Raw genomic sequence first — 57671 nt, 5'->3', positions numbered from 1 at the left:
GGCAGGAGGCCCGTCATCCGCCGGATGGTTCGTAGCAACGATCTGTCAGGAGGTGGGAGTGTTGTCCGTCAAGCGCCGCGCAGCCGCACTCTGCGCGATCCTCAGTGGAGTGGTCTTGCCGTCAACCCCGATAGCGTCGGCCAAGACGTCAGCCGCGAGTTGGATTCCGTACAGCCCGTCCTTCACCGTGCAGCAGGAGGGCTGCGGCAAGGTCAGTGGCCTGACGTTCCAGCTCACCTGCGGCACGCCCGGTCATGGGAGCGGTTACCAGCGTGCCGAACGGCGCTACGCCACCTACGCCGGTAACCACAAGTTCCAGGGGACCTTCACGATCAGCAGTCTGAGTGGGGATCGGATCAGCTTGAAGCAGACCTTCGGGTCCGGACCCTACTTCCTGCTCGCCGTGGCTCACGACGGCTCGCTGTACTCGGTGGAGGGCGGCAAGACGGTGGCGCCGGCTGGTACCGCACTGCCGGGCAAGCCGATCACGGTGACCACCATCCAGGTCGGCAGCACCTTCGAACTGGACATCAACGGGACCCGTGCCCTCACCCAGTCGAATCCCGGCGGCAGCTTCTACGACAAGATCGGCACGTACGCGACCGCGAGCGGCCACGGCCCGATCACTGTTCAGTGGAGCAACCTGCAGTTCTGGCACCAGTGAACCCGATCTGCCCGCCGGCGCTCGTCCGGGGCCCGGCCGCCCAGGGATCGCAAGACCTTACTTCAAGCCTCCGTGCCGCCGGTTTTCGCGCCCGGGTACCGTTGCGACCACATGTCGCCGGGGTACGGCCGGAACCGTCGGAGGAGTGTCGCCATGCGAGGACGCGCAGCGGATGAAGGGCTTGAGAAGAAGCAGTCGCGCAGGCCGGCGGCAGTATCCGAGCGGTCGCGAGGGCCACTTCGGGACAGCGCGGAAGCCGACGCCCTGTCCCCGGCTTCGATGCTCGGCCTGCAACACAGCATCGGCAATACCGCATTGAACCGGGCGCTCGCCCAGGCGCCCGCGGGCCAAAGCGTTCAGCGGGCTCCGAGCGGATCCGGATCGCACGTCGCCGCTGCCGCGCCGGCCACGGTCAGCGTCGAGCAGCTGCGGGCTCTGGTCGAGAGCGCGTACATCAGGAATCACGTGCCGGAACTCAAGAACTGGGCCACCGGTGCGGACGACGCCCTGCCCTACCGCGCGATGACCACCGACGGACAGCTGTGGCACGACCTCGACCGGCACGACGGACCGCGAGCCACGCAGGCCAGTGGCCGAGCGTACGTCGCCGCGAAGTCGCAGGCGGACGTCACCGACATGGGACACGAGCTCGCGGGTCACGGCGATGCCGACGGCTGGCAGTCCGCCGTGCGCCACAAGCTGGAGTCGGCGGTCCGGGCGAGCGTGCTGCGCCACTACACCATCGACACCCGTGTCGAGCAGATGCTCAACGGCGGTGACACCGGTGCCATGAAGTCGAAGATGAAGCTCGACCAGGACACCGCGAACGCCGCGCACAACACCGGCGATTTCGACCTGCACGACCTGGCGAACCACGGATTCGTGTTCTTCTACATCGAACCCAAGGGCGCACCGTTCCGCCCCAGCAGGTTCTCCGAGGGCGGCAAGCCGGTACGGATCACGCTGCCGATCGCCCAGGTGGTCCAGAACGGCTGGATCATGCTCAACGACTTCCTCGACATGGAGGTCCCCACGCTCCGCTCCGACGCCAAGGGGAATCTCCTGTCATACCGCCGGGATGAGGGCAAGGCGAATTCTCCTGAGGCGAAGATGTGGGAAGCCCACGCGAACCGGGCCCAGGCGATCCGTCAGGCCTGGCAGGACAATCCCGACCTCAACCAGCGCGCCGCGCAACTGGCCGCCATGCTCTCCCGCTCGTTCGCCACCCGTGGCGCCGAGGCGGTCGGCCCCAAGCAGACCAAGGCGATCACCGATCTCCTGTCTACGCGATCGCAGATCGAGCAGCACATCAAGGCCAACGGGATGGACAAGGACCTCACCGAGCTGAAGGAGCAGTTCGCGAAGTCCGTTCAGTTCAACGTCCAGGCCCGGCGCTTCGAACCAGCCCCCGGCTCGCTGGGCGGCGAGACCCGCTACATGGCCGGCCACCCGAATGCGGAGAGCTCGGCCATGAAGGCCCTTCCCAACGCCATAAAGCGATATCGGGAGCAGGTACACGGAAACATCCTCGCCGGCCCCCACATCATCTCCGGGCTGGCCCAGCGCGGCGTCCTGGAGATCGCCCGCATCGAGGCGCAAGGCGGCCACGGCGCTCTGGTCAGCCGGATGAAGGCGATGTCGGGCGACGAACTGCTCCGCATGCTTCTCAAGGACTTCATACGCCCGCAAGCCATGGTGCCGTGGGCGGTGCGCATTTCGCGGGGCGACGTCGAGGCGATGCCGTGATGCCGTGATGCCGCGGCCGCGATACCGGGACGCCCCCGGCGGTCTGCTGGCGGATCGTCGCGCCGACCAACTCCTCCGTCATCGAGCATGCCACCCGGCGGGTCCACGTGCTCGACACCACGGTCCACCCCACCGCGGTCTAGGTCGCCCAGGCGGCACGGAACTTGGCCATCGCGGCTCGGACACCGCGTGGCTGCGGCCACGATCCAGAAGGCGGTGGAGGCGCGGAATCACCGGTCAACACCTCAGTGTGCACTGGCGCCCCCCTGCTGCTGTGCATCGGAGTTCTGCGAAGGGTCACGTCTAGCTGAAGCCCCGGAGCGTGATAAAGACCAGCGCCCCGCCTTCCGGCGCGGTGTCGATGCCGATCGATCCCTCGTGCGCGACGACGATCGCCTTGGCGATGGCCAGGCCCAAGCCGGTCGAGCCGGTGCCGTGGGTCCGGCCGGCGTCGAGGCGGACGAAGCGGTCGAAGACGCGTTCCCGCTCCTCGGCGGGGATGCCGGGGCCGTCGTCGCCGATGGTCACGCGTATCGTGTCGCCGTGGCCGCGGGCGGTGACGCGGACCGTGGTCCGCGCGTGGCGCAGCGCGTTGTCGATGACGTTGCGGAACACCCGTGACAGCTCGGCCGCGTCGCCGGCGACGGCGAGGTCTGCGGGGACGTCGAACTCGACGCGGACCGGTCCGCTCGGCGCGGTGCCCGCCTCGACCTCGGTCAGCAGCTCGGCGAGCGGCACCCGCCGGCGCCGGGCCGCGGCCTTGCCGGCGTCCACGCGCGCCAGCTGGAGCAGTTCGTTGATCAGCTCTTCGAGTCGCGCCGCCTGCCGGACCGCGCGTTCGGCGATCGCCGGCCACGGCGCCTGCTCCGGGTGCGCCAGGCCGACCTCCAGGCCGGCGCGGATGGCCGTCAGCGGGCTGCGCAGTTCGTGGCTGGCGTCGGCGACGAAGCGGCGCTGCCGGGCTGCGGCGTCGTCCAGCCGGGCCAGCATCGCGTTCATGGTCTGGGCCAGGCGGCCGACCTCGTCGTCGGTGCCGGGTTCCGGGACGCGCCGGGTCAGGTCGGCCGCGGAGATGTCGGTGATGTCGGTGACGGTGCGCCGGATCTGCTCGACCGGCCGCAGCGCCCGGCCGACCACCAGCCAGATCGTGCCGGCGGCCAGCACCAGCAGGGCCGGCAGCCCGATCAGCAGCAGCCGGGCGAAGGTCTCGTTGACCTGGCTGCGGGTGGTGGTCGGCGAGGTGGTGACGATCGACACCGGCCGGCCGCCGACCGTGAGGTGCTCGCCGTAGGTGACGACCTCGCCGGCGACGACGCCGTCGGCAGCCTTCTGCCGCACCGGCGTGTCGGCACCTGCGGGCAAGCTGTAGACGGCGGGGAGCCCGGCGAGGGTCCGGGTCGCCGCGAGGACACCGCCGTTGTCGGCCAGCACCTGGGCCTCGGCGGACGCGTCGAGAGACGAGGCCGGCAGGGGGTTCGGAAAGGTGCCGGCGGCGGACGCCGACTGTTCGATCTGCGTGGCGTAGGTACGCAGCTGGCTGTCGACGGTACGGCGCGCGGAGTCGATCTGGAGCAGGTACATCACCACGATGCCGAGCGTCACCGCCCCGGTCAGCGCCAGACCGGCCACGATGGTGACGCGGGAGCGGACGGTGCCGGAACGCACGCGGCGGGCCAGGCGCGCCCTCACGGCCGCTCCCGGATGACGTAGCCCTGCCCTCGAACCGTTTCGACGACGGCGCCGGCGCCGGAAGCCGGCCCCGCCGCGGCGTCGAACTTGCGCCGCAGCCGGTGCATCAACACCTCGACCACCGCCGGATCCCCGTCGAAGTGCACGTCCCAGCAGTGCTCCAGCAGCTCGGTCTTCGACACCACCCGGCCGACCGCCCGCAGCAGGTACTCCAGCACCGCGACCTCGCGAGCGCTCAGTTCCAGCGGCACGCCGTCGCGCGTCACCGTCCGCGCCGCCGGATCCAGCGCCAGGCCGGCGGCCGTGAGCACCGCCGGCCTGGCGCCGAGCGTGCGCCGGGTCAGGGCCCGCAGGTGGGCGAGGAGCACCGGGTAGGAGAAGGGCTTGGGCAGGTAGTCGTCGGCGCCGCTGTCCAGGCCCTCGGCGTGGTCGAGGTCCTCGTCCAGCGCGGTGAGCATCAGGATCGGGGTCCAGATCCCGCGCTCCCGCAGCACCCGGCACACCTGGTAGCCGTCCATCCCGGGCAGCATCACGTCCAGGACGATCACGTCGTGCGGGCGCTCCGTGGCCTTCCACAGCCCGTCGATCCCGTTGTCCGCGACGTCCACGACGTAGCCCTCCGCCCGCAGCCCCCAGGAAAGGGCCTCGGCGACGTCCGGCTCGTCCTCGACCACCAGCACCCGCATCTACTCAGCATCCCCCACTGCCAGCACCTCGCGCGCGGGCTGTCGCGGACCGGGCACCCTGGCGGCCGGCAGCGGCTTCAGCCGCAGGACCCGGCGGGCCCGGTCCGGCAGCCACCAGTTCAGGTCACCGAACAGCGAGACCAGTGCCGGCAGCAGCAGCATCCGGACGACGACCGCGTCCAGCACCACGCCGGCGGCCAGGCCGGCGGCGATCTCCCGGACGGTGACGTCGTTGGCCGTGGACAGCGACGCCAGCGCGAAGAACAGGATGATCGCGGCCGAGGTCACCAGGCGCCCGGTGCGGGACACGCCCTCGATGATGCCCTCGCGCGTGGACCTCGTCCGGTCGTATCCCTCCCGGACCCGGGCCAGGATGAAGACCTCGTAGTCCATCGACACCCCGAACAGGAACCCGAAGATCAGCACCGGGGCCAGCTGGTCGATGGCGCCGTAGCTGCTGGTCCCCCACAGGGCCCGCATCCCGACGCCGTGCTGGAAGACCAGGACCAGGACGCCGTAGGTGGCGGCGACCGACAGCATGTTCAGCAGCACCGCCTTGGCCGGCAGCACGATCGAGCGCATGCCCCGGGCCAGCAGCAGGAACGTCACGACCGCGACCACCGCGAACAGCAACGGGAACGAGCCGTAGGTGGCGTTGGTCTCGTCGATGCTCTGCGCCCCGTCGCCGCCGGCCAACGCGCCGTGACCGGCGGCGGCGCGGATGTCGGCGAGGGCCGTGCCGCCGTGGGAGCTGCCGACTTCGGTCTGCGGGATGGCGATGACCAGCGCTGAGCCGTCGGCGGCGCGCCAGGCCGGTCCGGTGGCCTGCGCCGCGCCGTGCAGACTGGCCACCGTGCTCAGTGCGTCGACCACGGTCGGCGCGTCGGCGGCGTGCGGGACGTAGACCGGCACGGCGGTCAGCGTGCCGGACGGGAACCCATCGGCCTGCAGGGTGCGCAGGCCGTCGGTGTAGGTGCCGGCCGAGGCCATGGCCTGCGTGGTGGGCTGCGCGATGTTGATCGTGGCCGCGGTCCCGGCCAGTGTGCCGAGCAGGCCCAGACCGACGACCGCGGACGCCACGCGGTGCCTGATCACGAACTTCGACCAGCCGGTCCAGAACCGGCTCGCCGGGTTGCGGCGCGAGGCGCGCTTCGGCCAGTCCACGGCCGGCCCGATCTTGGACAGGATGGCCGGCAGCAGGGTCAGCGCGACGAGCACGGCGGTCGAGGGGATGAAGAGCCCGGAGATGCCGATACCGCGCACCATCGAGTTCGGGATGACGATCAGCGCGAACAGGCCGAGCGAGGCCACCACACCGCTGAACCAGACGCTGTGTCCGGCGCGCTTGACCGCCGCCGCGACCGCTTCGGAGTTCGTCTTGCCCAGCGTGCGCTCCTCCCGCCAGCGGGTGACCACCAGCAGCGAGTAGTCGATCGACAGGCCCAGGCCCAGCAGCGCCACGATGTACTGCACCGCCGGGTTCAGCGGTGAGGACGACGGCACCACATAGGTCAGGCCGTAGATGAAGATCTGCATCGTCAGGACACTGACGAACGCCATGATCAGCGGCAGCAGCGCCAGGAACGAGCCGAACACCCAGGCCAGGACCAGCAGCGCGCCCAGCGCTCCGATGATCAGCTCGCTGAGAACCGAGGAGTTGCCGCCGCCGGCCGTGTTGCCGGCCTCCAACGCGTGGTAGCTGGTGCCGTTGACGGTCAGGTCGGGGGCGGCGTGCCGGGCGGCGGCGGTCAGCTGGTCGATCTGCGTCGTGCCCACGTCGTCGCCGACCTTCGGCGGGTAGGCCAGCACGATCGTGCTGGTCCGGTTGGTACCGACCAGCGCGTTGTCGCCGTCCGCGGCGTAGGAGACCACACGCAGGTCCGGCGCGGACTGTGCCAGGGCGCTGTCGATCCGGGCCAGGTCCTGCTTGACCTGCGGCGAGTCGATGGTCTGGCCGGACGGGGTGTTCAGGATCAGCACGCCGGGATCGGACGCGGCACCGCCGTAGTGCGCCGCGATGGCGGTGTTGGCGGTGTAGCCGGGTCCGCTGACGTGAGAGCCGGACTGCAGCCGCCCGGACAGGGACGGCGCGACGAGCACGCCGACCACGGTGATGACGAGCCAGGCCAGCCCGACGACCAGTCGGTGCCGGGTCACCCAGCCTGCGAGTCTTTCCATCAGATCCTCCGTCCGGACGCGTCCGGGTAGGTGTCTTCCAGGTCACTCGAACGGTAGGGAGCCGGAGCTTTCAGAACGCTTACTCCGATGTCGTCGATTTCAGGTATGCGCAGGATCCGGGCCAGGCCCCGCGGCATCCACCAATTGGCCCGGCCCATGATCGCGACGAGCGCCGGGACCAGCAGCGTGCGGACCACCACCGCGTCCAGCAGGATGCCGAACCCGAGGCCCGTGGCGATCATCTCGACCACCACGTCCGGGGCGCTGGACAGCGAGGCGAAGGAGATGGCCAGGATGACCGCGGCACAGGTGACCAGACGTCCGGTACGGGCCAGGGCCTGCACGACGGCGTCGCGCGTGGAGCCGGTCCGGTCGTACTCCTCCCGCATGCGCGCCAGGATGAAGACCTCGTAGTCCATCGACAGGCCGAACAGGAACGCGAAGGCGATGATCGGGATCCAGTTGCGGATGGAGCCGGTCGCCGCGACGCCGTAGACGGCCTTGGATCCCCAGCCGTGCTGCCAGAACAGCACCAGGAAGCCGAAGGACGCGCCGAGCGAGACCAGGTTGACCAGCACGGCCTTCACGGCGAGGACCACCGAGCGGAACTCGCGGGCCAGCAACAGGAACGTCAGTATCGCGATCGCCGCGAGCATCAGCGGGAAGTTGCCGTAGACGGCGTGGTTGAAGTCGACGTTCTGTGCGGTGTTTCCGCCGACCTGGACCCCGCCGGGGACGTGCGCGAGCGCCGCGCGAAGCCGGGTGACGGTGGCCCGGCCGGCGGACGTGCCGCCCTCGTCGGTCGGGATGACACTGAAGAAGGCATCAGTGCCCTGATGGAATGAGGGCGTGTCCGGCGCGAGGACTGTGTAGACGCCCGGAGTCTGTGCGGCTATCGCGGTAGCCTGACTCGCGGCGGACGGGCCGCCGTGCGTCAGAACCTGGATCGGGAAGGTGACCGCGGCCGGAACCCCGGTGGCCTCCAGCGCGTGCAGCGTCAGCGCCGGCCGGCCGGTGCCGCCGAGGGAGTCCGCCCGAGGTTGACCGGTATTCATGGACAGCGCTGGGACCGCCATCCCGATCACGATCGCCAGCCCGGCGAACCCGGCGATCCATCGCCGCCGCACGATGAGCGCGGCCCAGCGTTCCCAGCCGCGCGAGAAGGTCGTCGAGCCCTTGCGCAGCCGGTGCTTGTCGAGTGCCGGTCCCCAGGCGGCCAGGATGCACGGCAGCAGCGTCACCGCCGCGGAGATGGCCACCAGCGGGATCAGCATGCCGCCCAGCCCGATGCTGCGCAGGAACGGGACCGGCAACAGCACCAGCGACAGCAGTCCGACGGCGACCGTCAGCCCGGACAGCACCACGGCGCGTCCGGCGGTCGGGGCGGCGGCGAGGATCGCGTCCTCGTTGTCCCGGCCCGCCTCGCGTTCCTCACGCCAGCGGGTGACCAGCAGCAGTGAGTAGTCGACGACGATTCCGAGCCCCATGACCGCCACCAGGTACTGGACCAGGAAGCTCACATCGGTCAGCCCGGTCAGCCCGAGGATCAGCAGGAAGGCGGTCAGGATCGCGGGCACCGCGATCAGTAGCGGGACGATCGCGATCGCGGAGCCGTAGACGAACAGCAGCACCGCCAGCGCCCCGACACCGCCGATCAGCGTCTCGACCAGGACGCCGGGACCGCCGGAGGCGGCGGAGCCGCCGACGCTCTGGATCTGCTCGAACCCGGTGACCTGCACGGTCGCGCCGGGTGGGGCGCTGTTCCGCAGGGCCGGTTCGATGGCCTCCATCACGCCTTGGCCGGAGGGGATGTCGGGGTTCGGCATATCGAAGACGGCCCAGGTGCTGCGGTGGTCGGGGCCGATCAGCCTCGGGTCGCGGGTGTCGGCGTAGTCGGCGACGGCCAGATGCCCGGCACCGGTCGCGGCGGCGAAGGTTTTGGCGGCGATCGCCTGTCCGGTCGCGGTGTCCATGCTCTCGCCCGGCGGCAGAGTCAGCACCGCGAGGGTCGGCTGCTCGTTGCCGTCGATGCCGAAAGTCTTCAGCAACTGCTCGTTGGTGTCGTAGCCGGCGGTGCCGGGAGTGGCGAAGGAATGGGTGAGGCGGCCGACGGTGCTGGAGGCGGTGATCGCGCCGACGACCGTCAGGAGCAGCCACGCCAGCACCACCAGGCGCCGGTGGCGCAGACACGCTCGGGTGATTGTGGTCATGCGCGGTACGGTGCCCGGCGGTTGCTTACCGGAGGCTTTCACGATGGTCGGACTCTAGAGATGCAGGCGAATCGGATGGGTGTGGAAGTACCCGCCGACGTGTCCGGACAGGATCACGCCGGCGACCCCGCCGACGAGGAGCGCCACGATCAGTATCGTGCGACGGGTTCCGGCACCCGGGACGGAGCCGCGCGCTCGGGTGGACAGGTCGGCGAACGCCCAGCTGACGGCCTCCACGAAGTGTGGAACGACGTGCGCGATGACGGCCAGCAGCCAGATGTAGAAGACGACCTTGTGGGTCTTCAACGCGGCATCGTAGAGACCGCCGTGGGCGAGATAGGCGAGGAATCCGCTGCCGATCAGGACCGCGGTCAGCAGGATCAGTAGCGGGCCGAGTATCCGCAGGAAGAGCCGGGGCGCGCCGCGTTCGGCATAGGCACGGTCGCCGCGGTAGTAGCGGACGATGCGCCATCCGGTCGAGCCCATCTTCACCAGCACCGGCGGGGTGAGCATCAGGCCTATGACCACATGCGCGGTGAGGACGTTCGCGACGCCGAGCAGATCGGTGACGATCTCGGCGGCGAACAGGACGAGCAGGATCAGTCCGGTCGCGGCGGTGAGGCGGGCGTTGCCGACTACGCCGGGGTCGCTGCCGGGCTCTTCGCCGTTCGGCGTATGAGTCGCGTTCGATGTGAGCGTGGTCATCGAACGGGCTCCGTCCTGACTGTGACAGGGCTCTGAGCCGGTGCCGGTCCGGGGAACGCAGCCTCTGCCCGCTCCTCCAGCCGCCGCATCGAGTGCTTCACCGCGACGGCCATCGTGACGAGGGCGGACGCCGTGACCGCGATACCGCCGACCAGCAGGAAGGTGCCGACCTGCGTCGCGGCGCTGCCGAGCGCATAGGCGCCGAACGCACACAGCCCGGCCCACAGCACACCGCCGACCGCGTTTGCCACGACGAAGCGGCCCCGCCGCATCCCGTTCAGCCCGGCGAAGAACGCGGCAAACGTCCGCAACACCGTGACGAAGCGGCCGAAGAACACCACCTTCCCGCCGTGTCGCGCGAACAGGTAGCGACCCACCTTCAGGCGTGCCGGCGTCAACCCGACCCGCCGCCCGAACCGCGCGACGAGCCGTGCGCCGCCATGCCGCCCCAGCAGATAGCCGACGTTGTCGCCGAGGACGGCCGCGACCGCCGCGACCAGCGCGACGACGCCGACGTTGAGATGATGCGTGGTCCCGGCGTAGACGCCGGCCGCGATCAAGGCGGTCTCGCCCGGCAAAGGCAGACCGACGCTCTCCAACGCGACGAAGGCGAAGACCACCAGGTAGCCATAGCCGGCCAGGAGATGGTTGATCAGGTGGAGGCTCATACTGCCAAGCTAGAAAAGCGAAGCTTGCATCTTGCTTACGGCGGATTCAGCCGGCCGGCTCGTACCCCGGACCGGCGGCGGCCGAGGGGATGCGGATCAGAGGAGTCCGTGCTCGACCAGGCTGCGGCCGGTTTCCTCGATCGTGTCGGGTATCGAGCGGAGAGGTCGGCCAAGGAGCGCCTCGGCTGGTCCGCGGTCGAAGCGTTGCGCCAATCCGATGAGCCATCGGTTGTCGCGCAGCTGAGCTTCGAACATGCTCGCCACCCAGGTCAGCCAGGTCGGCATCGCGCGAGTCGGCATCTTCCCGCTCGCCTCGGGAAGCCTGTCCCGCAGCACCGCCGCGACCGGGGTGGCGCTGCTGGTCACCGGCCCGGTCTACCGGATGGGCGCCGGGGCGGTGGGGGTACTGGCGCTGATCGGCGTGGTCAGCCTGCTGACCACCCCGGCCGCCGGGCGTCTGATCGATCGGCACGGCCCGGACCTGGTCAACGTCTGCTGCATCGCCGGAGCGGTCGCCGCCGCCGGGGTGCTCGCGGCCGGCGCGTCCGGCGGTCGCTGGGGCCTGGCCGGGCTGGTCGCGGGACTGGTGCTGCTGGACGTGGCGGTGCAGGGAAATCAGGTCGCGAACCAGGCCCGGATCCTGGCACTGCGTCCCGAGGCCCGCAGTCGCCTGAACACCGCGTACATGACCTGCTCGTTCCTGGCCGGCAGCGCCGGATCCGCGCTCGGCGTCCGCGTCTTCAGCCACGGCGGATGGGCCGCGACCTGCGCCCTGATCGCCACGGCGGCGGCCCTTCCCCTGGCCGCGCACCTGCTCTTCTTCCGTCACACCGGCGTCACGGCCGCTGAAGACGCCCTGCTGTGACCGCTGCCCACACCAGGGCCGCTGAAGACGCCGCCCTGCTGTGACCGCTGCCCACACCAGTCCGCACGCTCCTCCGGCGGGCAGCAGACATCACCCTTCACAATTCACGACACCAAGAGGATCAACGCCATGACATTCCCCGCCATGCCGACCGCAGTTCTCCAGTTCTTCTCCGCCTCCCAGAACGCCGACGCGCCGACCTGGGCCGCCGCGTTCGCCGACGACGGCGTCTTCCACGACCCGGTCGGCACCCCGCCGATCACCGGACGCGAGGCAATCCAGGCGTTCATCGCCGGCGTTCTGCCGAACTTCGACCCGTTCCTCGGCCTGACCCCACACTCCGCACACACCGTCGACCGCTACACCGCCGTGTCCTGGACCGGCGCCGCTGACCGGCGGCGTTGTGGCCGGCCCCGGAGCCGGCCACAGCGGCCGGTGGCGGCACCCGCCGGAAGCCTGCAGCCTGCAGACCTTCAACGGTGGCGGGGGGTCACGAAGCTCATTCGCTGCCGCAGCCCGCGGGCACGGTGCTGAGCCACGGTCCCGGCGAGCAGCAAGCTCGGAGAACTCCAGAGGTCACAACCTTCCGGTGCGCTCGATCAGCCGGCTGCCGAAATCGAGCATCTCCTCAAGGCTGTCGAACACTGCGAACGGGTCCACGAACGCCTCGTCCACGCCCGCCTCGGCGTAGCGCTTGAGGCTGTCGGCAAGTGAGTCCACGGTCATGTCCGCTTCGAGGTTGATGCGCAGAGCGGTCTTGAGCGCGTCGGGATCACGGCCGGCCTTCTCCGCCTCGCCACGCGCGATCGACCACAGATGGTCGGCCACGCCGTCGGGCAGGCCCTCGAAGGAAAGCCAGCCTGCGCCGCTGCGGCCGACGCGGCGCATCGCGGCCTCGCTGGCGCCGCCGATCCAGATCGGCGGCCCGCCCGCCTGGACCGGGCGCAGATCGGCGTGGGTGGGCGGGATCGAGAAGAACTCGCTGTCCCAGGACAACGGCGTGGTCGTCCACCACGCGCGCAGGAAGGCGAGAAGGTCGTCGAGGATCCTGCCGCGCCGGTGCCAGTCCGCGCCGCGGGCGATGTCGTGCTCGTCCTGCATCCACCCGAGGCCCACGCCGACGTCCAGGCGGCCGTCGCTGAGCACGTCGAGCGTGGTCAGCAGGCGCGCCAGGTGCGGCGGCTCGTAGTAGAACGTGCTGAGCGTGCTGGCGTTCAGCCGCACCCTGCTGGTGGCCGTCGCGGCGACCGTCCACAGCAGCATGGGGTCGAGGTTGCGCTTCATCTGCGGCGGGTACGGCTGCTCCCGGCCCGGATAAGGGGTCTGCGGCGCGACCGGAGTGATGAAGCGATCGCCGATCCACAGCGAGTCGTAGCCGAGTTCCTCCAGCGTACGGCAGTACGTGCCGAGGCCGACGGCACTGCTGACGGCCCCTCCAACCACAGGTATCGCGTAACCGAGCTTCATGGCGCCGAGCCTTTCGTTCGAGAGGAAGAATAAAAAAGCGAGCGCCCGCTCACTATAGCGAAGACCGTGATCGCGCACCGGCCCGAATACGATGAGGCGCCGCGCCTTCAGTCCCGCTTGTGATCGACCACCGCTCCGAGCGGCCCCTAGGCTCGACAGCGGTCGCCGTCAGCGGGCGTCATCACACCAGGAGTGGCAATGCCGAAAGTGAGTCCCGAGTACCTGGCCGCCCGGCGGGCGCGGCTGGTTGAGACCGCGCGCGAACTCTTCGGGCGAAAGGGTCTGTCCGACACCTCGATGTCCGACCTCGTCGCGGCCTCCGGGATGTCGATGGGCGGGATCTACCGGTACTTCGCCAGCAAGGACGAACTGATCGCGGCAGTCGCCGAGGGCCGTGACGGCACCGTGGAAGGCGAATTCCCCGGCGCCGAGTCTCCGGAGGAGATCCTGGCTCGCCTGCTCACCTACGTATCGGCTCCGGCCGGGACCGAGCACGCACGGCTGGTCGCGCAGATCTGGGGCGGCGCGGCGGTCCAGCCCGCGCTCGCGGAGATCGCGCGCACCCGGCACGCGGCCCTGCGCGACCACCTCGCCGCCCGAATCCTGGATACCCGCCAGCCCCTGGCCGCACCCGGCCGTCGCGGGCCGGAGGATCAGCAGTCTGCCACCGAACTCGCCGAGGTCCTGTTGGCGACGCTGATCGGGTACGCCATTCTCGTCGCCGTCGGCGCCGACGTCGCCCCCTCGACGTTCCAGCCGATCCTGGAACGTCTGCTCGACCCTGTTCACCGCTGAGCTCGACGCTCAGCGGTCGCGCGCGTACGCCCTCACGACAGGGAGCGCCGACCACCCACGAACCCGGTGCGCAGGTTGGCCCACCGTCGCGCGGGCTCTCTACGGCTCGGCCTGCACGGCGGCTGCCTCCTGGATCACGCGCGCCACGACATCGGGCTGCGAAAGCGGGACGGCGTGCGAGGATTCGACCTCGACGATGCGTGAACCGGCGCGGGCGGCCATGAAGTGCAGGATCTCCGGCGGGAGCGAGCGGTCTTCGGTGGAGACCAGCGCCCAGGAGGGGATGGTGCGCCAGGCGGGCTCGCCGGTGAAGGTCTCGCTGAGCGCCGCCGGCTCGATCGGGCGCTGGCTCACGGCGAGCACCGCGGCGTCCTGCGGGCTCAGGTCGGCGGCGTAGGCCTCCGCGAACCGCTCCGGCTTGAGGGTCAGGTCGGCGCCACCGAGCGGGCTGGGAAACACATCGAGGTTCTCCGGGACCAGGAGAGTGCCGGGGTACTTGGCGTTGAGCTCGCCGGCGCTCTCCCCCGAATCCGGCTGGAAGGCCGCGACGTACACCAGCGCGCTCACGCGTCCGGTGGCCGCGATGTCCGGATGCGAGATCACGGCCCCTGCCCACGAGTGGCCAGCCAGAACCACGGGCCCTTCGATGCGTTCCAGGCAACCCACGAGGTAGGCCACGTCCTGCTCAAGGCTGCGCATCGGCAGCGCTGGAGCGGTGATCGCATGGCCGGAGTTCTGCAGTCGCCGGGTGACCTGATGCCAGATCGAGGCGTCGGTCAGTGCGCCGTGGACGAGGACGACGGTGCGAGTAGAAGTAACGTTCGTTCTCTTCATGAGACGGAGCCTAGAAGCCGCACACGACGGGAGTCAACAGAACGTTCGTTCTCTCGCCAACCCACGCTCCTAGCTCGTGATGTCCTTGCGCAGGAACCTGCGCCAGACCAGCGCGAAGAAGACGAGGCTGTAGGCGAACGACGACACGACGCCCCGGATCATCGCGTCCCAGCTGACGGTCGGGCTCAGGGCGTCGAGCCAGGCGTAGGAGTAGTGCGTCGGCAGGAAGGCGCGCGCGCCGCCCAGGGCCGTGACGCTGTCGAGGATGTCGGACAGGATCACCAGCATGACGGTGCCGCCGACCGCGCCCAGCGGGGTGTCGGTGTGCGTGCTCAGAGCGAATCCGAGCGCTGCGACGAACAGCAGCGAGAGCGCCAGGTAGCCGACCACGATCGCGAGGTGCGCCAGCGCCGGACCCGTCGCCAGCGAGGTGCCCAGCGGCGAACGGGCTGGGGCCCAGCCGAAGACCGCCCACCCGGACAGCAGCGCGACCGTCGGCAGCAGGACGAGGGCGGCGGCGGACAGCCCCAGCGCGACGATCAGTTTCTGGCGCAGCAGACGCGAGCGCGGGATCGGCGTCGCCAGCAGGTAGCGCAGGCTAGACCAGCTCGCCTCGCTGGCGACGGTGTCCCCGGTGAACAGCGCGACCATCAGGGACAGCGCGATCCCGGAGGTGGCGAACAGAGTGAACAAGGTGAAGTTGGGCGCGCCGACGGTGGCCAGATCGGCGAGATCGATCGTGGTGCCCGGGCCGCGTCCGCGAGTGGGGGAACCGAGTTTGAAGGCGGCGGCGAGGATCAGCGGCAGCGCGGCCAGCAGTCCGAAGGCCACCTGGGTGCGGCGGCGCTTGAGCTGGCGGCGCAGCTCGACCCTGAGCGGTAGCGTGCGGCGCGGGTCGAAGCCCGGCGCGGCGCCGGACGGGGCCACGGCGAGCGCCGGGGCGGCCGCGGCCTCAAGCCGGGTGTGCTCCCCCGGTCGGGTCGAGGCCTCGGGGATTCGTACCTCAGACACGGTCGCCCTCCAGCAGGTTCAGGAACACGTCTTCGAGCCGGTTGTGCGGCGCGATGCGGTCGACCGCCAGGCCGGCGCCGACGAGCGCGGCAACGGCGGCCGCGGGCCGGACGCCCTCCAGCCGGACGGTGAGCCGGTCGCCGTCGGCGGACACCTCGCTCACGCCCGGCAGGCCCGCCAACACCTTCTCAGCCTGCTGCGACTGTCCCGCGCCGACGTCGACGGCGACCGAGGCGGCGGCGACCAGCAGTTGCTCGACCGATCCCTGCGCCAGCAGCCGCCCGCGGGCCATGACCACGGCGTGCGTGCAGGTCTGCTCGACTTCGGCGAGCAGATGGCTGGAGACGACGACGGTGCGTCCGGTGGCGGCGTAACGGCGCAGCGCGTCGCGCATCTCGCGGATCTGCGGCGGGTCCAGGCCGTTGGTCGGTTCGTCCAGCACCAGCAGGTCGGGCAGCCCGAGCATGGCCTGCGCGACGGCGAGGCGCTGGCGCATGCCCTGGCTGTAGGCCTTGACCTTGCGTTCGACGCTCTCCCCCAGCCCGGCCAGCTCCAGCGCGGCGTCCAGGTCGGCGTCGCCGGCCGGGCGCCCGGTGGCGGCCCAGGCCAGTTCGAGGTTCTCCCGGCCGGACAGGTGCGGCAGGAATCCGGGTCCTTCGATGAACGCGCCGATCCGGGACAGCACGGGCGCTCCCGGGGTGATCCGGTGGCCGAACACCCGGATCTCGCCCTCGGTGGGGTGAATCAGGCCCATGAGCATGCGCAGCGCCGTCGTCTTGCCCGCGCCGTTGGGGCCCAGCAGGCCCAGGACCTGGCCGCGCTCGACGCGCAGGGACAGGTCGGTGACGGCGCGGAAACCGTCGCCGTAGGCCTTGCCGAGATGGGACAGGACGACCGGGACGTCGGCCAGTTGCGGATCGACGTCGGCATCGCGGGCCCGGCCGCGGCGACGGACGTACCAGAGTGCGGCGATGGCCATGGCGCCGCCGACCGCGAGCGCGGTGGCGGCCCCGAGCACCCAGACCGTCACCGAGCCGCCGCCGGTGGCCGCGCCCGGCACGGAGGGGAGCGTGAGTGTGCCGCCATCGGCGAGTGAGACGCGGTAGGTGCGGGCTGTAGCAGGGCTCTGGTATGTCAGATCGGTGGTCGAGACGACCAGTGTCAGTCGGTGGCCGGCGGCGAAGTCGTGCACGATCTCCGGGAGCGTGACCCGGACCGTGGTGCCGGAGGGGGATCCGGCCACCCGGATCGGTGCGAGCAGCTGGTTCGGCAGCACCGTTCCCGAGCCGTCGGTGGCGGTGTCGTAGAGCTTTGCGAACAGGGTCGCGTCGGGCGCGTCGGTGGCGACGGTGAGCCAGACGGTCGGCGCGCCGACGAGGTGGACGGTCCGGTCCAAGGTGGCGCCGGCGAAGACGGCCTGCTGTCCGGCCGGGGCGGGCAGGTTCGCGGCGGGGCCGAGCTGGGAGAGCACCGCGCCGAGTCCGGGCAGGCTGGTGACCTCCGACGGGTTTCCCCCGGCCGGCGAGACGACGGTCTGCTGGGGGCCGCTCAGCGGCACGGAGGTCGTCGTCACCGGTCCGGAGGCGGTCACCACCGAGGAGCTCGGCGCGGAGTTCTGGACCGAGAGCGAGGTCCCGGTGCGCGTGAACTCGAACGCGGTGTTCTGCGCGGAGCCGTCGTGCTTGAGGTAGCGGTCGAACCAGGACAGTGTCAGTGTCCGAAGACGTCCGGACTCGACGTCCGAGGAGCTGTCGTGGCCGCCGCTGTACCAGACCTCCTTGACGGGCGTGCCGTTCGCCGCGATCTGGCGGGCGTTGGCGTCGCCTTGGCCGAGCGGGAACAGCGAGTCGTTCTCCCCCTGGACCACGAGCGTCGGCGCCTTGATCCGCGAGGTCACCGCGGCCGGGCTGGACGCGGCGAGCAGCGCGCGCAGCGACGGGGAGGCATCGCCTGTCGCCGCGCTCTGCTGAAACGCCGCGCAGGCCGCGCTGGTGAAGCGGCCGCAGACCGTCGGCGCCTGTCCGTCGGCCGGCGCGCTGCCGGAGCCGAAGAACTCCCCGGACCACAGCTTCTTGAACACTCCGGCGTCCGTGGCTCCCGGGCCCGTCGCCGACTGCGGGAACAGCGCCTGGTTCAGGTCGTTCCAGGTGATCAGCGGTGCGATCGCGTCGATCCGGTGGTCGTAGCCGGCCGCGAGCAGCGCCAGTGCGCCGCCGTAGGACGGGCCGGTGAATCCGACCCGCGGGTCGCCGGGGCCGTCCCGCAGGACCGCGGGAAGGGTGGCGAGCAGGTCGACGATCTTCGAGGCGTCGCGCACCTCGTAGTCGGGCGAGTCCACGGCGATGTGCCCGCCGGAGGCTCCGAATCCCCGCGCCGAGTAGGCGAGCGCGACATAGCCGTGTTGCGCCAGGTAGCGCGCGTCCGCGTCCTCATCGGTCTTGCTGCCGCCGAATCCGTGGGCCAGGACGACGGCCGGGGCGGGCTTGCTCGCCGAGGCTCCTGCCGGCAGGTACAGGGTCGCGTCCAGGGTCACCGGCGAGCCGTCCGGGTCCGGCGTCCCGGTGATCCTGAGGACCTCGGTGCGCACCGGCGCGCTCGATCCGGCGGCCGCCAGAAGCGATGCGCCGATGACGGCGGCCACCCCCACGGCGGCGCCCCATACCAACGTCCGTCTACGCACGCGCACAATCCTCCCTACCGCCGGGGCATCCCCGGCGCACATGGATCCAGACTCCAATGAAAACGGTCATCGAGCGAGCGATCGGCCGCTGAGCGGCTCAGGCGGCCTGGATTGCTGCGGCCAGGTGTTCGGCCTGTCGCTTGCCGATCTGAAGCGCCTGGATGGTGAGGTTCGGATCCATCATGTTCGCCGGAGCGTCGAGGCCGCTGAAATCGGGTTCGACCGCTATCAGCCGTCTGGTTTCGCGCAGCTGCGCCAGTTCGGCGTTCGCCGCGGCGTCGGCAAGGCCCCGCGCGCTGTCGACTCCGGCACCGTGGGGATCGAGGGGGTGGCACGACAGGACCACGAGCACGTCGGTCGGCGGCGCCACTGTGGCGTTCAGGTGGTTGAGGAGGCCGCCGTCCATATAGCGGCGGCCTTTGATGGTGACGGTGGGGAACAGCATCGGTATGGAGCAGCTGGAGGCGACGGCCTGTAGCAGCGGGACGCCGGATTCCCGGTCCCACACGACCAGGTCGCCGGTGTCGGTGTCGATCGCCGTGCATCGGAATCCTGCGGGCCAGGCGGCGTCGTCGAGGGTGCCCAACAGGCCGAGGTAGGCCTCTTCGGCGGGTGTGTTCGCTTCGCACGCGGCGCGGCCGATCGCTTGCAGCGCTCGCCGCGGGTCGGTGTCCAGGCTCGCCTGACGCCGTGCGCTGAGGAAGGCTTCATCGCCTGCGGCCAGGCTGTCGGGGTCGATGATCTGCCCGAGCGCCGCCAGGCTGGTGAGTGCGTCGGTGACCTCGCGGCCGCTGGAGTACAGCGCGCCGACGAGGGCGCCTGCGGACGTTCCCGTGACCGCCTCGGCCCCCGTCAGGTCGACGCCGGCCTCGCGCAGCCCGGTGAGTAGGCCGGTCTGCCAACCGACGCCGACGGCGCCGCCGCCTCCGAGGACGAGTGCGCGCGTCGGCGGGTCGTTTCGCGGAGAAGTCATTGCTGTTCCCTTCACGATGGAGTCGAGCGTCTCGCTGAGTGCCTTCGCAGCCCTGACCCAAGGATTCGGAGGATCCAACGCTTCGCAATGGTCAGAGTTCGAGTCCGTAGAGCGCTGCGCGGACGCTCCAGCGCAAGCTGACCGAACTGACCGAAGCACTCGCCACCGACGACACCCCCGAAGGCCGGATGCGCGGTCGGCTCGCCGTCGCGGCCGTGGTCATGGCCGTCGTCCGCCCCCGAGAGCTGGGCGGACGGCGGACTCAGCGGCACGACGCGGCGCGGGCTGTGGCGCGGTCGCTTCTCGGGGCGGAACTTTGACGCTCCGTTCCGCCCCGGCTCGGTCCCGCCCGGGAGCCGGACCGCCCCGGACCGCGCCGCCGCCGTCACGGCGCGGCGAGCGTTTCGGCATGGGCCGCGAGACCGTCGGCCATCTTCTGCATGTACCGCTGCAGGTAGGGCCCCATGTACCAGCCGAGACCCCAGCGCGTCGAGTAGACGCCGTGCCAGTGGATGGACGTGCCTCCGTCGGGGGCCGGCTCGGTCTCGATCGCGGCCTGGTAGTCGCGCATCATGGGATTGAACGCGTCCTCGTACACCAGACGCCGCTGCGGGTCCACCGACGTCAGGCGCTCCCCGGTGACCATCCGCCCGGTCCGGAACGCCCGAACCGCACCGACGCCGTCCCGCCCCTCTGGGTCGAGCCCGACGGACCGCTCGCGCTCCAGGCTGTCGACGAGGGACCAGACCGGCCAGCTGGCCGCGTCCAGCAGTAGCGCCCAGATGACGGACACAGGGGCCTTCGATCTCACCGTCACGTCAAAACTCTGTCTGTTCGAGAACACGAGCGTTCCTTTCTTGGCGTGATGCTTAGGGTGCGAGCTGGCCCGGCACGGTCTGGTCAGGCCGCGGCGATGGTGGTCATGAGCAGGGATGTGGTGGATGCCCTGAGCTCGCCAGCTCCCCCAGCCTGGATGCCGAACCTTCTCCGGCACCCAGTACGTCATCCGTCGGCCGTCCGATCAGGCGGGCCAGGTCGCGGGCTGCCGCCTCGGCGCGGGCGATCACGATCCCGCGTTGAAGGAAGCCGGGGATACGTGCCGTGTCGTTCTCGTGGTGCCAGCTGTTGCGCAGAAAGGCGCCGCTTGTGTCGGCGTTGACGATGCTGGTGTAACACAGTCGGTCAACGTGCAACGTCGGCCATACTCTCCCCTTCATGGGTACGCACTCTGAAGTACGGTACTAGCGTGAAGGAAAGCATCGACGTAGATGCCGTAGTCACGGAACGCAAACTCAGCGGCGTCATCGATCCGGACTGTCCCGCCCGAGGGCTGCTGGAACGCGTGACCAGCCGATGGGGTGTCCTCGTGCTCGTCGCACTCTCCGACGGCACAATGCGCTGGGGCGAGATCCGCCGTCTGCTCACGGGCGTGACCGAGAAGATGCTGGCCCAGACCCTGCGAATGCTGGAGGCCGACGGCCTGGTCACTCGTGAGGCCCATCCGGTAGTCCCGCCCCGGGTCGACTACAGCCTGACGGACCAGGGACGCGCAGCGGCCCACCTGCTTCTGCCGCTGGTGGACTGGGCCGTGGCCACCGTCGTCCAGCCCCAGGAAAAGCAGTCTCAAACACAAGGTTGACCGGGCCGGCTTTTATCACCGACCAGACACATTAGCCGAGGATCTCCTGGACCGACCGCGCCGTGCTCGCGGCACTGTCGTCGGCGAGTTCACGCCCTACTACGCGAGGTTCGACGGGGACGTCATGTTCTCTAGTACAGCGAGGCGCTACGGAGCGATTGAGGGCGTGTCCGCCCCGCTGGTACCGTGGCGACTCGTGAATAAGGACTCGAAGATAGGTCTTGTCGGTGACCGAGAGTCGGTTCACGTCGCCGCGACGGCGGCGGGTTGAGATGGCCGGGACGCTGCCGGCGGAGAACCCCGCCGATGTCCCCGCGGTCCTGCCGGTCCCCAGCGCGCGCGTGCCGGTGGCGTTCGATGGGCAGGGCTCCGGACGCGGCCCGTTGACCTGGGGCCAGGCCGAGATCTTGCTGACGATGCGGCAGAAGGGGTGGCTGTGCCTGGGCGGCACCCTGCCGCTTGAGCCCGGCACCACGGTCGAAGCCGTCGCCGAGGACCTGCGGTTCATGGTCTCCCGATTCCCCTCCATGCGCACGCGCCTGTCCTTCGACGACAGCGGCGTGCCGAGCCAGGTGCTGTCCGCCTCGGGCCGGACCGTGCTGGAGATCTACGACACCGAGGGTGAGGATGGCGCCCGCGAGTTGGCCGCGACGGTGGATGTGCACTACCGCACCGCTTCGCGCGATCTGGAGAACGAATGGCCGGTGCGCATGGCCGTGGTACGGCGCGACGGTGTGCCCACATACCTGGTGGTCTACTCCTGCCACCTGGTCACCGACGGCTTCGGCGCACAGATCATCGGCCGGGACATGGCGGCACGGGACACCGAGCCTCCGCCCGGCACCGAGCAGCTGGACCTGGCCCGCTGGCAGCATTCTGAGGCGGGGCGGCGCCAGAGCGCAGCATCGCTGCGGTACTGGGAGAAGAGGCTGCAGGCGGCGGAGCCGCGGCCATTCCCCCCATCCGCCGACCGGCGCGAGCCGCGGCACTGGACCGGGGAACTGAGTTCGCCCGCTCTGAACCTGGCGGTGCGGGCGATCAGCGGACGCACCGGGGCCGATTCGGCATCAGTACTGCTGGCGCTCTACGCGATCGCGCTGGGCCGACGCGGCGTATTCAGCCCTGCGGTCATCAGACCCCAAGCGAGCAACCGGTTCCGTCCGGGCCTGGCCGCAATGGTGTCCAACCTCGTACAGACCGGCATCTGCGTCATCGAGACCGCCGACAGCACCGTCGACCAGGTGATCGCCAGAGCGCAACGCGACGCCATGGCCGCGTACAAGCACGCGTACCACGACCCCGCCGGTCTTGCCGCGCTGCTCGCGCACGACGCCGCGCAGCGCGGCCCAGAGGCTGCTCCCTGGGACGGCTACAGTTGGGCCTTCCTCAACGACCGGCGCGGCAACAACCAGGACGGCGATGGAAAACCCGTCACCGCCGAACAGTTGGAGCTGGAGTCGACTCGGAGTACGTTTCGCTGGTCCATGAAGAAGGACAACCCCTTCGAGCCGCTCTACTTGCACATCCACGACACGGCCGACGCCATCGTGCTGACCATGTGCGCGGACACCCACTACCTGGCACCCGCCACAATCGAGGGACTGGCCAGGGACATGGAGACGGTCGCGGTCGCGGCTGCACTCGACCCGGCCGTACCTGTCGGCACGGCGGCGGCAACCCGCTCTTGACGGCGCACCGGTCTGCGGCCTGCACGCGCGGCAGCGTAACGGCGGCGCGATGCCGGGGTGGATCCGTCGGCCTGAGCGCGGTGCTTCGGCGATTCGGTTGAGGGTGCTGAGAAAGCCATCCGCGCTGGTCATCGACTTGAAACGAAGGCCACCGACCAATGATGATCAGCTCTGGCGGGGACTGGCGGTGCGGACCCATCAGATGCCCAGGCGTCGCACATAGCGATTGTCATTCAGGAGTTTGACGGCTACGCACCTGGTCAGAGGGTACTCCCGGCAGGATTCGAACCTGCGACCATCGGATTAGAAGTACCCCCGGCACGTTGCTGCGTTGGCATAGGCGCCTCATGACCAAGAAGTGGACCCACCCCAACCCGCCGGGGCGTCCGCCGATCGACGAAGACTTGGTGGACCTGATCGTGCGTATCGGCGGGGAGAACCGCCGGTGGGGAGTGGTGCGGATCCTCCGGCGAACTGCGCCGGCTCGGGCACCGGGTCGCGGCCTCCACCATCCGCAAGATTCTTCGCAGCCGCCGCATCCCGCCGCCGAAGCTTCACCGACGCGTTCGATGCCGTGTTCGCCTCGATCGGCGTCCAGATCGTCAAAAGCGCGCCGCAGGCCCCCGGATGAACGCATTCGCCGAGCGTTTCGTGCGCACTGTGCGGGCCGACCACACCAGGGCACGGCATGGCGCTACGCGCCCCTGACGACGAACCGAACGTGATTCCGTTCCCCACACCGACCGGCCAGATCGGACGTCGAACCGTCCTCGGAGGACTGATCCACGAATACGAGCGAGTCGCATGAAAGACCAGCTCAAAGCCGGTGGCTGAGTATTCGACCACTACAGGCGTCGGCAGCGTCGAACGACGCCCGAAGAAGGCGGTGCTCATGCGCTGCTCCCTGCCCGCCGCGTTGATTAGACAGGTCTGTCTAATCAATGCTACACCGCAAGCATCACCTTCTCGTGATGTAAAACCGCAAGTAGAGGCAATATTTTCACCTTGAGTTGACGAGACGTGATCGGTCTGTTTAGGTGAGAAGCAAGAAAGACAGACCAGTCTAACTAGTCAACAGGAGGCGCGATCATGACCGAGACACGCACAGCACTGGTGACCGGCGCGACGTCCGGTATCGGCCGCGCCGCGGCGTTGAAGCTCGCCCGGGACGGCTTCAAGGTCCTGGTCCACGGCCGCGACGCCGAGCGCGGAGCCGCGGTCGTCAAGGAGATCGAGGCCGCCGGCGGCAGCGCCGAGTTCTTCGCCGCCGACCTCACCGACGTCACCGCCGTCCGAGAACTGGCGGCCGCCGCCGGAGACGTCGACCTCCTGGTCAACAACGCCGGGTTCTCCTGGTTCGGCCCCACCGCCGACCTGAGCTCCGACACGTACGACCAGCTGTTCGACGCCAACGTCCGCAGCGCGTACTACCTCACGGCGGCCATCGCGCCGAAGATGGCCGAGCGCGGCACCGGCAGCATCGTCAACCTGGGCAGCATGGCCGGACAGATCGGCCTGGCCGGCGGCGCCGCCTACAGCGCCACCAAAGCCGCACTCGCCTCGCTGACCCGTTCCTGGGCCGCCGAGTACAGCCCGCGCGGTGTGCGGGTCAACACCATCGCCCCCGGACCCACCTACTCCGGCGGCTCATCGCGGGAAAGGCTCACGGCCCTGGGGCAGACCACCCTGCTGTCCCGCGCGGCGGAGGCAGAGGAGATCGGGGACGTCATCGCGTTCCTGGCCTCCCCGGCCGCCGGGTACATCACCGGCGCCGTCATCCCGGTCGACGGCGGACGCACCGCCGTCTGACCCGCGTCGCATCACGACGCACAACTCACCACTTCACAGGAGCATGAACATGGATCAGCCTGTCGTTTTGATCACCGGGGCGCTCACCGGCATCGGCCGCGCGGCCGCCGTGGCCTTCGCCAAGAAGGGCGCGAACGTGGTCGTCACCGGCCGTCGCGACGAGGCCGGCAAGGTGCTGGCCGAGGAGCTGCGCGCCTTCGGCGCGGAGGCCGAGTTCATCAACGCCGACGTCCGCCAGGACGACGAGGTCCGCGCCATGGTCGACCAGACCGTCGCCCGGTTCGGCCGTCTGGATGTCGCAGTCAACAACGCCGGCACCGAAGGCACTCCCGGCCCCATCACCGAACAGAACGCGGAGTCCTTCAACGCAACCTTCGACACGAACGTCCTCGGCGTGGTCTTGAGCATGAAGCACCAGGTGCGCGTCATGCAGGAACAGGGCAGCGGCAGCATCGTCAACATCTCCTCGACCTACGGGCACGAGGGCGCCGCCAGGGCCTCGGTCTACGTCGGCAGCAAGCACGCCGTGGAAGGCATCACCAAGTCGGTCGCCCAGAGGTCGCCAAGTCCGGAATCCGGGTCAACGCAGTGGCCCCCGGCCCCACCGACACCGGCATGCTGACCCGCTTCACCGGCACCCCGGAGAACAAGGCGGCCCTGGTGACGCAGGTCCCGCTGGACCGCCTCGGCCTATCCGAAGAGCTCGCCGACGCGATCGTGTTCATCGCCTCGAATCAGGCCTCGTTCATCACCGGCCACGTCCTCAACGTCGACGGCGGCATGACCACCAACTGACCACCGACGGCATCTGATACCGCACGTCAAGCACCGATCCGACGAGCATCGCCCCAAGGAGAAGCGCGACCATGAACGACCACACCCACGACACCGCCCCCACCCAGTTCGTCGAAGCCGAAGGCATCCGCTTCGCCTACCGCCGCTTCGGCAACCCGGCCGCCGGCCGGACCCCGGTCGTGTTCTTCCAGCACTTCATCGGCAACCTCGACGACCATGACCCGGCGATCAGCGACGGGTTCGCGATCGACCGCGAAGTCATCCTGTTCAACAACACCGGAGTCGCCTCCACCAGCGGCGAAGTCCCGGACACCATCGAGCAGATGGCCACCGACGCCGCGACGTTCATCGACGCCCTGGGCCTGACCAGCGTGGACCTGGTCGGGCACTCCATGGGCGGCCTGGTCGCCCAGCAGGTCGCCATCCAGCGCCCGGGCCTCGCCCGCAAGCTGGTCCTGGTCGGCACCGGCCCGCGCGGCGGCGTCGGCATCGGCGAATCGCCGGCGGAGATCGGCGCACTGTTCGGCGTCAAGCTGCCCCGGCAAGAGGACATGTGGCTGCCGATCCTGTTCGCCCCGACCGAGACCAGCCAGAAGCTGGGCCGGGAGTACGTCGAGCGGATCGTGGCCCGCAAGGACCGCGACGCCTCCCCGTTCGGCCAGCAGGTCTACGCCGGCCAGGGCACCGCCATCCACACCTACGGCACCACCAAGGACCCCGCCTACGCGATCCTGAAGAACATCAAGCAGCCAGTCCTGGTCGTCAACGGCAACGACGACATCATCATCGCGACGATCAACTCCTACATCCTCCAGCAGTTCCTGCCGGACGCCGAGCTGATCCTCTACCCGGACGCCAACCACGGAGCGCACTTCCAGTACCCCGAGCGGTTCGTCACCCACACCAAGCTGTTCCTCGACAGGTAGGACACGGGGCGGCCCGGTAGCTGGGCCAGCAGCGCCAGAGGCGGTCACCAGAGCGCGGTGGCCGCCTCTGGCGCGTTGACCGGGAAGACTGGTCTGTCTGGCCTTGTTGAAGCGGGTAGGAGTCGAAATGTGCCCCGATCGGAGCAGTAGACTGTACCGGCAGTCTGAAAGAAGGAATCCATGCCCACCAAGGTCAACACGGTCAATGCCTCGAAGCCGTCCGTGCGCGAACGCCTGCTCGCCGCCGCCGACGAACTGTTCTACAGCGAAGGCATCCAGACCGTCGGCATCGACCGCGTCGTCCAGAAGGCCGGCGTCGCCAAGGCCTCGCTCTACAACGTGTTCGGCAGCAAAGACGAACTGGTCCAGGCCTACCTGGACGCCCGCATGGACCGTACCCGCGACGGGGTCGAGCGCACCCTGACCCGGTTCCGCACCCCCCGCGAGCGCCTGCTGGGGGTCTTCGACGCCCAAGGCCAGATCTTCACCCAACCCGACTTCAACGGCTGCGCCCACATCACCGCCAGCGCCGAAGCCCTGCCGGGCGGCCCCATCGAGTGCGCCACGGACCGGTACCGGACGTGGGTCAGGACAATGTTCACCGACCTCGCCCGGGAGGCCGGCATCGCCGACTTCGAAGACCTCGCCCGGCAGCTGCACCTGCTGTACGACGGCGCGGGCGTCTCGGCGCGCATGGACCGGGACCCCTCGGCGGCCACGACCGCCCGCGCGGCAGCTGCCGCACTGTTCGACGCGGCGACCAAGGTCGAGGATGCAGTCAGCGCCGGCTGAGCAACCGTCAGACACCCCCCCATGAGGACCGCCCTCGGACATGCTCACAGGAGCCTGGGCCCGTTCGCTGCCCGCTCGGGTGATCAGGACGGGGGCTTGCGCGCGACCGCGACCTCGGCGCCATCCAAGACCGCCAGAAAGCGGTAAGAGGCTTCGCCTTTCAGCCCGCCCTTCCAATGGAACGGGGACGGGGACGGCACTGCCACCTCCTGACAGCCGCAACAGCTCCACGTAGGCGGTGGGCACGGGACGTCGGTCCCGTGCCCACCGCTTCGTCGTTCAGCCCGTCGGGCGCACGATCGCTGGCGCGGGACGCACTCACGGGCCACCGTCGTCCACGGCGATTCACCGGGCTCGCAATGCCCGCCCGGCGGCAGGTCCAGGCCCCGCTTTGCGGTACGCGACCATCATCATCAGCGTGCCACCGGTCGCGTCGTATGGGACGGAGTGTGACACCAGGTGCATCGGCGGCTCGTCCAGCGGCTCGATCAGCCACACGGTGCGGGTCAGTTCCAGGCGGGCGGAGTCCATTCCGGTGACGCTCTCCCGATCCCGCCGGCGGCGCAGCCGCTCAAGACGGTGTCCACGGCCGATGCCGGCGCGATCGTCGGCGTCGACCTGCGGGACGCCAAGCACGGCTCGACGCTCGCCATGCAAGTCGCAGCAGTCTCTGTGTCCCGCAAGGCCCTGTCGGATTCGTGCGGAGGCATGCGAGCGGAGCACCTGGCCTGATCGTTAATGGGCGCGTCTCTGAGAGGGCAGGCGCACCGGCAAAGGTGGTACCAGTTTCACCATCTTTGTTCGTTTTAGTCGATGAAGTCACGGACAGGACCGATTGGGGGTTCGAGCGGATCAAGGAGTCATCGTGTTCAAGTACTTCCCACAGAACTACATGTGGTCCTCGGCTGTGCTGCTGTCGATCACGGCCGGCGGGCAGCTGGGCCAAATCGACCGCCAACTGGCTCCCTTGCGCGAGTCACAGGCGGATCCCGATGCGTGGACGAAAGCCTGGGATGAGGCGGGTGCGCTCCAAGCCGAATTCGCCGAGCGGGACCTGAGCCGTGGCTTCCGGCGCAGCGCGTCCGAGCGGTACCTGAACGCCGTCAACTACTACCTGACCGGAGAACGGCAGACCGCCCCTGGCCCGGCGAAGACCAACAGCTACCGGCTCGCGCTCAAGGCGTTCAGGAAGGCCGTCGAGACGATGTCGCGGCCGCTTGAGCGGGTGGAGATCGACTCGCCGGACGGCGTCCTGCCCGGATGGCTCATACCGGCCCGCGGCATAAAGGGCCGCGCCCCGGTCGTGGTCTTCTACAACGGCTTCGACGTCACCAAAGAGCTGCTGTACTGCATCATCCGGGAAGAGTTCGCCGACCGGGGCATCGCCTGCCTGGTGGTCGACGCCCCCGGCACGGGGGAGCCGCTGAGGCTGCGCGGCGTGGCCTCCCGCCCGGACTACGAGGTGCCCACGAAGGCGGTCGTGGACTACTTGCAGACCCGCCCCGACATCGATCCGGCGCGGATCGGCCTGCTCGGGATCAGCCTCGGCGGCTACTACGCCCCGCGCGGCGCCGCGTTCGAGCCCCGGATCAAGGCGGTCGCCGCGTGGGGCGGGGTGTGGGACTACGGCGAGTTATGGCAGCACCGCTGGGAGACCCGGTCGAAGACCACCCCCGTGCCGTTCTGGCAGCTGCCGTGGGTGATGGGCACCGACACGATGGAGCAGGCCCTGGAGAAGGTCAAGGCCTTCACCCTGGCCGAGGCTCTGCCGCATCTGACCCAGCCGTTCCTGATCGTGCACGGCGCGGACGACTCGATGATCCCGCTCTCGCACGCGGAGCAGGCGATCGAGGCCGCCGGCTCGGCCGACAAGCAGCTCGTGGTGTTCGACGGCGTGGACGGCGGCGCCGAGCACTGCAGCATGGACGACTCCGACCCGGCCCGGCAGTTGGTCGCCGACTGGTTCGAGCAGCGGTTGTGAACCGCCCCGGGTGGTACTGACCTCGCCACTTTTGCCGCTCAGAACGGCGTCACCGCCGCCTAGCGTTGATCGGGTAGGAATCAGGACACATCGAGGAGATGCACGTGTTCGAATACTTCCCGGGAAACTACATGTGGTCTGGGGCGGTGACGCTGTCCATGATGGCCGGCGGCGAGCTGGGCCAGATACACCGAGCTATATCCCCGCTGCGCAATACCGAGCCGAACCCCGAAGCGTGGGCGAGTGCCTGGGACGGCGCCGGCGCGCTGCAGGTCGAGTTCGCCGAGAAGGAACGCAGTCTGGGGATGCGCGGCGCCGCGACCGCCCGGTTCTTGCGCGCCTCGAACTACTACCTGACCGGTGAGCGCCAGACGCCGCCCGGCCCGGCGAAATCGAACAGCTACGAGCGCGGCCTGGCCGCCTTCGCGAGCGCCGTCGAGCTCATGGATCGGCCTCTGGAACGGGTGGAGGTGCCCTCTCCCGATGGGATCCTGCCCGGCTGGCTCATCCCCGCGCACGGCGTAACCGGCCCGGCCCCGGTCGTGGTCTTCTACAACGGTTTCGACGTCACCAAAGAGCTGTTGTACGGGTTCATCCGCGAGGAGTTCGCCGACCGCGGCATCGCCTGCCTGGTCATCGACACGCCCGGCACCGGGGAGCCGCTGCGGCTGCGGGGCGTGCCGTCGCGGCCGGACTACGAGGTACCCACCACCGCGATCGTGGACCATCTGGTGACCCGCCCGGACATCGATCCGGCACGCATCGGCCTGCTCGGGATCAGCCTCGGCGGCTACTACGCCCCGCGCGGCGCCTCCTTCGAGCCGCGGATCAAGGCCGTCGCCGGCTGGGGCGGGGTGTGGGACTACGGCGCGGTGTGGCAGCGCCGGTGGGCGACCGCTTCCAAGAGCGTGTCGGTGCCGTTCTGGCAGCTGCCGTGGGTGATGGGCACCGACACGATGGAGCAGGCCTTGGAGAAGGTCCGGGACTTCGCGCTCGCCGACGCGCTCCCCCGCCTCAATCAGCCGCTGCTGATCGTGCACGGCGCCGACGACAAGGCGATCCCGCTCTCCGATGCGCGGCAGGCCTTCGAGGCCGCCGGCTCGGGCGACAAGCAGCTGATCGTGCTCGACGGTGCCAACGGCGGCGCAGAGCACTGCAACACCGACGACCCCGACCCTGCCCGCCAGGCTATAGCCGACTGGTTCGTCGGCCGGCTCTGATGACGCCGGCCCCGCGACCGGCACGACCCGTGAGCCCGCGCACATCCGTCATGCCCGATGAGAGGCACCAGTCGTGAACTCCACCGTAAGGCCGGCCCCCACCGGGAAACGCGGTCGCAGACGGCGCATCCCGCCGAACCTGTTCGGCATCCCCTTCGGCATCGCGGGCGTGGCGGATGTATGGGCCACGGCAGCCTCGACGCTGGGGATCTCAAGGGCGATCCCCGACGCCATCGACATCCTTGCCGCGGTCGGGTGGGCGGCCATCGTGGGCCTCTACTTCAGCCAGGGCCGGGCTCGTCTGGCCGCGGACGTGCGAGACCCGGTTGTCGCGCCGTTCGTCGCGCTGAGCGTGATCGCGCCGATCCTGCCCGCCGTCACGCTTTCGGGCTATGCGTTCGAGGCCGCCCGCGCCGTCATCGTAGGGCTGGTGGCCTTGACGGTACTGTTCGGCGCCTGGTTGACCGGGCAATGGATCGTCGGCGAGATCGACCAGGACAAGTTGCACCCCGGCTACCTCCTGCCCACTGTGGCCGGCGGCCTCGTCTCCGCGTACGCCGCGGCGGCGGTGGATATGCGGGCCCTGGCCGAGGCGCTGTTCGGCTGGGGGATCGTCAGTTGGCTACTCCTGGGGTCGCTGATCATGGGCCGCAGGTTCATCCGGCCGCCGCTGGCGCCGGCGCTCATCCCGACCCACGCGATCGAAGTGGCACCCCCGGCTGTTGCCGGGATCGCCTACTTCGAGATCAACGGCGGCCGAATCGACCTGGTCGCCACCGCATTGGCCGGCTACACCGCCGCGATGGCCCTGGTGCAGCTGCGCCTGGTCCCGATATATGTCCGGCTGCCGTTCTCGGCCGGGTTCTGGACTTTCACGCTGCCCTATGCCGCGCTCGGCACCTTGGGCGCGTTGTGGATCGAGCTGAAGACCCCGGCCGGGGCCAGCGCCTACGCGGTCATCGACGTCGGCCTGATCACCGTGCTCGTCTCGGCCATCCTCGCGCGCAGCTTCATCGCGATCGGCCGCGACCAGTTCCTGCCACCTGTAAACGGCGAGCCGGCCGACGACCAGGCGAGCGCCACGAGAGCGCCCGAACCGCGAAACGCCGCTGTGGTGAAGTGATGCCGAGGTCAGGCGGCGCCGCCGCGATGCGGGAGATCTATCAGCGACTTCTCAGTGCAGGCCGCGCTGAGTTCCTCCAACGCTTTTGCTGACACGCTCCCGGGGGCGGCCGTGTAGACCACGACCCGCAGGTCGTTGCGGTGGGTGGTGAGGATGTCGCAGTCCACCTCAAGCAGACCCAGCTCCGGATGGTCGATGGTCTTGTGCTCCTGCTCGTACACGCCGACGTGACGTGTTTCCCACAGGGTGCGGAACCGCGGGCTGGCCTCCAGCAGGTCGCTGATCAGCCCGGTGAGGCCGGGATCTCCCGGATACCTGCCCGAGCTCGACCTCAGGTCCGCCACGATGGCTTCCTCGAACTGCCGTTGTTCGGCGGCCGTGCGCACCACGTGCGTGGGCAGGTCGACGAAGGCACGCCAGGCCATGTTGCGCTCGCGCTCCGGCCGCGTGAGTGGGTCAGCTATCGCGGCGGCCCACATCGCGTTCCACGCGACCGGGTTCCAGCGCACGTCGTAGACAGCAGCCGGACTCGCCGAAAGCTGCTCCACCAGTCGGCGGACGCTGTGCGGAAGTGTGGCGCTGATCTGCCGCTCGCCGGGCGCCGGTTGACCGGCGAGCCGGAACAGGTGCGCGCGTTCGGCCTCGGTCAGGCGAAGCGCACGAGCCAGCGCCGCGAGCACCTGGACCGACGGAGTGTTCGCTCTGCCCTGCTCCAGCTGCACGAGGTAGTCCGGCGACATCCCGGCCAGCCGGGCGAGCTCCTTGCGGTTGAGCCCTCGCGCGCGCCGGTGCGGGGCGGTCGGCAGCCCGAGGTCTTCGGGCTGCAACCGGTCGCGCCAGCTGCGCAGCGTCTCGCCGAGCTCGTTGGTCGAAGCGGTCACATTTCGATCGTACGGCGCATCCTTACTGTTCAGCGGTTAAAAGTGGTGATGCTGGTACCACCCTCAGGCCCGGTCCTTCGCCGCACCGGCATGACTGAAGAGTGGAGAATCGGCACATGAGCCCTCGGAACGCGGCGCGCCTGCATCTCCTGGAGGACCCCGTCCTCAACCACTCCACCGCCTTCGGCGAGCAGGAACGCTCCCAGCTTGGGCTCCGCGGTCTGCTGCCCTACGCCGTCGAAACCCTCGACCAGCAGGCCCAGCGTGCCTACGCGGCATACCGCGAACAGCCCACCGACCTGGCCCGGCACATCAACCTGCGTGCGCTCCAGGACAACAACGAAACGCTCTTCTACCGGCTGCTGCGTGATCACGTCGAGGAGATGCTGCCGATCGTCTACACGCCCACTGTTGCCGAGGCCTGCCGGCACTTCAGCAGGATCTATCGGCGGCCGCGCGGGCTGTTCGTCTCCTACCCGGACCGCGAGCACCTCGCCGAGATCCTGCACAACCGCCCGCACCGGGACGCGGATGTGATCGTGGTGACCGACGGGCAACGCATCCTGGGCATCGGCGACCAGGGCATCGGCGGGATGGGCATCCCGATCGGCAAGCTGTCCCTCTACACCGCGCTCGGCGGCATCGACCCCGCCAGGACCCTGCCGATCGTGCTGGACGTGGGGACCGACAACCCGGAACTGCTCGCCGATCCCATGTATCTGGGCTGGCGTCACCCGCGCATCGACGGGGACGAATACCACGCGTTCATCGAGCAGTTCGTCGCCGCCGTCGAGGCCGAACTGCCGGGAACGCTGCTGCAATGGGAGGACTTCGCGACCCCGCACGCGCTGCCGATCCTGGAGCGCTACCGCGACCGGCTGCTGACGTTTAACGACGACATCCAGGGCACCGCCGCAGTGGCCATGGCCGCGCTCACCGCCGGAGCCCGCATCAGCGGCACACCGCTGACCGAGCAGCGCGTGGTCATGCTCGGCGCCGGCTCCGCGGGGATCGGGGTCTGCGAGCAGATCGTGCGGGCGATGACCGCCGCGGGCCTGAGCGAGCAGGCGGCGCGCGAGCGGATCTACGTAATCGACATCCGAGGCCTGCTGACCGAAGACCGCACCGATCTCGACCCGGCCCAGCAGCGCTTGGCTCACCCCCGGGGCGCTGTGGCCTCCACCGATTCCGAACCGGCGAGCCTGGCCGACGTGGTCGCCGCCGTGCGCCCCACCGCGCTGCTCGGACTGTCCACCACCACCGGCGCGTTCACCGAACAGATCGTGCGCACCATGCACGAGCACTGCGACCGGCCCGTCATCATGCCCCTGTCCAACCCGACCAGCCGCAGCGAAGCCGCCCCGCAGAACCTGCTCGACTGGACCGGCGGACGCGCCCTGATCGCCACCGGTTCCCCGTTCCCCACCGCGAGCTTTGACGGGCATGACGTGCCGATCGCCCAGTGCAACAACGTCTACATCTTCCCCGGCATCGGCCTGGCCGTGACTGCCGTACGCGCCACCCGTGTCACCGACGCGATGATGACCGCCGCAGCTGTTGCCGTCGCAGCCATCGTCGACACCGACGCACACGCACCGGCCCTGCTCCCCGAGCGAACACGCCTGGCCGAAACCGCCACCGCCGTCGCGCGCGCCGCAGCCCGGACCGCGGTCGCGGACGGCGTCGCCCCGGACCTGACCGCTGAGGAAATCGACAAGGCTATCGAGGCCACCCGCTGGGAGGCCGACTACTTCCTGAAGGACACCCCGCGCAGCAGTTGATCGACCAGGTGCTGCTGGAAAACCGGATCGGCCGGATCGGTGCCGGCCATCGCGCGCCCCAGCACTGCCAGCAGCAGCCCGCCCATCAGGGCGTAGGCCGCGTCCGCCGGGGCTTCGGCCGCGAACACGCCGGCGTCGCGGCCCTCTGTGAGGACCTCCCGCAGGGCCACGACGATCCAGCTGTCGGCGGCGTCCAGAGCGTCTTTCAGCCGGTCGGCCGCGCCGAACGTGCTCAGCAGCCCTCCGCACATGCCGGGTCGGCCGGCCGTGTACTGCACGAGCCCGGTCACCATGGCGCGCAGCCGGGCTTCGGGGCCGTCCTCGTCCCGGACCGCGGCTCGCATCGCGTCGGCGCCGTGTCGCATGTGTTCCGTGAGCAGGAACGACAGCAGGTCGTCACGACCGGAGAAGTAGTAGTACAGCGTCGCCCGAGACGCCCCGACCAGGCGCGCGACGTCCTCCAGCCGCAGGGCCGGGTCCGGGGCCAGGACATCCTCGCTGACGTCGAGCAGCCGCTGCGACAGATCCACCGGTGGAGTTTTCACATCCACTACCATAGTTTAGATTATGGTCTAGACTCGAATCTAAACCGTGGTTGCAACCGACCCCTTTAAGGGAGCTCCCCGATGTCATCCACTCCAGTTCTCCGACAAGACCGTCCCTCCTTCCTGGCGACGCCACGCGGCAAGCTCACGCTGCTCCTGCTGTGCGGCGCGGCGTTCCTGGACTTCGTCGACGCCTCGATCGTCAACGTCGCCCTGCCGGCGATCCGGAAGGACCTGCACTTCTCCGCCTCCGGGCTGCCGTGGGTCCCCAGCGGCTACCTGCTCACCTACGGCGGCCTGATGCTGCTCGGCGGACGCGCGGCCGACCTGTTCGGACGGCGGCGGATCCTCATCTCCGGGACCGCGGTTTTCGCCGTCGCCTCGTTCGCCGGCGGTGTCGCCACCACCGGTGGCCTGCTCGTGACCGCCCGGTTGGTGCAGGGCGCCGGCGCCGCGATGATGCTGCCCGCGGCCTTGTCGCTGCTGACGACCCTGTTCACCGAGGGCAAGGACCGCAACACCGCACTCGGCGTGTGGGGCGCGGTCGGCGGCCTGGCCGCAGCGGTTGGTGTGCTGGCCGGCGGGTTCCTGACCCAGGGACCGGGCTGGCGGTGGGTCATGTTCGTCAACGTCCCGGTCGCCGCGCTCGTGCTGTTCGGCGTGTACCGCCTGATCGACGGCGAGGCCAAGCGGCCCCGGATCTCCCGCCTGGACCTCCTCGGCGCGGCGCTGGTCACCGCCGGAATGCTGCTGCTCGTCTACACGCTGGTCGAGGCACCGGACAGGGGCTGGGGCTCAGGCTGGACGATCTTCGGGTTCGTCAGCACGGTGGTGCTGCTCGCGGCGTTCGTCGTGAACGAGCAACTCGTGCGCGACCCGCTGATCCCGTTCTCGATCTTCCGAGTACGGGGCCTGGTGGCCGCGAACATCACGCAGATGGTGGCGATCGCCGGGATGTACTCGATGTTCTTCTTCCTGACGCTGTACATGCAGAACGTCCTGAACTACTCGCCGATCCGCACCGGGCTTTCCTACGTCCCGGTGACCGTCGGCGTCGCCGTCGGCGCCGGCATCACCTCGCAGCTGATCACGCGGATCGGCGCCAGGCCGGTCACCGTGCTCGGCACACTGATCGCCGGATCCGGCGTCTACCTGCTCTCCCGGATGCCGGTCGACGGCTCCTACCTCACCGATCTGCTGCCCGGCCTCGTCGTGATGTCCCTCGGCCTCGGCACGGTGCTGGTCGCCGTGACCACGGCCGCCAACGCCGGCGTCCACGCTCGCCAGGCGGGCCTGGCGGCGGCGCTGCTCAGCGCCTCACAGCAGATCGGCGGCGCGGTGGGAATCGCGGTCCTGACCTCGATCGCCACCTCGCACACCAACGACCTGGTCAAGCACGGGCACACCCTCGCGGCCGCCTCGACCTCAGGCTTCGCCAGGGCCCTACTGCTCGGAAGCCTGCTGCTGTTCGGCGCCGCTGCGATCGCGCTGCGGATCAGCAACTCGCATGGCGAGCACACGCCGGCGGCTGAAAGCGAAACCGACCCTACCGACTTGCCGACCAGCGCACCGATCGCGCAATAGCCGTGCCGCCGAGGAGACAAGACCATCTCGGAGCACAGGACAGAGCCGTGACGCAGAAACAGAAGGAGAACGCCGTGAACGCCACCTATACCAAACCGCCACGCGCCGTACAAAGGATCTCCGCAATCCTGATCCGGCTCAACAACCTGGGCGTCCCCCTTGGACCGGTGCATCTGATGGAAACCGGCCGCGCTACCTTCCCGATCGACGTGATCCGCCATGAGGGACACGACTGGCTGGTGTCGATCTTCGGCGAAACGAAATGGGTCAGGCACGCCCGCCAGACCGGCCAGGTCCGGCTCCGCCGCGGCAGGCGGGCCCAGACGTTCACCGCTGTTGAAGTCCACAAGCCGCAGAGTGTCGCCCTCATCGAGCACATGCGCCGAGAGGTTCGATGGAATCCGTGGGCAAGCGAAGCCCTGCGCGCAGATCATGAACATCCAGTCTTCCGAATCGAGCCGCAGTGAATTGCTATCGATGCGTTGGCGCCCGCACGGCAGACCGCGCGAGGCCCCAGCATGAAGGCGACGGCCAAGAAGCTGCCCAAGGCGGCCGACGCGGCCGACCCCGAAGCGGCGTTCAGCACAGCGCAGGGCGATGAGTTACTAGTCGCGCTCGCGTACGTCGGCAGCTACATACGGGCACGAGGCCGACGTCTCGTCGTCTTCTTTGGTCCTGTCCTCGCCGAGAACCTCATCCGCGCTGGTCAGATGGGATGTGCGGAGGGCGGCGGGTTGCCGGTGGGATCGTGAGTCCTCGGGTGCCTACGCTTCGCCTACGTCCCGGCCATCCGCATCGTCGCCGCGCTTCGACTGTGGCGGTGCAGCGAGGATCACAAGACCATCGAGATCCTGCTGCTCCGCCACCAACTCGCCGTCTTGCATCGCCAACTCGCCGCGACGGGAAAACATCCGCGTCCTGACTGGGCCGATCGCGCGATCATCGCGCTGCTGCTCGGTCTGGTACCCAAAGCACGCCGCGCTGGACTGCGTCTGATCGTCACCCCGAACACGATCCCGCGCTGGCATCGCGACCTGCTGCGCCGCCGCTGGGCCGACAAGTCCCGCGCGAAGAACGGCCGTCCGGCCACCCACCGGAACATCAAGACCCTGGTTCTGCGGCTGGCCCGGCAGAATCCGGCCTGGGGCTACCGGCGGATCCACGGCGAGCTGGCCGGCATCGCCATCGCCGCCTCCACGGTCTACGTCCTGGCCGTCATCGAACATGCCACCCGCCGGATCCGGGTCCTCGGCAGCACGCTTCATCCAACCGGCGAGTGGACCACGCAGATGGCCCGAAACATGCTCATGGACCTCGACGACGCAGCAGCTACGGTGAAGTTCTGATCCGCGACCGCGGCTCCAACTTCACCGAAGCCTTCGACGCCGCCCTCGCCGACGCCGGCATCCGCACCGTGCTGTGCAACGTGCGGACCCCGCGCATGAACGCGATCATGGAGCGCTGAACCGGCTCCGTCCGCCGCGAACTCCTGAAGCGCACCCTGATTTGGAACCACGAACATCCGAATCCGACGAACCCGTGGCGCGGGCGGCGTCATCAACGAATACCGTCCAGCTGCCTGACCACTACGGATGAACTTTTCGGCAAGGACAGGCTCAGCCACCAGTGGGACCAGTTCTCCAGCGGCTTCGTCACCGGCGTACAGGCTCCGTTCAAGTTCGTCGGCGACGGCTACGACGCAGCCACCGGCAAGAACGGGCTGGGGCACCTTCTTCGACACCTACGTCCCGGTCCGCCCCGCCTACCGGCTCCACCACATCGCCGACCTGCTCCGGCAGGAAGGCAGCCCGCAGCCGCGAACGGCACGCCAGCAGATAGCTGTGGACCTCGATCGCCTGCAGCCCGTCCGTCCCATCCTCGCCACTGGCGCCCCGAGGATCTTCACAACAGGAAACATCTCGCCATCCGCTGATAGCGCACGACAGTAAACGGGGCCAGACCCCGATCTCGTTCCAGAAACCGGCCATAGCGATCAATCAGGGCCTCCACGCGGCCGGTCGTATCGTCAACCGGGACCACCCCCAGCCCGCGCTGGAGCTCGAACAACGGCTCCAGCCCCCGGAGCGTCGGCACCCGATGCGGGATGGCTTCTCGGCGAGCGGCCAGTAACTCGCGCGCGACCGACGGCGTCAACTCCGACGCTGAAAGCCCTCGCGCCGCCAGCCATGTATCGAGCAGGCCGACCAGCTCCAAGCGAGCCCGGTCGCACGAGCTCCCCCTGACCGGACCTCCAAGCCCTGATCAACGCCCTCGGCACAGGACGAGGCCTGAACCTCTACCTCCCGCCTTAACAAACCACGCTATGTCTTCTTCGTGCTGGAAGTCGGCACCCGCGCCGTGCACATCCTCGGCATCACCGAACACCCCACGGCGCCGTGGGCCACGCAGTGCACCCGAAACCTCATCGCCGATCTTGGCGAGCGAGCCGGCGAGTTCCACCACCTCATCCGGGACCGAGACGCGAAGTTCACCGGCGCGTTCAACGCCGTATTCACCAGCAAGAACATCGAAGTCAAAAAATCGGCCCCACAGGCCCCGAAAATGAACGCGTACCCGAACGTCATCCCGTTCCCAGCGCAGCGCAAACAGGGCGAACCGGTCCTCGGCGGCCTCGTCAACGAGTACCGCCGGGCATCATAAGAACCCTGTGATGCGGCCGTCCGCGACCGGCTACACCCCACCGCGGTAGAGACGGCCTAGTCCGTACCGATACGCCCCCAAAAATGCGAACGTGTGAGCGGGTTGGAAGAAGAATGCTTGGGTACAGGGTGCCGGTCCTGAGTCCTATTCACCGTGAGGCGGCGCATCCATGGGCATCATCGCGGCGGTACTGTTCGGCATCGCGTACTTCATCCACGGCAGTAGCACTTCGACCAACATCTGGTTCGATCCCACGAGCCTGATGTTGCTCGGCTTCATCGCGCTGGCCCTGCACCTGCTCGGCGTCGGCACCACGTGGCACACCCGCGGCCGCCGGCGTTAGACAGCCGCGGCATCGCAGCGGTGCTGTCACCATGCGGCGGGCCTGTGGTGTTTGAAACTCGGCCACCGGGATTGAGCAGGGCTACTATGCGGCAGGCTAGTACTCGTTGATCAGTCCGCCAAGGACACGTTTTCGGCGGATCCGCTCGGTCTGGACTGGGGACGGGACCACGTCCTGCGCTGCCACCGCAATCTGATCAATCGGCGTCGGCGGTGCGGGAATCAGGGTTCGCCGTCGGCTGCGTACCGCAAGTCGCTCAGGGACGCAGGTGCCCGGGTCCTCAACCCAGGACCCGGGCACCCCTCACAGCCGTAAAGAACCCGCAGTAGCCGCTGGGGACCTGGACGTCGATCGGCGCCTCGGGGCGGGTGCGGGCCAAGCGGCGGCCGAGGTCGGCGATGGCGACCTTGCCGCCGCCGGGTCGGCGGTGGAAGGTGGCCTCGGCGCTGAAGATCGTTCCCATGCCGATGCCGAAGACGCCGCCGATCGGTTCCCCGCCGTCCCAGACCTCCACGCTGTGCGCCCAGCCTGAGCCTGCCGAAAACCCCGGCGAGCTGGGATGATGCTGGATCGCGGCGCTACGGTTGATTTACCTGCTGGCAACCCGGGCCTTCGCCCGGATCCGACTCGCGAGCCACGATACGTCGGCGAAGAACGTCGAAATCCTGATCCTGCGCCACCAACTTGCTGCCGCGCAGCGCCGTGATCCCCGGCTGGCGCGCAAGCTCACATAGTCGGACCGAGCCTGGCTGACGCTGCTGGCCGGACTGCTGCCCCACCACCGTCTGTCACATGTCCGACTGATCGTCACCCCGGGAACCCTGCTCCGCTGGCACCGCGACCTGTTACGTCGTCAATGGGCTCGCCGCTCACGGCGTAAACGGCCAGGCCGCCCACCGACCCGGCGCAACATCAATACCCTCATCCTCAGGCTCGCCAAGGAGAACCCCATCTGGGGATACAGAAGGATCCACGGCGAGTTGGCCGGCCTCGGCATCCGCCTCGCGGCGTCCACTGTATGGGAGGTGCTGAAGCGGGCGGAGATCGAGCCCGCCCCGACCCGTGACACCGGGCCGACCTAGGCGACGTTCCCGCACTCCCAAACCGAAGCCATTCTGGCCTGCGACTTCGCCGTCATCGACCTGCTGGACGGTTCGAAAGCCTACGTGCTAACCGTGATCGAACACGCCAGCAGGCGCGTCCACGTCCTGGGGACCACCTTGCATCCCGTGCACGGACTGGATCGTGCAGCAGGCCCGAAACCTGCTGATGGACCTCGACGACGCAGGTACTACCGTGAAGTATCTGATCCATAATCAGGACGCGTCGTTCAGCGCGGCGTTCGACGCCGTGCTCACCACCGACACCTGATGCGGCTCCTCCGCGAATACGAGGGCTTCTACCACCGGCATCGCCCACACCAGGCCATAGACCAGACCGCGCCGTTGACGCCCCGCCCAGACAACGTCATCGACCTCGACACCTTCCGCGCCCGCCGCTCGCAACAAAGAAGCATCGGGCTAGCGCCGGATCGCCAGGGAACTGGCCGGTCTCGGCATTACGGTCGCCCCGTCGACCGTTTGGGCGATCCTCAAGAAAGCCGGAATCGACCCCGCACCACGTCGTGCAGGGCCGACCTGGGCGCAGTTCCTGCGCTCCCCAGGCCCAGGCGATCCTCGCCACCGACTTCTCCACCGCCGACCTGCTCGACGGAACACAGGCTTACGTCCTCACGATGATCCAGCACGCCACCCGGCGAATCGGCGATCCTGGGCGCCACCGCGCACCCGACCACCACATGGACCGTCCAGATAGCACGCAATGCCCTGATGGACCTCGAAGACCATGCGGACGGGTTCAAGTTCCTCATCAGGGACCGCGGCTCGCAGTTCACCACAACTTTCGACGCTGTGTTCCAAGCCGCCGGCATCGAAATCATCACCACCGCCATCCAGCCGCCGGTCATGAACGCGATCCAAGAACACTGGCACAGATCGGTCCGAGCCGAACTCCAGGACCGCTCCCTCGCCTGGAACCTCGCCCACCTTCGCCAGGTCCTGCCCGAGTATGACTCCTTCTACAACGAACACCGGCCCCACCGGGCTCTCGGCCAGGCCTCGCCACCGCGCCCACTCCCGGACAACGTGGTCGACCTCGACCACTTCCGCGTCACCCGCCGCGACCGGATCGGCGGCATCCTCCACGAATACCACCTGATCGCCTGACCTACATGGACGGACTTCTCGGCACCCTCAGCTCATACCCCATAGCAGACTGGACTGCCCACTTACCTAGGTAGCGCTGAGGAATGCCTCGGCATAGATTCGGCGCTCAGGGGAGCCATGAGGATAGGCGTGTTCCAGCGTCCGTCGCGCCTCCTCATGTTCCCCGAGGAAAATCTGCGCCGCAGCGACAATCACCGGCCACGAGCCACGGGGCATCCCGTCTGAAGAGACATCGTTCAAAAGCGCCCGAGTGCTTTCCTCAACAAGTGTACGAACCGTTCGCCGCGCGTCAAGGTAGGGCAGAACGCTTTCCTTCAGGTACTGCCTCGCAGTAACCCTATGCGCGTCCAGCTCTTCCTCACTTCGGAACGTCAAAATAGGAGGATTCCGAACGATAGAGTCAAGGACTACACGTTGGATGACGTCATTACTACCAATTAGTTTGGCTCGTTCGCCAAGCATCTTTCGAGCGATATTCGCTACTTCCTTGAACGCTATCGAAACACTCAGGGAGAGTTGGACTGATGCGGGCGCGTACTGAGGGCGCACGATCAGCTCGAAGTCGACCTTCTGCTTGCCCTCGCCTGAAGACCGCAGGTAGCTCACACTTCGAGGTGAGCGCCTGAATTCTTCGGCCTGCATGAGATCGTCAAGGTGCCGGCTGAGCATCTCTCTCGTCCAAGCGAGAGCTGTTGCACGGTCCGGGCTGTTCTGGATACCTGTCATGGCACGTTCCACATGTAGACGCCGACTGCGTTAGACCCTGAGGATAGGCCAACACCGGACGCCGCGTCACCTGAGGTGTTGAGCCATGTATCGAACGCGCGCTGATCAGCGGTGAGACTGGCACCGCCGCTCTTCACTTCTATACCGATCACACGGCCATTCCCCAAGTCGATAGCCCCGTCAAAGATTCGTAGCTGATCGCCATTGCCACGAACTGCAACAGGCCTGCGAATCACATTCATCCCTTGCCGTTCGAGCGAATCCCAGACTTGCGCCTCTGCTGCTGCTCCGACCCGTACACCGTTAGAGCCAGCAAAGTGACCCAACGCATCTCGAATGGACCCATCTGGATGCTGAAACAGGCCATTACCCAAATCAATGGGACCGCACCCAGAAGTGTTATGCACGAGCACCGGCGTGTCGCCCGCGACCACATAGTACGCGTGCAAACCATCGATCGTAAGATCGTACGTGACCATCGACGACGCGTAGTTGCGCACCGAGACCACTGCCACAGAGGCCGCGTTGGTGGACTGAAGATGATCACCCGGTTTGAGCTGGGAGGCGTCAACGAACGCGCCAGCGGTGAGATCGTAGTAGGGGTGGTTCTGGGTGCTGGTGACGGTTTTCGGCCCGGTTGGCGTGCTGACCGTCAGATCGGTGAAGTCCTTGTCGGTTAGGGTCTTATGAAGCTGGTCGACCCTATGGTGTTCGACTGCCCCGCCGGGCTCGGCGTTCTCGATCTCATCGCCCACGGCGACACTTTGGATTGGTTTTGTGGTGCCGTCGGCCATCAGGACTTGAGTATCTGCTGCAAACGAATGGACGCCACAGGCAGCTCCCACCCTGGAGGCGACCTCAGCGATTTCCGAGGCCTCAGCGTCAATACGGATTACATCCGCCAACATGCCCAGACCTTTGCCGGCGAATGGCACCGCGTTGAGCGCTGTAAAAGCGCAGCCCTTGACGCTTCCATCGCGGAAGCAATGTACAGCATCCTCGAGGCCACTAATAGCATAAATTAGCGCAAAAGGGCTGTCGTTGCCTGGTCCGTAAAGGTCCGGGTTTTCAGCCGGAGACGGGGCAGCCGGGGTCGGAAGGGCAGCGGCTTTCGCTGGGGCGGCGTTGCCGGGTCCTGTCGGTGTAGGCGTGGAAGGGGACTGTCCGCCAGCCGCGCCTGTTTCCGGGGCGGCAGAATCGGGGGCAGCGCAGGAACTCCCATTCCAGTTCCCGCCGGAATTCTCACAGCTCTGGACCTGCTGCTGAAGTGAAGTGTCAGCATCGGTGCCGGTGTTGTTTCCGCCAGGGTAGCGCTGGATATCGGTGCCTAGCCCGGTGGGGTCGGTTCCGTCGACGGGGTTGTTGTCGGCATAGGCGTAGCCGCCGATGGATTGGGGGTCGCCTGGCTGGAACAGGGGGTCTGCGGAGATGAATCGTCCGGTGTTGGGGTCGTATTTTCGTGCCCCGACGTCGATGAGGCCTGTGGTGGTGTCGGTGGTTTTGCCCAGGAAAGTATGGTCATCAGGAAAGGTCTGATTCCAGGGCGGTGTGGTGTTGTTGTTCCCGCGTGGTGTGTTGAACGGCGTGTACGCGCGTCGTGCGCTGACGACGTTCGCCGGTGCTGCGCCGGCGTTGAGGCTGACCTGCGAGGTGCCCTGGGGGTTGGTGACCTCGTATGAGACGGTCGGGTTTGCGCCTCCAGTCTCGACGATTGTGGGTGCGCCTGGGTAGGCGAAGTAGCGGTTGGCTGTGACTTGGGTACCGGTGAGGTAGAGCTCGGTACTGCCGAGATACAGCGTTACTCGTCCGGGGTCTCGGCGGAGCAGTTGAGTGCCGTCTGCGCTGTAGACAAACGAGACGTTGACTGCGGGCGTTGCGGTGGTGTTGGTCTCGCTGGTCAGGTGGCCTTCGGCGTCCCAGTTCAGTGAGTCGCCGGTTCCTGTGCCGGTGCGGGGCCGACTGATGGTGTTGCCGGACGGGTCGTAGACGTACTGGTTGGCCGTTCCTTGGTTCGATGGCTGTGTCGAGGTGAGGGTGTGGGGCTGGGTGCCGTTGTGGCCGTACCCGTAGGTGGTGGTGATGTCGTTCGCGGTGTTGCCGGCTGGGTTGTAGTCGGTTTCGGCTGATCGGTCGCCGATGGGGTTGCTGTAGGCGAAGGTCTGCCAGTAGGGCGCCGGGCCGCCGTTGACCTGGGTGGTGGCTGCGGCGCGGTTGGTCGCCGACGGCTGGGGGTGGGTGCAGCCGCCGATCGCTCCGTCGCCAACGGTGAAGGAGGTGGAGTCTGCGTCGGTCCATGCCCCCGTAAGGCGGTTGGCGTAGTCGTAAGCGAAGCACTGCTGGTCGGTGGCGATGCTGACCGCAGCTACGTTGTTGCTGACTGCGCCAGCCGTGCCTTGCTGGTCTTGGACCCCGGTGACGGTGCCGTCAGCGCGGTAGGCGTATTTCCAGTGATCGATCGATCCGCCTGCCCATAGGGAGGTGGCGGAGACGTCGACGTTGAGGATGCGGCGGGTCGACGGGTCGTAGTTGGTGGTTTGCGTGATCTGGCTCGGGTAGTCGCCGACGACGCGGCCCATGACTTCCCCGAACGGCGTGTAGGAGGAGTCCCAGAGCAGGTCGGCGAAGTTGTCCCCAGCGGAAATCAGCAGGCCGTCGTTGGTGTAGGAGTTGGTGACGACGTCAGGCTGGAGTCCGGTTCCACTGCCGCCTGTGGGCAGCGTGGTCTGATACAGCTGGCCGGTGTAGGGCGTATACGTGTTCGTGGTCGTGTATGTACCTGCCAGAGCACCGGTGGTTCCGTCATTGGGGACGACGACAGAGGCCGACAGGACACGTCCGCCGGTGTCATAGCTGTCCACGGAGGTTGAGTACTGGTATCCGCCGCTGTAGCGGATGGATCCGGTGGGCTGTCCGAGTCCGTTGGGCACGGCTGAGCCAGTGGCGCTCTTGTCGAAGGTCCAGGTCGCCTGCAGGTTCGCGGCGGTTTCCGCGCCGGTGCCCCAACCGGTCCATTCGCCGGTCTTGCGGCCTAGCGCGTCGTATCGGTAGTGGAGTTGTGTGCCACGGCCGTCCTGGGTGTCGGTGAGGTGACCGTCCAGGTCGTAACCGAATGTGGATGCGCCGGCGTCGGGATCGTTGGCGCTCTGCTTGAGGCCCTGCAGGTTGTAGGAGTACGACCACTTGTTTCCGGCCAGGTCGGTAACCGCGGTCATGCGGCCGGCGTTGTCATAGCCGTAGCGAGTGATGTCAGCGTTGGTCGCGTCACCGAATGCCGGGTTTCCGGAGCGGTAGGTGTAGAGGGCGGTTTTCAGTCCGCGGGCGTCGGTGTAGACGGAAGTGCGTCCGTAGTCGGGGGCCGGGTCGCCTTGCTTGATGGTGGGGCTGGCGTCCACGCGGTCGGCACCGGGGTAGGCGGTATCGGTGTGGGACAGCACGACCTGGGTGCCGGCGAGGAAGGCGAGGTTCTGGACCTGGGTGGCGCGGCCCATGCCGTCGTGCAGGGTCTGCGTCGCCTGCGGCACCGGCGCGGTGTTCACCCAGACGTTCGCCCCGGGTGCCGCGTTCGGATCGTTGTAGGGCCCTTGGACCAGGTAGGGGCTGCCGTGGGAGTCGTACTGGGTGTCGGTGATGATCCGGCCGGGATCACCGTTGGGCGGGACCGCCTGGGTCTGCCGGGTTCGGCCAAGGGAGTCGACGTAGCTGTAGCTGGTGTTGTAGCTGGTGTTCTCGCGCAGCGTGTCGGTTTCGACCACGGACGGCAGTGAAGTACTAGTCGCCCCTGTCGTTGCAGTCGCCGGTGCTGTGGTGTCACCGTTGACGGTGTAGTGGAACACCAGGTTCGGCATCGTCGAGAACGCGGACTTCGGGTGGTCCGGCAGCCACACCCGCAGCCGCCGGCCCAGAGCGTCATACTCCTGATGCGTGGTGTTGCCGTTGGGGTCCCTGATGTCTGTCGCGAGCTCGCGCGTCGGGTCCAAGGTGGTGGTCGCGGCCAGTCCGGTGGGGCCGGTGACGATGCTCTGCCGCGGCAGCTCCCCGGCGGTTCCCGCCACGAACGCCGGCGTGTAGGCGGTGATGGTGGCGTTGCCAAGTGCGTCGGTGGTCTTGGCGACGCGTCCGTAGCCGTCGTAGTCGGTCAAGGTCTTGGTGTTGAAGACCTTGTTGCCGGCGGTATCGAGGTGGTCCAGTACGTCGGTCTTGCGGACCAGGCCTTGGTCCAGAAAATTGGGAAGGGCAGGGTTGTCGTAGAAGCTGCGGGCTTCGGTGACGATCTGGTTGTTGGACGGTGCACTGAGGACGCCGCCGGCTGCCCAGCAGCCGCCGTTCGGGGTGGTGGTCCAGCTGGTGGTGTCGTCGGCGAAGCCGAGCATCCAGCTTTTCGCCGGGTTGACGGCGTAGCCGGTCGAGGTGCACATGTCCGGGGTGGTGTCGGGGTTGGCCTGTGGCTTGCTGTAGGCCGGGGAGTGGGACCACGTCGCCAGGACACGGCCGCCGTGTGAGCCGGTCGGGTCGGTGGCCGCGCCGACGCCGGTGTCATAGACGTAGTCGGTCTGGGTGGTTCGTGTTCCGCCGTCGGCGGTGGCGACCTGTGAGTAGGCAGTAGTGGTTCCCAGTTGGCGGGAACGCTGAGCAGGCAGCGGGATTCGGCTGTGCTCGGCGATCGGCGGGGAGTCCCAGGGCCGTGACACCGTGTCGGACCAGGGCGTGCCGGTCGCAGAGGTGAAGGTCTGGGTTTCCAAGGCCATACCGGAGAAGGCGTTGTCGTCGGTGATGGGGATACCGAAGCCGTTGGACACGGCGACCGTGACCGGCGGGCAGTCCGCGACGGAGCAAGATCCGGTGCTTGCTTTGGAGGCAAATGCCAGGTCCGGGTCCTGATCCATTCCGCGCAGATACGTGGTGACGCTCTTGCTCTGGGGGGTGCCGGCCCAGTCAGTCGTCGATCCGTTGGCGGACGCTGTTCCGACGACGGTGGTGACGCTCTGGAATCCGCGGTACTGGTCATAGGTCCGTGTCTTCGGATCTGTGACGAGGTCGGAGTCGTTGGAGTGCCAGGCCGCGCCGAGGGTTGCGTCGTAGGTGTAGAACGTGGTCTGGATCTGGTTCGTCGCACGTGTTCCGTCACTGACCGCGATGCTGGTCACGACATACTTGTTGAACCAGTCGAGGAGCGGGGCCGACTGCCCCGGCGGCGTCCAGTACTCCGGGTAGCAGAGCTTGGTGTTATGCCAGTCCGCGACGGCCGGCGCCGCGGTGCAGCCCAACGGATACGCGCTGGCCGAATCGTAGTTGACAGCGATGACGCCGTTGAGCTCCGTATCGATCCAGCCGAGACGCTCGCGGAAGTACCAAGGCACCGAAGACGTCGGCAACGCCACGCGGTTCGGCATGGCAGGAGCGGGAGAGAACACGACGTCGGGCATGGACGTGGTGTCGGTGATACCGGCACGGGCTCCGTTGGCCCCGCTCTCCCCATCAGCACAAGTCATCCCAGGGTCCGCGGCAACGCCGGCACAGTGCCGGATCGCTGCCAGCCACAGGGGCGGCCGGTTGGCCTCGGTGTCACTGTCGACCAGGGTGTGGAACTGGTGGAACAGGTCGTAGTGGTCGACGTTTTGGTAGGCGCCGTTGACGGAGACCTGGGTGGTGATGGAGCCGAGCATGCGGGCGGACCAGAATGTCGGCTGGGTCAGCGCGCAGGTGGTGGTGTTCGGCTGTTCGCAGATAGTGAAGTCGGTGGGGGTGTCCTGGAACAGGCCGGACTGGATGGAACCGGTCGGACTCGCGCAGCCGGCGCTGCCCCCGGATGTCGCGCCGTATCCGCCGTCCCAGTTCGGGTCGATGCAGCGGCCAAGAGAGGTGAACTTCACCTTCGCCGCCGGCTGGTGCCCGGCAGCGACGTCGGCGGTGGTCCAGCCGTAGTCGATCTCGGCCAGCTGGCCGGCGCGGGTGTAGTCGGTAGGGCTGTTGCTGGTGCTGGCGCTGGTGCTGCGCCCGTAAAGGTCGTGCTCGCGGGAGTACAGATACTTGGTGACCATGCCGGTCGGCGAGATGACGTAGTCCAGGTTCCACCGCCAGGCACTGCTGCATCCGACAGCTGATGATTTGGTCGGGTCCTGGCACGCCGCGACGGTGGGGTTGTTGAACACCGGCTCCGACCAGGTCGACTGGGTCGGGGTGTCGGTGCCGATACTTCCGTTGTTCACCTCGGCGGGCAGCTTGTCGGCGCCGAAGTAGGCCACCGCCCCAGAGGGGAGACGAACCCGGATGTACTCCCCCGTCGCGCCGTTGGGGGCGACGGTACCGTTGGTCGTGCCGGTCAGCACGTCGATCTGGGTGCCATCGTCCGTGGCCAGTTTGAAGTGGGAGTTGCTGGTGTCGGAATCGTCATGCACCAGCTGCCCGCCGTGTGCCCCGAACGACATCGTCAGCGCCGGGAGCAGTTTGCCGGAGGAGTCCCGGGCGAAGCAGTTGTCGCCAGAGGTCGGGTACGCGGTCGGCTTGGCCTTCGTACAGGGGCTGTAGGAGCGCTCGATGAAGCCCGGGGAATAGTCCCAGCCGTCACCGATCCAGGACACCTGGCCGTTCTCCACCGAGTTGTGACCGTCGACTGATCCGGAGTCATAGGACAGCGCGACCGGTGGGCCGGCGCCGTCCAGCGAGGCTGGCGTCGTGATCGGGTACTGATAGGTGAACGACCCGGTGTTGCCCGACTCACCCCACTGGTTCGACGCCGCGAGACTCGTCGCGGTATATGCGCCGGCAGACCCGGTGGCGCTCGACGTCGCGGCGAGAATCATCGGCGCCGCTTTCGCCTTGGTGGGGCTCTTCGCGGGCGTTGATGTGGCCGAAGGGGTTTCGCCGCCGGTTGTGGGTGCGGGGCCGGCCGGAAGGGTGATCGTAGCGACGAGCTGCTTGTTGGCGATGTCGTTGCTGAACGTCACCGGGGTCTGCTTCTGGCACGCCGCATCCCTGGGGGTCGTCAGTGCGCACGCGGGTAGCGCGACAAGCTTCAGGCGGGTCGAGTAGTCGCCGCCATAGGCCTCGGCGAAGCTTCCGTAATCCACTGCCACTTTGACCTTCGCGGCAGCCGTCTGGCCGTCTGACCGGGCCACTGTCACGATTTCACCCGTGACCCCGGCGCTGATTGCGGCGTCATGACCGGCCACGGTGACCTGCACGCTGGTCGGCGGGGTCAGGGTCGAGACAGCCGAGGCGTCGGTCCGTGCAGCTGGGGAGGCGACGGAGGCCACTGATATCGGAACGCTGTTCGAGTGCACTGGAGTGCCTGTGCCGCCGTCAGCAGAGGCCGTCGCGTCCGCCGTCGACGGCTTCGTCGATGCCGGGGCGCCGATCTGCAGATCGTCGGAGGCAGCTGCGGGGAACGTCGTCTCGGTCACCGGCGCGCCCTTGGCAACGGGGTGCCCCTTGACCGGCACGGCCTTCAACGGCGCGCCGGCGATCGCGGCCTGCTGCGCCATCGAGTGGCCGTTCCACTTGGCCGGTCGAGGCGGGCGGCCTGCCGCATGCACGGGGGTCTCGGTGACCGCGCTGGCGATCAGCGCAGACCCGACAGCCAGCGCGGTGAGCCACGCCGTCGGGCGGACCAGCACACGCGGAACCAGCGGACGTGAAGTCCTCACGCAAATACCCCCAGCGCGAATCCGGACACGAGGCTCCGGAGCAAGGAAAATCGCGACAACAAGTGCGAGACGCTAGCCCATATAGAGCGGTGAAGTAAACACCTTCACGCTAAATCAAGATGACGGAACAGTAACGCATCCAGCCGGAAGTGTAAATCCAGTCCTTGGCATAGATGACTCGTTGCGACAATGATCAACTGCTTGCCACTGTCGGAACTTCATCAACGCAACCCAGCGATTCGATCACACTTCAACACGGAGAGCGACCGACAGTTTTTGCTTCGCTTCGCTTCGGATGCACTCCAGGTCATGAGGTGTGCACTGCGGCAGCCGACCATCCCGACGACGGGTCGGCGCACAGTGAAAACGAGCAATTAAGGGCGGAGCCATCGCAACACTGGACACGCCGCCCTCAGGCACCGGTGACGCAGGATGTTCAGCTGCAATTTCCGATCCGACGATTGCCAGGAAGACGTCTTTGGTACTAACGTTCGCGCGCTGCTGTTCGGCACTCGAGCTTTCGTCTCACTAGCTTTGGGGTATCACGTGAGAGCATCGATACGGGGGCGTAAAAAGCGCTTCAGCCGTGTCGCGGCGCTGTTGTGCGCCGCCGTAACCGGATTCACGGTCGTGGCCCCGGCCGCATCAGCGGATCCGCATCCTGCTTCAACGGGCACCGGCCATCCACTGGTGGCGGAGGCCTCCGGTTCACCTGCGGACACCGAGGCCGCGAAGCCGACGGTGCCGGCACCAGATCAAACGCTGCGCAAGGCGCTGGCCGAAGCCCACGCCCAAGCGAAGAAGACGAAGAAAGCCGTCGTCGTCGACGCCGCCACGAACCCGTACGCACTAACGCTGGCCCAACCCGACGGCACCTTCAACGTCGAGCAGGTGCAGTACCCGATCCGGACCAAGGTCAACGGCGCCTGGGTCCCGATTAATACCAAACTGGCTCTGGCCGCCGACGGCAGTGTGCATCCAAAGGCCGTCCCCACCGGCATCACGATCTCCGGCGGCGGTACGGCCCCGCTGCTTCAGCTCGACACCAACGGTAAGAAGATCTCGCTGTCCTGGCCGACGACACTTCCCAAGCCGACCCTGTCCGGCAACTCGGCCGTCTACGCCAGCGTATATCCGGATGTGGACCTCAAGGTCACCGCCGACGCGCTCGGCGTTCGTGAGGTCCTCATCGTCAAGAGCGCCCAGGCCGCCGCCAACCCCGCCCTGTCACAGCTCCAACTGGGCGTGGCGGCGAACGGCATCACGATCAGCGCAGACACGGCCGGCGGAGTGCGGGGCACAGACTCGACAGGGACCCCCGTCTTCACCGGCACGCCAGCCCTGATGTGGGACTCGTCAACAACCTCGGGTTCCACGTCTGACGGTACGACGCCGACGCGGCTGCCGATGGCTACCGCCCCCGGACAGCCGACCACGGCTTCCGCCAGCGGGCCCGGCGCCGGGTCCAAGAAAGCTGTCATGCCGACCGCGCTGCACGGCTCCACCGTCGACCTGACCCCCGACGCCGGCCTGTTGCACGGTTCATCAACGCGCTTCCCCCTGTTCATCGACCCCGACGTGTGGGCTCCCATTCAAAACTGGGCCGAGCTCGACGCCGACGCCCCATCGCAGAACAACTACGACCAAGACCCATCCGGCACGCCCAACCTGCTGCGTGTCGGCGACCAGAACGCCTGGGCTCCCAGAGGCGGTCAAGGAGGTACCGGCGTGCAACGCCTGCGCCGGTCCATGATCAGTTTCAGCCTCACGCAGGGCACACCGGGTGCCCCGGCAGTCGTCCCAGCCGGCGCGACTGTCACCGCGGCAAACTTCGACGCGACGACCAATACCTACACGTGTGCGTCACAGTCGATCGACATGTTCGCCATCAATTCCTTTTCCCAGTCGAACTCCTCGTGGAACGGCCAGAGCCTTACCGGCCCGAACAGCTGGGGTGCAGCCGGTTCAGCCTGGTGGGGGGCCGCTCTCATGGGAACAGCCTCCGTATACTCCGCGGGAAGTTGCACGCCGGCTGACTACACGGGCGGCGCCGGGGCGACCTACACCCTCAACGTGACGTCGAAAGTCAGTACTTGGGTGAGCCAAGGCGCTCCGGTTGCCAACTTCGGTTTCAAAGCCCACGACGAGTCGACCTGGCAGAGCGCTGGCTTTGCCGCGTTCTACCGCTTCAACAGCGACTGCAATCCCAACAACATCACCGCAGCAGACCACTGCGGCAACATGCACCTTCGCATGACCTACCGTCTGCCGCCGAAGGTCGTGGCAACGACCGTCTCGCCCAACCTCTACCCCAACAACTCCAGCTGTGACACGACAGTGCCCAGCGCCAATGGGGGGCCGGCGTATCTGCCGAAGACCATCAACGGGTCGGTCACGGTGAGCGAAGAGGTGGAGGACATCGACAACGGTGCGCTGACCGTCGATTTCGGATTGAACAACCTGACCCCCGGAGGCGGCTCCGGAGGTCAGACCGGGCTTCCTGCTCAGAACGGCGTGCCTACGGGCGCCGGCTGGGTGGGATCTGACGGCTGGTATCACTTCAAGGCCTCGGCGACGTTCAACGAAGACACGGGCGGCAGTCACGCCTTCGGAACCATCTTCGACGGCAACAGCTACGGCGCGGCAATCTTCGGGATCAAGGACACAACCTTCCTCAACACGTACTTCCCCAACAACACGCCCAACGGCGGCTACTGCTTCCTCACCGCCGCGTTCAGCGCCCCCAGCAGACCGACGATCAACTCGAACGACTTCCCGAAGATCGGCAGCGTCCCGGTCAAGACCGCCACAGCGTCGGGCACGTTGAGCTTCGCCGGCCAGGTCACAGGCGTCTCGATCGATCACTTCGACTGGGTCCTCAACCGTGACTCCTCGCTAGTCGGCAACACTACGGCCGGCGGCGGCAGCGTAAAAGCCAGCGGGAACGGCAGCACTCTGACCCTGCCTCAGGGCGCGACGGTAGCCGGCGAGAACACCCTGTGGGTGCAGGCGGTCGACAAGGCCAGCAACCGCTCCCCCATCGCCGACTACGAGTTCTACACCCGCGGCAACCCCAACAAGGTCGCCGTACTCGGGGACGTAACCGGCGGCAGCATGCCCGACCTGGTCACCATCGAGCCTGACGGCCACGGTGCCAGCCACCTGGTGGTCGTGCCCGGCAACTACGACCCGGCCATGCTGGTCTCGAACCTACCGGCGAAAATCCAGGCCGCGGCAACCGAGGCAGCGTCGGCGTCAGCGGCTCCGGACGGCAAGTCCTGGGCCGGAACCCTGATCACTCACCGAGGTGCGGAGCGCGGTACCCCCACCGATGACCTGTTCGCCTACAGTCCCACCACGCACCAGCTCTACTACTACTTCAACGCCTCCGGCACCCTGGATGGCATCGTGCCGGCGGACCAGTACACCGTCCAGCATCAGGCCCTGATCACCCGGCCTCCCTGCGACCCCACTGTCGACAAGATCGACGGGTGCGCCGACTACGCCCCCAACTGGAACAAGGTTTTGCAGATCGTCGCGTTCGGCTCGGTCACCGGCGGCAACCCCGGCGTGTTCGCCGGCAAGACGAACCTGTTGACTGTGGAAAGCGACGGCACCGGCGGCGCAGAGCTGTGGCTGTTCCATCCCTCCGGCGTCGGACAGCTAACCGCCCCGATCCTGATCGGCCGTTCCAACCTCAACGGCACCAACTACTCGGCACTGCCCGGCTGGAACTGGGCCAACATGGACGTCATCGCCGCCGGAAAGATCACTGGCGACACCTCCAACGGCAAGTATCCGGACCTGTGGGCCCGCGACCGAACCACCGGCACACTGTGGCAGTTCGACAACATCGACGGCGCCAGCGGGGAGGACCCCACCAGCCTCGGCAACCTGAACGCCGCCAAGATCGTGGGCGGCTCGTCAGCCGCAGGCTCGGTCACAGCTCAAGGACCGTTCTCGGTGGCGCACTACCCGGTACTGGTCTCGGCCGGCTCCACGACCATGGACACCAGCGGCAACCTGTCCCAGGGCGGATACCCGGCCCTGGCCGCACTGCAGCCCGACGGCAAGATCCAGCAGCTGCCCGGCTCGGCGTCCGGTCCGGTGATCGCCACCGGAGCGAACTCCGGTTCCCTGGTGGAGACCGGGCAGTCGCTCACGGCCTGGAGCACCCAGTCCAGTGCCCAAAGCCTCAATGGTGCCACCCCCACGACCACCTCCGGACCGATCCGGGTCGGCTGGACCAGCGGCAACACCAGCAACCCGCTGTGCCTGGACCTGGTCGCCGGCAATACCACGAACGGCTCCCCGATCCAGCAGACCAACTGCGTCGGCAACACCAACCAGAACTGGTCGCTGTACCCGGATGGCTCGATCCGGCTGACCGCCAACCAGAGCAAGTGCATCACCGTGCTGTCGAACTACAACAACAGTTCCGGAACCCTCGACGGCTCCACCACGGTGATCTCCGACTGTCTCACCAACAATGACCCGAACGACCCGAACGCCGGCGCGATCGAAGCGCTACAGCGGTGGGTTGTGCGTCCCAGCCCCACCATCGCCGGCTGGTCACAGCTGTACAACCCGAACTCCGGACGCTGCCTGGACAACGAAGCTTCCAACCAGATCAACCTTCAGCCCTGGCTGTGGGACTGCTTCAACAGCAGTGCGCCCCAGCAGGCCTGGCTTCTGCCCGGTGGCCAAGGCTCCGTGCTGCAGACCGAAGCCGAAGTACTCGCCAACTACGCCGTCGGCACCGGCGCCTCAGTCGCACCGCAGCCGAACGTCCCGGGCGTGAGCTGGTCCGGCGGCGCCCAGATGTTCCTCAGCAACAACGTCGCCACCGGCTCTCGCATGACCCTGACCTGGTATGTGCCCTACCCGGGCCTCTATCATGTCGCCCCGGTCATGACCCAGGCCGTCGGCTACGGCAAGGTCTCCATGGCCGTCGACATCGACACCAGCCCGCAATACTTGCCGAACACCTTCGACGGATACAGCGCCACCGCCAAAACCACATCGTTCGACTTCGGCATCGCGAACATCACCACTGCCGGACTGCACTCATTCAGCTTCATCGTCAACGGCGCCAACCCGGCAGCCACCGGCAACAAGTACAACGCCGGCGTCGACACCATCGTGTTGAACCCCGCCCAGCCACAGGGGCCGAAAGCGGCGCTGGCGGCTACACCGAACAGCAGCGGCACCGGCACCACCGTGACCCTGGACGCCTCAGCCACCACACCGGGCACTGCGCCGATCACCACCTACACGTTCAACTTCGGGGACGGAGGCACCACCGGACCACAGAACACGGCGACCGCGACCCACACCTACACCTGGAGCGGCAACCCCACCCGAGTCGCCCAGGTCACCGTCACCGACAGCGCCGGCAACACCGGAACCGCGAACGTGACCATCACCGTCGGCCCCACCCCGCTCACGGCGCTGACCGTGAACGACGGCCACAGCACCCAACCCTGCACCACCGACCCCACCGCAGCCCCCAACATGGGCTCCACCACAGTCACGCTGAGCGGCACCGCTGACGCGAACCTGTCAGCGAACTTCGAGGTCCGCGACGTCACTGACCCCTCGCTGGCCCCGCCACTGCAATTCGGCGGCCCCGGCTCCTACACCACGGTCAGCACCACCCCGACCGTCACCACCCCCGTGCTGCAAGACGGACACGAATACGCCTTCGCCGGCCGCACCACCGACTCGGCCAGCGACGTCTCGGCCACCAGCACCAGCTGCTACTTCTGGGCGACCACCACCGGAAACCACTCCGTAGCCTCCGGCGCCCTCGGCGCAGCCATGGACAACACCTTCATCCCCGCCACTGCCGGCCCCGTGGACTGGAAGACCACAGCCACCGACCTGCGCTGGCAACCCGACGGCAACCTGGTGCTCTACACCAACGACACCAACACCGCCATCTGGTCCTCAAACACCGGCGGCGCCACCAACGCCGTGCTCGGATTCATGCAGAACGGCGACCTGGCCATCTTCCCCACCACCCCGACCCTCGACGCCCTCGGAAACACCACCGCGACCCCGCTGTGGCACTCCGGCACCGCCGCAGGCTTCGGACAACTCCTCATCGGCTCCGACGGCAATGTCAGCATCCTCAAGCAGGGCACCCCACTGTGGTCGACCAACACCGCGATCGCCCCGACCACCCCATTCCACGCCTGGACACTGACTGACGGCTACGGCACCAGCGCCACCGACACCGGATACCCCGGCGCCAACGGCCCGGCACCTGCGGCCCTGACCGGCACCACAACTTGGACCGGCTCCGGCGTCACCTTCGACGGCACCACCGGCAACGCCACTACCGCGCCAGCCATCCTGGACCCGACCAAGTCCTTCAGCATCTCAGCATGGGCCAACCCGGCCGCGCTCGGCGGCGCCGTCCTCAGCGAAGACGGCAACACCCAATCCAGCTTCGCCCTCTACCCGGACACCGCCAGCAAGAACTGGACCTTCGCTCTCGGCACATCCGACGCCGCGGGATGGAACGTCGACACCGTCAGCGCCAACCCGGTCGCCCTCAACAGCTGGGTCCACCTGACCGCCACCTACGACGCGACCAGCAAGACGTTCGCCCTCTACACCAACGGCACCCTGGCCGCCAGCGGCACCCACAACAACGGGTTCGCAGCAACCGGCCCCCTAGCCATCGGCCGTGAAAAGACCGGCGGCGCAGCTTCCGGATTCTTCAACGGCACCATCGGCGACGTCCGAACCTGGACCTACGCCCTGCCCGCCACACAAGTGTCCTGGCTGTACCAGCGCTCAGCGAACAACCTCGCCGTAGCCAAGACTGCCTCTGCGTCCAGCAGCATCTCCGGCTGGGAAGTACCGCATCTGACCGACGGCATCATCCACGGCGGCGGCTGGTCCAGCGCCGCCCACAACACCAGCGCCGCCACCGAATGGGCCGGCATCGACCTCGGCGCCACCAACCCGCTCACGGAAGTCGACCTCTACCCCCGCGACGACACCACCGCAACCGCCGGGACCTGCTTCCCGACCGCCTTCACCATCGCCGTCAGCACCGACAACACCAACTGGACGACGGTGAGCACCCAGACCGCTTATCCCAAACCCGCCGACGGCCCACAGAAGTTCCTGTTCGCCAAGACACCCGGCCGTTACATCAAGGTGACCGGCACCGCCCTCACCGCAGACAGCACCGGCAACTACTACATGCAGCTCCGCCAAATCGCCGCCTACACCGGCGCCAACGTCCTCCCAGGCCTCACCGACCCGACCTGGACCGCCAACGGCACCGCGACCATCACCGGCAACACCGCAACCCTCACCACCGACGGGACCGCCAACGCCGCAGGCTCGGTCGTCAACAGCACCGCGATCAAATCCGCAGGCCTCACCGCCACCTTCCAAGCCACCATCAGCGGCGCGGCAAGCACCGGCGCCGACGGCATGACCTTCGCCCTCCTGGACTCCACCACGACCACCAGCACCGCACTCGGGCAGAACGGCGGCGGCCTCGGCATCGCAGGCCTGACCGGAGTCTTCGTCTCCCTGGACACCTTCGGCACCCTGGGCGTCTACGGATCCAGCAACTGGGCCGGCATCAACACCACTACACCGACAGCCCAGACCAACATCGCCAACAACACCAACATCCCAACCCTTCGCAACACCGGACCACACACCGTGAAGGTCACCGTCACACCCGCCAGCCACATCGTGGTCAACATCGACGGCACCCAGGTCCTCGACGCGGCAGTGACCCTGCCACCCTCGGTCCTGGTCGCCTTCACCGCCAGCACCGGCGGATCGACCGACACCCAAGCCGTCACCAACCCCGTCATCAGCTACACCTCGTAGAAACCCGCAGAACAACCTGGGTGCCGCCGCCGAACAGGAGGCGGCACCCGCCAATTCACTGCCTGAAGCACGTGACCTTCACGCCAGCTTTTGCGGCCGTCGCTTGGAGCTGAGGTGGCCCCTTCGTCCGTGATCGCCTCACTATCCGGAAAAATCTCTTGCCTCGTCCCGTCGCTTAGCTTGTTCTTTAACCTCGGCATGATCATTTCATGTCGGGGTTTCTCATTGCCCTGACAAGGCGGCGGCCTTGCCGTGATGCTGTGTGTTTCCGC

The 57671-nt window shown here is 67.9% G+C and carries 45 protein-coding genes, 1 tRNA gene and 1 pseudogene; 26 read left to right on the top strand and 21 right to left on the bottom strand.

Annotation, left to right across the window (positions count from 1 at the left end):
- Positions 1–109 precede the first annotated feature (109 nt).
- Both ABH935_RS38205 and ABH935_RS38200 read left to right on the top strand, forming a co-directional pair.
- Complete coding sequence (locus ABH935_RS38205) at positions 110–664, top strand: hypothetical protein (protein WP_370382856.1); 555 nt, start codon at positions 110–112, stop codon at positions 662–664.
- 153 nt (positions 665–817) lie between these two features.
- Positions 818–2410 carry a hypothetical protein gene (locus ABH935_RS38200; protein ID WP_370382855.1) on the top strand — a complete coding sequence of 531 codons (1593 nt, stop codon included), beginning with the start codon at positions 818–820 and terminating at the stop codon, positions 2408–2410.
- 303 nt (positions 2411–2713) lie between these two features.
- On the opposite strand, the gene ABH935_RS38195 is transcribed toward ABH935_RS38200, so the two are convergent.
- From ABH935_RS38195 to ABH935_RS38165, 7 genes are all read right to left on the bottom strand, one after another.
- Positions 2714–4099, bottom strand: coding sequence for a sensor histidine kinase (locus ABH935_RS38195; RefSeq protein ID WP_370382854.1), 1386 nt, complete (start codon positions 4097–4099; stop codon positions 2714–2716).
- The gene (locus ABH935_RS38190; RefSeq protein ID WP_370382853.1) at positions 4096–4785 is read right to left on the bottom strand and encodes a response regulator transcription factor; all 690 of its coding nucleotides are present in this window, start codon (positions 4783–4785) and stop codon (positions 4096–4098) included. Before ABH935_RS38190 ends, ABH935_RS38195 begins: the two co-directional genes overlap by 4 nt.
- Positions 4786–6963 (bottom strand): MMPL family transporter, encoded by a 2178-nt coding sequence (locus tag ABH935_RS38185; protein ID WP_370382852.1) that lies wholly within the window; start codon positions 6961–6963, stop codon positions 4786–4788.
- A complete protein-coding gene (locus ABH935_RS38180) occupies positions 6963–9173 on the bottom strand; it encodes an MMPL family transporter (protein WP_370382851.1) in 2211 nt (736 codons plus the stop codon). The genes ABH935_RS38185 and ABH935_RS38180 overlap by 1 nt, the downstream gene beginning before the upstream one ends.
- Positions 9174–9227: 54 nt before the next feature.
- Positions 9228–9878, bottom strand: coding sequence for a hypothetical protein (locus ABH935_RS38175; RefSeq protein ID WP_370382850.1), 651 nt, complete (start codon positions 9876–9878; stop codon positions 9228–9230).
- Entirely contained in the window at positions 9875–10546 is a 672-nt protein-coding gene (locus ABH935_RS38170; protein ID WP_370382849.1) for a DedA family protein, read from the bottom strand. Before ABH935_RS38170 ends, ABH935_RS38175 begins: the two co-directional genes overlap by 4 nt.
- 96 nt (positions 10547–10642) lie before the next feature.
- Positions 10643–10801: a hypothetical protein gene (locus ABH935_RS38165; RefSeq protein ID WP_370382848.1), complete on the bottom strand. Its 159-nt coding sequence runs from the start codon at positions 10799–10801 to the stop codon at positions 10643–10645.
- On the opposite strand from ABH935_RS38165, the gene ABH935_RS38160 reads away from it, so the two are divergent.
- A complete protein-coding gene (locus tag ABH935_RS38160; RefSeq protein WP_370382847.1) occupies positions 10800–11411 on the top strand; it encodes a hypothetical protein in 612 nt (203 codons plus the stop codon). The two genes, ABH935_RS38165 and ABH935_RS38160, sit on opposite strands and share 2 nt — an antisense overlap.
- Positions 11412–11540: 129 nt before the next feature.
- Positions 11541–11945, top strand: coding sequence for a nuclear transport factor 2 family protein (locus tag ABH935_RS38155; protein WP_370382846.1), 405 nt, complete (start codon positions 11541–11543; stop codon positions 11943–11945).
- Between the two features lie 42 nt (positions 11946–11987).
- Here ABH935_RS38155 and ABH935_RS38150 read toward each other — a convergent pair whose 3' ends face one another.
- Positions 11988–12878, bottom strand: a complete 891-nt coding sequence (locus tag ABH935_RS38150; RefSeq protein ID WP_370382905.1) for a TIGR03619 family F420-dependent LLM class oxidoreductase — start codon at positions 12876–12878, stop codon at positions 11988–11990.
- Between the two features lie 198 nt (positions 12879–13076).
- On the opposite strand from ABH935_RS38150, the gene ABH935_RS38145 reads away from it, so the two are divergent.
- Positions 13077–13673 carry a TetR/AcrR family transcriptional regulator gene (locus ABH935_RS38145; RefSeq protein WP_370382845.1) on the top strand — a complete coding sequence of 199 codons (597 nt, stop codon included), beginning with the start codon at positions 13077–13079 and terminating at the stop codon, positions 13671–13673.
- A 99-nt stretch (positions 13674–13772) separates the two neighbouring features.
- Here ABH935_RS38145 and ABH935_RS38140 read toward each other — a convergent pair whose 3' ends face one another.
- From ABH935_RS38140 to ABH935_RS38120, 5 genes are all read right to left on the bottom strand, one after another.
- On the bottom strand, positions 13773–14507 hold the full coding sequence (locus ABH935_RS38140; protein ID WP_370382844.1) for an alpha/beta fold hydrolase: 735 nt from the start codon (positions 14505–14507) through the stop codon (positions 13773–13775).
- Positions 14508–14576: 69 nt separating this feature from the next.
- Positions 14577–15518, bottom strand: coding sequence for an ABC transporter permease (locus ABH935_RS38135; protein ID WP_370382843.1), 942 nt, complete (start codon positions 15516–15518; stop codon positions 14577–14579).
- Positions 15511–18240, bottom strand: a complete 2730-nt coding sequence (locus ABH935_RS38130) for a CocE/NonD family hydrolase (protein WP_370382842.1) — start codon at positions 18238–18240, stop codon at positions 15511–15513. The genes ABH935_RS38135 and ABH935_RS38130 overlap by 8 nt, the downstream gene beginning before the upstream one ends.
- A gap of 55 nt (positions 18241–18295) precedes the next feature.
- Positions 18296–19171, bottom strand: a complete 876-nt coding sequence (locus tag ABH935_RS38125; RefSeq protein WP_370382841.1) for a patatin-like phospholipase family protein — start codon at positions 19169–19171, stop codon at positions 18296–18298.
- A gap of 385 nt (positions 19172–19556) precedes the next feature.
- On the bottom strand, positions 19557–19988 hold the full coding sequence (locus tag ABH935_RS38120) for an SRPBCC family protein (protein ID WP_370382840.1): 432 nt from the start codon (positions 19986–19988) through the stop codon (positions 19557–19559).
- A 429-nt stretch (positions 19989–20417) separates the two neighbouring features.
- On the opposite strand from ABH935_RS38120, the gene ABH935_RS38115 reads away from it, so the two are divergent.
- Complete coding sequence (locus ABH935_RS38115) at positions 20418–20810, top strand: winged helix-turn-helix transcriptional regulator (protein ID WP_370382839.1); 393 nt, start codon at positions 20418–20420, stop codon at positions 20808–20810.
- Positions 20811–21037: 227 nt separating this feature from the next.
- Positions 21038–22498, top strand: coding sequence for a condensation domain-containing protein (locus ABH935_RS38110; RefSeq protein ID WP_370382838.1), 1461 nt, complete (start codon positions 21038–21040; stop codon positions 22496–22498).
- 271 nt (positions 22499–22769) lie between these two features.
- Here the strand turns inward: ABH935_RS38110 and ABH935_RS38105 are convergent.
- A tRNA-Arg gene (locus ABH935_RS38105) sits at positions 22770–22831 on the bottom strand.
- 756 nt (positions 22832–23587) lie between these two features.
- Here ABH935_RS38105 and ABH935_RS38100 point away from each other — a divergent pair.
- The 4 genes and pseudogenes from ABH935_RS38100 (at position 23588) to ABH935_RS38085 (ending at position 26820) form a co-directional block, all read left to right on the top strand.
- Positions 23588–24307 carry an SDR family NAD(P)-dependent oxidoreductase gene (locus ABH935_RS38100; RefSeq protein ID WP_370382837.1) on the top strand — a complete coding sequence of 240 codons (720 nt, stop codon included), beginning with the start codon at positions 23588–23590 and terminating at the stop codon, positions 24305–24307.
- A gap of 49 nt (positions 24308–24356) precedes the next feature.
- Positions 24357–25102 (top strand): annotated as a pseudogene (locus ABH935_RS38095) (SDR family NAD(P)-dependent oxidoreductase).
- A 71-nt stretch (positions 25103–25173) separates the two neighbouring features.
- The gene (locus ABH935_RS38090; protein WP_370382836.1) at positions 25174–26028 is read left to right on the top strand and encodes an alpha/beta fold hydrolase; all 855 of its coding nucleotides are present in this window, start codon (positions 25174–25176) and stop codon (positions 26026–26028) included.
- Between the two features lie 180 nt (positions 26029–26208).
- On the top strand, positions 26209–26820 hold the full coding sequence (locus ABH935_RS38085) for a TetR/AcrR family transcriptional regulator (RefSeq protein WP_370382835.1): 612 nt from the start codon (positions 26209–26211) through the stop codon (positions 26818–26820).
- 345 nt (positions 26821–27165) lie between these two features.
- On the opposite strand, the gene ABH935_RS38080 is transcribed toward ABH935_RS38085, so the two are convergent.
- Positions 27166–27351 carry a hypothetical protein gene (locus ABH935_RS38080; protein WP_370382834.1) on the bottom strand — a complete coding sequence of 62 codons (186 nt, stop codon included), beginning with the start codon at positions 27349–27351 and terminating at the stop codon, positions 27166–27168.
- Between the two features lie 48 nt (positions 27352–27399).
- Between ABH935_RS38080 and ABH935_RS38075 the strand changes: the two genes are divergently transcribed.
- The 4 genes from ABH935_RS38075 to ABH935_RS38060 all read left to right on the top strand — a co-directional run bounded on the left by ABH935_RS38075 (position 27400) and on the right by ABH935_RS38060 (position 31144).
- Positions 27400–27552, top strand: a complete 153-nt coding sequence (locus ABH935_RS38075; protein WP_370382833.1) for a hypothetical protein — start codon at positions 27400–27402, stop codon at positions 27550–27552.
- A gap of 133 nt (positions 27553–27685) precedes the next feature.
- Positions 27686–28801: an alpha/beta hydrolase gene (locus ABH935_RS38070; RefSeq protein WP_370382832.1), complete on the top strand. Its 1116-nt coding sequence runs from the start codon at positions 27686–27688 to the stop codon at positions 28799–28801.
- Between the two features lie 104 nt (positions 28802–28905).
- Positions 28906–30021 carry an alpha/beta hydrolase gene (locus tag ABH935_RS38065; RefSeq protein ID WP_370382831.1) on the top strand — a complete coding sequence of 372 codons (1116 nt, stop codon included), beginning with the start codon at positions 28906–28908 and terminating at the stop codon, positions 30019–30021.
- Between the two features lie 73 nt (positions 30022–30094).
- Positions 30095–31144 (top strand): TDT family transporter, encoded by a 1050-nt coding sequence (locus tag ABH935_RS38060; RefSeq protein WP_370382830.1) that lies wholly within the window; start codon positions 30095–30097, stop codon positions 31142–31144.
- Positions 31145–31152: 8 nt separating this feature from the next.
- Here the strand turns inward: ABH935_RS38060 and ABH935_RS38055 are convergent, their stop codons facing one another.
- Entirely contained in the window at positions 31153–32025 is an 873-nt protein-coding gene (locus ABH935_RS38055) for a helix-turn-helix domain-containing protein (protein ID WP_370382829.1), read from the bottom strand.
- Positions 32026–32141: 116 nt separating this feature from the next.
- On the opposite strand from ABH935_RS38055, the gene ABH935_RS38050 reads away from it, so the two are divergent.
- A complete protein-coding gene (locus tag ABH935_RS38050; protein ID WP_370382828.1) occupies positions 32142–33806 on the top strand; it encodes an NAD-dependent malic enzyme in 1665 nt (554 codons plus the stop codon).
- On the opposite strand, the gene ABH935_RS38045 is transcribed toward ABH935_RS38050, so the two are convergent.
- Positions 33773–34351, bottom strand: a complete 579-nt coding sequence (locus tag ABH935_RS38045) for a TetR/AcrR family transcriptional regulator (protein ID WP_370382827.1) — start codon at positions 34349–34351, stop codon at positions 33773–33775. The genes ABH935_RS38050 and ABH935_RS38045 overlap by 34 nt on opposite strands.
- Positions 34352–34432: 81 nt before the next feature.
- Here ABH935_RS38045 and ABH935_RS38040 point away from each other — a divergent pair, with 81 nt between their 5' ends.
- The 4 genes from ABH935_RS38040 (at position 34433) to ABH935_RS38025 (ending at position 37281) form a co-directional block, all read left to right on the top strand.
- Positions 34433–35935, top strand: coding sequence for an MFS transporter (locus tag ABH935_RS38040; protein WP_370382826.1), 1503 nt, complete (start codon positions 34433–34435; stop codon positions 35933–35935).
- Between the two features lie 74 nt (positions 35936–36009).
- Positions 36010–36402 carry a hypothetical protein gene (locus ABH935_RS38035; RefSeq protein ID WP_370382825.1) on the top strand — a complete coding sequence of 131 codons (393 nt, stop codon included), beginning with the start codon at positions 36010–36012 and terminating at the stop codon, positions 36400–36402.
- Between the two features lie 51 nt (positions 36403–36453).
- Complete coding sequence (locus ABH935_RS38030) at positions 36454–36687, top strand: hypothetical protein (RefSeq protein WP_370382824.1); 234 nt, start codon at positions 36454–36456, stop codon at positions 36685–36687.
- Between the two features lie 126 nt (positions 36688–36813).
- Entirely contained in the window at positions 36814–37281 is a 468-nt protein-coding gene (locus ABH935_RS38025) for a hypothetical protein (RefSeq protein WP_370382823.1), read from the top strand.
- 556 nt (positions 37282–37837) lie between these two features.
- On the opposite strand, the gene ABH935_RS38020 is transcribed toward ABH935_RS38025, so the two are convergent.
- Positions 37838–38149: a hypothetical protein gene (locus ABH935_RS38020; protein WP_370382822.1), complete on the bottom strand. Its 312-nt coding sequence runs from the start codon at positions 38147–38149 to the stop codon at positions 37838–37840.
- Positions 38150–38269: 120 nt separating this feature from the next.
- Between ABH935_RS38020 and ABH935_RS38015 the strand changes: the two genes are divergently transcribed.
- Both ABH935_RS38015 and ABH935_RS38010 read left to right on the top strand, forming a co-directional pair.
- Positions 38270–38596 (top strand): hypothetical protein, encoded by a 327-nt coding sequence (locus ABH935_RS38015; protein WP_370382821.1) that lies wholly within the window; start codon positions 38270–38272, stop codon positions 38594–38596.
- A 169-nt stretch (positions 38597–38765) separates the two neighbouring features.
- A complete protein-coding gene (locus tag ABH935_RS38010) occupies positions 38766–38939 on the top strand; it encodes a hypothetical protein (RefSeq protein ID WP_370349548.1) in 174 nt (57 codons plus the stop codon).
- Positions 38940–39219: 280 nt separating this feature from the next.
- Here the strand turns inward: ABH935_RS38010 and ABH935_RS38005 are convergent, their stop codons facing one another.
- Positions 39220–39510, bottom strand: a complete 291-nt coding sequence (locus tag ABH935_RS38005) for a hypothetical protein (protein WP_370382904.1) — start codon at positions 39508–39510, stop codon at positions 39220–39222.
- A 13-nt stretch (positions 39511–39523) separates the two neighbouring features.
- Here ABH935_RS38005 and ABH935_RS38000 point away from each other — a divergent pair, with 13 nt between their 5' ends.
- From ABH935_RS38000 to ABH935_RS37990, 3 genes are all read left to right on the top strand, one after another.
- Positions 39524–39673 carry a hypothetical protein gene (locus ABH935_RS38000; protein WP_370382820.1) on the top strand — a complete coding sequence of 50 codons (150 nt, stop codon included), beginning with the start codon at positions 39524–39526 and terminating at the stop codon, positions 39671–39673.
- A gap of 511 nt (positions 39674–40184) precedes the next feature.
- The gene (locus ABH935_RS37995; RefSeq protein WP_370382819.1) at positions 40185–40310 is read left to right on the top strand and encodes a hypothetical protein; all 126 of its coding nucleotides are present in this window, start codon (positions 40185–40187) and stop codon (positions 40308–40310) included.
- Between the two features lie 458 nt (positions 40311–40768).
- Complete coding sequence (locus ABH935_RS37990) at positions 40769–41164, top strand: integrase core domain-containing protein (RefSeq protein ID WP_370382818.1); 396 nt, start codon at positions 40769–40771, stop codon at positions 41162–41164.
- 66 nt (positions 41165–41230) lie between these two features.
- On the opposite strand, the gene ABH935_RS37985 is transcribed toward ABH935_RS37990, so the two are convergent.
- Positions 41231–41890, bottom strand: coding sequence for a hypothetical protein (locus ABH935_RS37985; protein WP_370382817.1), 660 nt, complete (start codon positions 41888–41890; stop codon positions 41231–41233).
- Positions 41887–49503 (bottom strand): RHS repeat-associated core domain-containing protein, encoded by a 7617-nt coding sequence (locus ABH935_RS37980; protein ID WP_370382816.1) that lies wholly within the window; start codon positions 49501–49503, stop codon positions 41887–41889. Before ABH935_RS37980 ends, ABH935_RS37985 begins: the two co-directional genes overlap by 4 nt.
- Positions 49504–50223: 720 nt before the next feature.
- Between ABH935_RS37980 and ABH935_RS37975 the strand changes: the two genes are divergently transcribed.
- Positions 50224–57399, top strand: coding sequence for a LamG-like jellyroll fold domain-containing protein (locus ABH935_RS37975; protein ID WP_370382815.1), 7176 nt, complete (start codon positions 50224–50226; stop codon positions 57397–57399).
- Positions 57400–57671: the final 272 nt, after the last annotated feature.

Origin of the sequence: Catenulispora sp. GAS73 (assembly GCF_041262085.1) — a bacterium.
Classification (GTDB): Bacteria; Actinomycetota; Actinomycetes; order Streptomycetales; family Catenulisporaceae; genus Catenulispora.
This window is presented reverse-complemented; position numbering and strand designations above follow the sequence as displayed.

Coding starts and splice junctions, on each gene's coding strand:
- ABH935_RS38200 (WP_370382855.1), top strand. CDS start 818: ATGCGAGGACGCGCAGCGGATGAAGGGCTTGAGAAGAAGCAGTCGCGC.
- ABH935_RS38190 (WP_370382853.1), bottom strand. CDS start 4,785: ATGCGGGTGCTGGTGGTCGAGGACGAGCCGGACGTCGCCGAGGCCCTT.
- ABH935_RS38185 (WP_370382852.1), bottom strand. CDS start 6,963: ATGGAAAGACTCGCAGGCTGGGTGACCCGGCACCGACTGGTCGTCGGG.
- ABH935_RS38180 (WP_370382851.1), bottom strand. CDS start 9,173: ATGACCACAATCACCCGAGCGTGTCTGCGCCACCGGCGCCTGGTGGTG.
- ABH935_RS38175 (WP_370382850.1), bottom strand. CDS start 9,878: ATGACCACGCTCACATCGAACGCGACTCATACGCCGAACGGCGAAGAG.
- ABH935_RS38170 (WP_370382849.1), bottom strand. CDS start 10,546: ATGAGCCTCCACCTGATCAACCATCTCCTGGCCGGCTATGGCTACCTG.
- ABH935_RS38160 (WP_370382847.1), top strand. CDS start 10,800: ATGCTCGCCACCCAGGTCAGCCAGGTCGGCATCGCGCGAGTCGGCATC.
- ABH935_RS38165 (WP_370382848.1), bottom strand. CDS start 10,801: ATGTTCGAAGCTCAGCTGCGCGACAACCGATGGCTCATCGGATTGGCG.
- ABH935_RS38155 (WP_370382846.1), top strand. CDS start 11,541: ATGACATTCCCCGCCATGCCGACCGCAGTTCTCCAGTTCTTCTCCGCC.
- ABH935_RS38150 (WP_370382905.1), bottom strand. CDS start 12,878: ATGAAGCTCGGTTACGCGATACCTGTGGTTGGAGGGGCCGTCAGCAGT.
- ABH935_RS38145 (WP_370382845.1), top strand. CDS start 13,077: ATGCCGAAAGTGAGTCCCGAGTACCTGGCCGCCCGGCGGGCGCGGCTG.
- ABH935_RS38140 (WP_370382844.1), bottom strand. CDS start 14,507: ATGAAGAGAACGAACGTTACTTCTACTCGCACCGTCGTCCTCGTCCAC.
- ABH935_RS38130 (WP_370382842.1), bottom strand. CDS start 18,240: ATGTGCGCCGGGGATGCCCCGGCGGTAGGGAGGATTGTGCGCGTGCGT.
- ABH935_RS38125 (WP_370382841.1), bottom strand. CDS start 19,171: ATGACTTCTCCGCGAAACGACCCGCCGACGCGCGCACTCGTCCTCGGA.
- ABH935_RS38100 (WP_370382837.1), top strand. CDS start 23,588: ATGACCGAGACACGCACAGCACTGGTGACCGGCGCGACGTCCGGTATC.
- ABH935_RS38090 (WP_370382836.1), top strand. CDS start 25,174: ATGAACGACCACACCCACGACACCGCCCCCACCCAGTTCGTCGAAGCC.
- ABH935_RS38085 (WP_370382835.1), top strand. CDS start 26,209: ATGCCCACCAAGGTCAACACGGTCAATGCCTCGAAGCCGTCCGTGCGC.
- ABH935_RS38080 (WP_370382834.1), bottom strand. CDS start 27,351: ATGGACTCCGCCCGCCTGGAACTGACCCGCACCGTGTGGCTGATCGAG.
- ABH935_RS38050 (WP_370382828.1), top strand. CDS start 32,142: ATGAGCCCTCGGAACGCGGCGCGCCTGCATCTCCTGGAGGACCCCGTC.
- ABH935_RS38040 (WP_370382826.1), top strand. CDS start 34,433: ATGTCATCCACTCCAGTTCTCCGACAAGACCGTCCCTCCTTCCTGGCG.
- ABH935_RS38030 (WP_370382824.1), top strand. CDS start 36,454: ATGAAGGCGACGGCCAAGAAGCTGCCCAAGGCGGCCGACGCGGCCGAC.
- ABH935_RS38010 (WP_370349548.1), top strand. CDS start 38,766: ATGGGCATCATCGCGGCGGTACTGTTCGGCATCGCGTACTTCATCCAC.
- ABH935_RS37990 (WP_370382818.1), top strand. CDS start 40,769: ATGGACCTCGAAGACCATGCGGACGGGTTCAAGTTCCTCATCAGGGAC.
- ABH935_RS37985 (WP_370382817.1), bottom strand. CDS start 41,890: ATGACAGGTATCCAGAACAGCCCGGACCGTGCAACAGCTCTCGCTTGG.